54 protein-coding genes and 1 other annotated feature are annotated in these 52,350 nt (G+C 58.7%); of the genes, 18 read left to right on the top strand and 36 right to left on the bottom strand.

The features are described from left to right. Window positions 1–81: 81 nt before the first annotated feature. Complete coding sequence (locus tag NW849_RS02990; protein WP_414355842.1) at window positions 82–705, bottom strand: TMEM165/GDT1 family protein; 624 nt, start codon at window positions 703–705, stop codon at window positions 82–84. A 391-nt stretch (window positions 706–1,096) separates the two neighbouring features. Between NW849_RS02990 and NW849_RS02985 the strand changes: the two genes are divergently transcribed. The 3 genes from NW849_RS02985 to NW849_RS02975 all read left to right on the top strand — a co-directional run bounded on the left by NW849_RS02985 (window position 1,097) and on the right by NW849_RS02975 (window position 2,171). Further along, the gene (locus NW849_RS02985; RefSeq protein WP_011429573.1) at window positions 1,097–1,219 is read left to right on the top strand and encodes a hypothetical protein; all 123 of its coding nucleotides are present in this window, start codon (window positions 1,097–1,099) and stop codon (window positions 1,217–1,219) included. Window positions 1,220–1,242: 23 nt separating this feature from the next. After that, the gene (locus tag NW849_RS02980; protein WP_414355841.1) at window positions 1,243–1,644 is read left to right on the top strand and encodes a YraN family protein; all 402 of its coding nucleotides are present in this window, start codon (window positions 1,243–1,245) and stop codon (window positions 1,642–1,644) included. Window positions 1,645–1,943: 299 nt separating this feature from the next. Continuing rightward, the gene (locus NW849_RS02975) at window positions 1,944–2,171 is read left to right on the top strand and encodes a hypothetical protein (RefSeq protein ID WP_414352028.1); all 228 of its coding nucleotides are present in this window, start codon (window positions 1,944–1,946) and stop codon (window positions 2,169–2,171) included. Here the strand turns inward: NW849_RS02975 and NW849_RS02970 are convergent. From NW849_RS02970 to NW849_RS02960, 3 genes are all read right to left on the bottom strand, one after another. Next, the gene (locus NW849_RS02970) at window positions 2,168–2,710 is read right to left on the bottom strand and encodes an NYN domain-containing protein (RefSeq protein WP_011429576.1); all 543 of its coding nucleotides are present in this window, start codon (window positions 2,708–2,710) and stop codon (window positions 2,168–2,170) included. The two genes, NW849_RS02975 and NW849_RS02970, sit on opposite strands and share 4 nt — an antisense overlap. A gap of 131 nt (window positions 2,711–2,841) precedes the next feature. Beyond that, complete coding sequence (locus NW849_RS02965) at window positions 2,842–3,552, bottom strand: class I SAM-dependent methyltransferase (RefSeq protein WP_011429577.1); 711 nt, start codon at window positions 3,550–3,552, stop codon at window positions 2,842–2,844. A 49-nt stretch (window positions 3,553–3,601) separates the two neighbouring features. Continuing rightward, window positions 3,602–4,549 (bottom strand): sugar phosphate nucleotidyltransferase, encoded by a 948-nt coding sequence (locus NW849_RS02960; protein ID WP_414355840.1) that lies wholly within the window; start codon window positions 4,547–4,549, stop codon window positions 3,602–3,604. A 428-nt stretch (window positions 4,550–4,977) separates the two neighbouring features. Here NW849_RS02960 and NW849_RS02955 point away from each other — a divergent pair, with 428 nt between their 5' ends. The 3 genes from NW849_RS02955 to NW849_RS02945 all read left to right on the top strand — a co-directional run bounded on the left by NW849_RS02955 (window position 4,978) and on the right by NW849_RS02945 (window position 7,674). Next, a complete protein-coding gene (locus tag NW849_RS02955) occupies window positions 4,978–5,841 on the top strand; it encodes an ABC transporter substrate-binding protein (protein WP_414355839.1) in 864 nt (287 codons plus the stop codon). After that, complete coding sequence (locus NW849_RS02950; RefSeq protein ID WP_414355838.1) at window positions 5,838–6,659, top strand: amino acid ABC transporter permease; 822 nt, start codon at window positions 5,838–5,840, stop codon at window positions 6,657–6,659. The genes NW849_RS02955 and NW849_RS02950 overlap by 4 nt, the downstream gene beginning before the upstream one ends. A gap of 91 nt (window positions 6,660–6,750) precedes the next feature. Beyond that, window positions 6,751–7,674, top strand: a complete 924-nt coding sequence (locus NW849_RS02945; RefSeq protein ID WP_414355837.1) for an NAD(+) kinase — start codon at window positions 6,751–6,753, stop codon at window positions 7,672–7,674. A 14-nt stretch (window positions 7,675–7,688) separates the two neighbouring features. Here the strand turns inward: NW849_RS02945 and NW849_RS02940 are convergent, their stop codons facing one another. The 17 genes from NW849_RS02940 to NW849_RS02860 form a co-directional block, all read right to left on the bottom strand. Further along, window positions 7,689–8,828 (bottom strand): glucose-6-phosphate dehydrogenase assembly protein OpcA, encoded by a 1,140-nt coding sequence (locus tag NW849_RS02940; protein ID WP_414355836.1) that lies wholly within the window; start codon window positions 8,826–8,828, stop codon window positions 7,689–7,691. Between the two features lie 130 nt (window positions 8,829–8,958). Beyond that, window positions 8,959–10,557, bottom strand: a complete 1,599-nt coding sequence (locus tag NW849_RS02935; protein WP_414355835.1) for a glucose-6-phosphate isomerase — start codon at window positions 10,555–10,557, stop codon at window positions 8,959–8,961. A 46-nt stretch (window positions 10,558–10,603) separates the two neighbouring features. Further along, window positions 10,604–11,110 carry a 2-amino-4-hydroxy-6-hydroxymethyldihydropteridine diphosphokinase gene (gene folK, locus NW849_RS02930; RefSeq protein WP_414355834.1) on the bottom strand — a complete coding sequence of 169 codons (507 nt, stop codon included), beginning with the start codon at window positions 11,108–11,110 and terminating at the stop codon, window positions 10,604–10,606. After that, a complete protein-coding gene (folB, locus tag NW849_RS02925) occupies window positions 11,107–11,490 on the bottom strand; it encodes a dihydroneopterin aldolase (RefSeq protein WP_414355833.1) in 384 nt (127 codons plus the stop codon). The genes folK and folB overlap by 4 nt, the downstream gene beginning before the upstream one ends. Further along, window positions 11,477–12,346, bottom strand: a complete 870-nt coding sequence (folP, locus tag NW849_RS02920; protein ID WP_414355832.1) for a dihydropteroate synthase — start codon at window positions 12,344–12,346, stop codon at window positions 11,477–11,479. The genes folB and folP overlap by 14 nt, the downstream gene beginning before the upstream one ends. Window positions 12,347–12,887: 541 nt before the next feature. Next, window positions 12,888–13,979, bottom strand: a complete 1,092-nt coding sequence (gene ychF / locus NW849_RS02915) for a redox-regulated ATPase YchF (protein WP_414355831.1) — start codon at window positions 13,977–13,979, stop codon at window positions 12,888–12,890. Window positions 13,980–14,249: 270 nt separating this feature from the next. Next, window positions 14,250–15,644, bottom strand: a complete 1,395-nt coding sequence (gene rlmD / locus NW849_RS02910) for a 23S rRNA (uracil(1939)-C(5))-methyltransferase RlmD (protein WP_414355830.1) — start codon at window positions 15,642–15,644, stop codon at window positions 14,250–14,252. A gap of 153 nt (window positions 15,645–15,797) precedes the next feature. Then, a complete protein-coding gene (locus NW849_RS02905; RefSeq protein ID WP_414355829.1) occupies window positions 15,798–16,985 on the bottom strand; it encodes a GNAT family N-acetyltransferase in 1,188 nt (395 codons plus the stop codon). Beyond that, window positions 16,970–17,158, bottom strand: coding sequence for a hypothetical protein (locus NW849_RS02900; RefSeq protein ID WP_414355828.1), 189 nt, complete (start codon window positions 17,156–17,158; stop codon window positions 16,970–16,972). Before NW849_RS02900 ends, NW849_RS02905 begins: the two co-directional genes overlap by 16 nt. A gap of 68 nt (window positions 17,159–17,226) precedes the next feature. Beyond that, on the bottom strand, window positions 17,227–18,285 hold the full coding sequence (locus NW849_RS02895; RefSeq protein WP_414329283.1) for an ATP-grasp domain-containing protein: 1,059 nt from the start codon (window positions 18,283–18,285) through the stop codon (window positions 17,227–17,229). Between the two features lie 39 nt (window positions 18,286–18,324). Next, window positions 18,325–19,143, bottom strand: a complete 819-nt coding sequence (locus NW849_RS02890) for an alpha/beta hydrolase-fold protein (protein ID WP_414355827.1) — start codon at window positions 19,141–19,143, stop codon at window positions 18,325–18,327. Between the two features lie 66 nt (window positions 19,144–19,209). After that, complete coding sequence (locus NW849_RS02885) at window positions 19,210–19,863, bottom strand: LON peptidase substrate-binding domain-containing protein (protein WP_414355826.1); 654 nt, start codon at window positions 19,861–19,863, stop codon at window positions 19,210–19,212. 128 nt (window positions 19,864–19,991) lie between these two features. Further along, window positions 19,992–21,557: a UDP-N-acetylmuramoyl-L-alanyl-D-glutamate--2,6-diaminopimelate ligase gene (locus NW849_RS02880; protein ID WP_414355825.1), complete on the bottom strand. Its 1,566-nt coding sequence runs from the start codon at window positions 21,555–21,557 to the stop codon at window positions 19,992–19,994. A 112-nt stretch (window positions 21,558–21,669) separates the two neighbouring features. After that, window positions 21,670–23,439 (bottom strand): ABC transporter ATP-binding protein, encoded by a 1,770-nt coding sequence (locus NW849_RS02875; RefSeq protein WP_414355824.1) that lies wholly within the window; start codon window positions 23,437–23,439, stop codon window positions 21,670–21,672. A gap of 59 nt (window positions 23,440–23,498) precedes the next feature. After that, window positions 23,499–24,677, bottom strand: a complete 1,179-nt coding sequence (locus NW849_RS02870; RefSeq protein WP_414355823.1) for a 1-deoxy-D-xylulose-5-phosphate reductoisomerase — start codon at window positions 24,675–24,677, stop codon at window positions 23,499–23,501. Between the two features lie 247 nt (window positions 24,678–24,924). Beyond that, window positions 24,925–25,218, bottom strand: coding sequence for a hypothetical protein (locus NW849_RS02865; RefSeq protein WP_011432860.1), 294 nt, complete (start codon window positions 25,216–25,218; stop codon window positions 24,925–24,927). After that, entirely contained in the window at window positions 25,215–25,838 is a 624-nt protein-coding gene (locus NW849_RS02860; RefSeq protein ID WP_414355822.1) for a ParA family protein, read from the bottom strand. Before NW849_RS02860 ends, NW849_RS02865 begins: the two co-directional genes overlap by 4 nt. A 201-nt stretch (window positions 25,839–26,039) precedes the next feature. Here NW849_RS02860 and NW849_RS02855 point away from each other — a divergent pair, with 201 nt between their 5' ends. Together NW849_RS02855 and rpsU are read left to right on the top strand one after the other, a co-directional pair. Further along, complete coding sequence (locus tag NW849_RS02855; RefSeq protein WP_414355821.1) at window positions 26,040–27,326, top strand: trypsin-like serine protease; 1,287 nt, start codon at window positions 26,040–26,042, stop codon at window positions 27,324–27,326. 354 nt (window positions 27,327–27,680) lie between these two features. Then, a complete protein-coding gene (rpsU, locus tag NW849_RS02850; RefSeq protein WP_011432857.1) occupies window positions 27,681–27,866 on the top strand; it encodes a 30S ribosomal protein S21 in 186 nt (61 codons plus the stop codon). Window positions 27,867–27,950: 84 nt separating this feature from the next. On the opposite strand, the gene NW849_RS02845 is transcribed toward rpsU, so the two are convergent. Beyond that, on the bottom strand, window positions 27,951–29,303 hold the full coding sequence (locus tag NW849_RS02845) for a TonB family protein (protein ID WP_414355820.1): 1,353 nt from the start codon (window positions 29,301–29,303) through the stop codon (window positions 27,951–27,953). Window positions 29,304–29,559: 256 nt separating this feature from the next. Here NW849_RS02845 and NW849_RS02840 point away from each other — a divergent pair, with 256 nt between their 5' ends. Next, window positions 29,560–30,588, top strand: a complete 1,029-nt coding sequence (locus NW849_RS02840; protein ID WP_414355819.1) for a Rieske 2Fe-2S domain-containing protein — start codon at window positions 29,560–29,562, stop codon at window positions 30,586–30,588. A 128-nt stretch (window positions 30,589–30,716) separates the two neighbouring features. On the opposite strand, the gene rplL is transcribed toward NW849_RS02840, so the two are convergent. The 10 genes from rplL to NW849_RS02790 form a co-directional block, all read right to left on the bottom strand. After that, window positions 30,717–31,127, bottom strand: a complete 411-nt coding sequence (rplL, locus tag NW849_RS02835; RefSeq protein WP_414342772.1) for a 50S ribosomal protein L7/L12 — start codon at window positions 31,125–31,127, stop codon at window positions 30,717–30,719. Window positions 31,128–31,192: 65 nt separating this feature from the next. After that, a complete protein-coding gene (gene rplJ, locus NW849_RS02830; protein ID WP_414355818.1) occupies window positions 31,193–31,756 on the bottom strand; it encodes a 50S ribosomal protein L10 in 564 nt (187 codons plus the stop codon). Window positions 31,757–31,814: 58 nt separating this feature from the next. Next, window positions 31,815–31,974, bottom strand: a sequence feature (ribosomal protein L10 leader region). 78 nt (window positions 31,975–32,052) lie between these two features. After that, window positions 32,053–32,763 (bottom strand): 50S ribosomal protein L1, encoded by a 711-nt coding sequence (gene rplA / locus NW849_RS02825; protein ID WP_011432850.1) that lies wholly within the window; start codon window positions 32,761–32,763, stop codon window positions 32,053–32,055. A gap of 103 nt (window positions 32,764–32,866) precedes the next feature. Continuing rightward, complete coding sequence (gene rplK, locus NW849_RS02820; RefSeq protein WP_011432849.1) at window positions 32,867–33,292, bottom strand: 50S ribosomal protein L11; 426 nt, start codon at window positions 33,290–33,292, stop codon at window positions 32,867–32,869. A 9-nt stretch (window positions 33,293–33,301) separates the two neighbouring features. Next, window positions 33,302–33,973, bottom strand: coding sequence for a transcription termination/antitermination protein NusG (gene nusG, locus NW849_RS02815; RefSeq protein ID WP_414355817.1), 672 nt, complete (start codon window positions 33,971–33,973; stop codon window positions 33,302–33,304). A gap of 78 nt (window positions 33,974–34,051) precedes the next feature. Beyond that, window positions 34,052–34,324: a preprotein translocase subunit SecE gene (gene secE, locus NW849_RS02810; protein ID WP_414355816.1), complete on the bottom strand. Its 273-nt coding sequence runs from the start codon at window positions 34,322–34,324 to the stop codon at window positions 34,052–34,054. Window positions 34,325–34,442: 118 nt separating this feature from the next. Beyond that, on the bottom strand, window positions 34,443–34,820 hold the full coding sequence (locus tag NW849_RS02805; RefSeq protein ID WP_414355815.1) for a hypothetical protein: 378 nt from the start codon (window positions 34,818–34,820) through the stop codon (window positions 34,443–34,445). 3 nt (window positions 34,821–34,823) lie between these two features. Then, window positions 34,824–35,579, bottom strand: a complete 756-nt coding sequence (gene trmD / locus NW849_RS02800) for a tRNA (guanosine(37)-N1)-methyltransferase TrmD (protein ID WP_414342776.1) — start codon at window positions 35,577–35,579, stop codon at window positions 34,824–34,826. Window positions 35,580–35,584: 5 nt separating this feature from the next. Next, window positions 35,585–35,983, bottom strand: coding sequence for a hypothetical protein (locus NW849_RS02795; RefSeq protein WP_414355814.1), 399 nt, complete (start codon window positions 35,981–35,983; stop codon window positions 35,585–35,587). A gap of 151 nt (window positions 35,984–36,134) precedes the next feature. Further along, window positions 36,135–36,329 carry a hypothetical protein gene (locus NW849_RS02790; RefSeq protein WP_414355813.1) on the bottom strand — a complete coding sequence of 65 codons (195 nt, stop codon included), beginning with the start codon at window positions 36,327–36,329 and terminating at the stop codon, window positions 36,135–36,137. A 142-nt stretch (window positions 36,330–36,471) separates the two neighbouring features. Here NW849_RS02790 and NW849_RS02785 point away from each other — a divergent pair, with 142 nt between their 5' ends. The 4 genes from NW849_RS02785 to NW849_RS02770 all read left to right on the top strand — a co-directional run bounded on the left by NW849_RS02785 (window position 36,472) and on the right by NW849_RS02770 (window position 40,746). Next, window positions 36,472–37,614 carry a 5-(carboxyamino)imidazole ribonucleotide synthase gene (locus NW849_RS02785; RefSeq protein ID WP_414355812.1) on the top strand — a complete coding sequence of 381 codons (1,143 nt, stop codon included), beginning with the start codon at window positions 36,472–36,474 and terminating at the stop codon, window positions 37,612–37,614. Continuing rightward, on the top strand, window positions 37,611–38,060 hold the full coding sequence (locus NW849_RS02780) for a hypothetical protein (protein ID WP_414355811.1): 450 nt from the start codon (window positions 37,611–37,613) through the stop codon (window positions 38,058–38,060). The genes NW849_RS02785 and NW849_RS02780 overlap by 4 nt, the downstream gene beginning before the upstream one ends. A gap of 6 nt (window positions 38,061–38,066) precedes the next feature. Then, window positions 38,067–38,600, top strand: a complete 534-nt coding sequence (gene rimI, locus NW849_RS02775; RefSeq protein ID WP_414355810.1) for a ribosomal protein S18-alanine N-acetyltransferase — start codon at window positions 38,067–38,069, stop codon at window positions 38,598–38,600. Window positions 38,601–39,159: 559 nt separating this feature from the next. Beyond that, window positions 39,160–40,746 (top strand): mechanosensitive ion channel, encoded by a 1,587-nt coding sequence (locus NW849_RS02770; protein ID WP_414355809.1) that lies wholly within the window; start codon window positions 39,160–39,162, stop codon window positions 40,744–40,746. A gap of 87 nt (window positions 40,747–40,833) precedes the next feature. On the opposite strand, the gene cydB is transcribed toward NW849_RS02770, so the two are convergent. Next, window positions 40,834–41,883: a cytochrome d ubiquinol oxidase subunit II gene (gene cydB / locus NW849_RS02765; protein ID WP_414355808.1), complete on the bottom strand. Its 1,050-nt coding sequence runs from the start codon at window positions 41,881–41,883 to the stop codon at window positions 40,834–40,836. 193 nt (window positions 41,884–42,076) lie between these two features. Further along, window positions 42,077–43,510: a cytochrome ubiquinol oxidase subunit I gene (locus NW849_RS02760; RefSeq protein WP_414355807.1), complete on the bottom strand. Its 1,434-nt coding sequence runs from the start codon at window positions 43,508–43,510 to the stop codon at window positions 42,077–42,079. A 483-nt stretch (window positions 43,511–43,993) separates the two neighbouring features. On the opposite strand from NW849_RS02760, the gene mfd reads away from it, so the two are divergent. The 3 genes from mfd to NW849_RS02745 all read left to right on the top strand — a co-directional run bounded on the left by mfd (window position 43,994) and on the right by NW849_RS02745 (window position 49,288). Then, window positions 43,994–47,458, top strand: coding sequence for a transcription-repair coupling factor (gene mfd / locus NW849_RS02755; protein ID WP_414355806.1), 3,465 nt, complete (start codon window positions 43,994–43,996; stop codon window positions 47,456–47,458). Between the two features lie 103 nt (window positions 47,459–47,561). Further along, window positions 47,562–48,509 (top strand): ABC transporter ATP-binding protein, encoded by a 948-nt coding sequence (locus tag NW849_RS02750; RefSeq protein WP_414355805.1) that lies wholly within the window; start codon window positions 47,562–47,564, stop codon window positions 48,507–48,509. Next, entirely contained in the window at window positions 48,506–49,288 is a 783-nt protein-coding gene (locus NW849_RS02745; protein ID WP_414355804.1) for an ABC transporter permease, read from the top strand. The genes NW849_RS02750 and NW849_RS02745 overlap by 4 nt, the downstream gene beginning before the upstream one ends. 18 nt (window positions 49,289–49,306) lie before the next feature. Here the strand turns inward: NW849_RS02745 and NW849_RS02740 are convergent, their stop codons facing one another. Then, window positions 49,307–49,840, bottom strand: coding sequence for a TM2 domain-containing protein (locus NW849_RS02740; protein ID WP_414355803.1), 534 nt, complete (start codon window positions 49,838–49,840; stop codon window positions 49,307–49,309). A gap of 255 nt (window positions 49,841–50,095) precedes the next feature. Here NW849_RS02740 and NW849_RS02735 point away from each other — a divergent pair, with 255 nt between their 5' ends. Together NW849_RS02735 and NW849_RS02730 are read left to right on the top strand one after the other, a co-directional pair. Next, window positions 50,096–50,371 (top strand): hypothetical protein, encoded by a 276-nt coding sequence (locus tag NW849_RS02735; RefSeq protein WP_414355802.1) that lies wholly within the window; start codon window positions 50,096–50,098, stop codon window positions 50,369–50,371. A gap of 80 nt (window positions 50,372–50,451) precedes the next feature. Beyond that, window positions 50,452–51,426: an ABC transporter permease gene (locus tag NW849_RS02730; RefSeq protein ID WP_414355801.1), complete on the top strand. Its 975-nt coding sequence runs from the start codon at window positions 50,452–50,454 to the stop codon at window positions 51,424–51,426. A gap of 68 nt (window positions 51,427–51,494) precedes the next feature. Here NW849_RS02730 and NW849_RS02725 read toward each other — a convergent pair whose 3' ends face one another. Beyond that, window positions 51,495–51,989, bottom strand: coding sequence for a MarR family winged helix-turn-helix transcriptional regulator (locus NW849_RS02725; RefSeq protein ID WP_414355800.1), 495 nt, complete (start codon window positions 51,987–51,989; stop codon window positions 51,495–51,497). Window positions 51,990–52,350: the final 361 nt, after the last annotated feature.

The following is a 52,350-nucleotide window of genomic DNA, read 5'->3' as shown; positions in this document are numbered from 1 at the left end:
GTTCTATCATAACTTCCGCATTCCTCCCGACACTGACCCTACGGGTACAGTGCGGGGCTCCTGCGATTTCTAGCTGATCCCTCATCCTGCCAACTCCCAACCGGTCAGCAACGCAAACACCAGAAATAAGCCGCCCCCCACCCAATGCACGGCGCGTTCAGAGATGTGAGCTGCTAAAAAACGACCTCCCACCACCGCCAGCCCCACCATCAGCCCATGGCCAAGGGTAGCCCCTGCCCATACACTCAATCCCGGGTGGGTGGCCGCCAAGGAGACGGTGGCAATCTGGGTTTTATCCCCGAACTCGGCCAAGGCTGTCAAGCTAAAGGCTTCCCACACAATAGCCCAAGCACCGCCGCGGCCCGCCCCTTTTTCTTCTGCCTGCTCCACCAGCCTGAGGGCTTCTTCCTCTTCTTCTTTTTCCTGCTGGGGAGTCATCTTGTAAGCTTGCCAGAGCATTCTCAGCCCAAAAGCCGCAAAAACCCCAGCCGATAACACTCTCACGCCCAGGGGTGGCAGCAGCTTGAAAAGCACCTTCCCGGCCACCACCGCCAGCAAGGTCATCACGGCCAAAGCCAGCCACGTCCCCAAGAAAACCCAGCGGCGCGGGTGCCGCATAGCCAGAATCAGGGGGGTAAAAAAGGTTTTATCCCCAAACTCTGCTACCGTAACCAACAGCAAACTTGACGCAAAACCAGCCCACATCGTTTAGCCTCCAACCTCTCTTGTGTGTGGAATCGGTTCACACCTAGAGGTGAAGGCCGGGAAAGTCAGACGGACTCACCAAGCTCACCTCTGCGTGAACTCAGTGAAAGTCTCGTCACCAAAGCAGCCTGCCGGGCTTGCTTTGTCTCTTGCACCGGGCTGTTTTTAGCCAGTATGTCGATGCAGAGGGCGGTAAGCCGCCTGACTACTCCCTTTCCGTCTGAATGGTAGCATGCTGAGCTCCCAGTGGGAGTAGTTCATTTCCAATGGGATCCCCCAAGACTTGCTGTGCCTTGGCCGATATCAGTGCCGCGCATCGCTTACCAGAGGATTGTGAAGGAGCGGCAGGCTATTATGATCACGGTTGAGGAGAAAATCAGGGGAAAACCACGTGGATGCAAAGTTAGTCTTGGTGGGGGTTGCTCTTGTCCTCTCTCTGGCAAGTTTCTACTTCGGCACCCGCAATGGCTTTTACGACACCGACAAGTATCACGGCAATGGCTCTGCTCATTAGAGCCGGGCGCTGGTGATTTTTTTATGGATCCCTTGCCCAAAGGAGCTTCTCTCCAGAATACAGGCAACGTCGGCGAGGGCTGGGTGCGGCAATATCTCTGTCAGCAGGGCTGGCAGATCCTGGCCCAGCGGTGGCGCTGCCCTTGGGGCGAGCTGGATCTGGTTGCCCACAAAGCTGATGTGCTGATTTTCGTAGAGGTGAAAACCCGTAGCCCCGGTAGCTGGGATCGAGGCGGGCTTTTGGCGGTTGGGATCCCCAAGCAGCGACGCTTGATCCGGGCTGCCCAGGCCTTCTTGAGCCAGCATCCCCACCTCTCCGAGTTGTCCTGCCGTTTTGATGTTGCGCTGATAGAACGTCGGGCCTCCAGGGAAGGGGTAAGCTACGCTTTGGTTGACTACCTGCCAGCGGCTTTTGAGATTTGTTGAGGCAAGCTTATCCGAGATGCTGTGGGAGCTTATGGCCGTTTCAGGTTAGGTGAGATGCCTGGGCTGCTGAGACAAGCCCTCTAGCCCCGCGCATTATTGCTCTGCAACGCTATTGCTCCACAACCCTGACGCAGTGTCCTAGAGTGTCCTAGTTTGAATCAAAATAACTATAAAGCTGGGCCAGCCTCTCCGACTCATCTGAATACGAAGAACAGATGGAGCTTTCTGGGGTCATTCATCATCCTCACTAAGATCCGGCCTGGGGATCCCTTCATTGGCTCATGATTTTGGGAAACAGCATGAAAGCACATGAGTTCTGGGCCCGTACCGACAGCCAAGGTCAACTGATTTTGCCCATGAAGGCGCAGGAACAATTGCCCAAAAATCGAGTTGTGCGGGTGCTGGTGTTGGTGGATGAGCGGGAGCTGGCTCCGGCGGATCCTTCACAGGAGCAGTTGCCCACTGCCTCGCCAGATGAAGAGCATCTTTGGTATGGAGCTCCCACCGTTCCCTACGATGGCATTTAGCGCATGGGATCTTGGCCGGACAGCCGCCAGCGGTTTAGGCGTGAGAGGGTATCTGCATCCAAGTAGGCATCAATGCCCCGCTTGCTCGATAGCCGTTTTGGTTGGACGCGCCGGATCTGCTGCTGGGCCTGCTGCACTTCATCCCACAGTTGTTCTGCCGAGACCCATTCGGCGTTGTAGCCGCCAATCACCAACTGCTGGACACGATCGGAGGTAGCCACCCGTACCCGACACCCATCCCTCTGCAACTGGGCACACAGCCGTTCAATACAACTGTCGGCGGTCTCGCCATAGGAGGTATACAGGATCTCGATACCCGAAGGGGAGCGCTCTTGCCGGGCTGGAGTGGGTTGGGCGTAGGCATCGTACACCACGGTCGCCTGGTAGCCCCGGAAGGCCACATAGTTGGCCAAAGATTCCACCAAGCGCAGACGGGCCAATTCCATCAGGGAGCGACGCGCTAACTGGCTCAGGGTGGGCCAAGCTCCGATGATGTTGTAGCCATCAACCAAGAGGAAGGTGGGAGAGGAGGCTTGCATGGATGGCGGTGGATCCCTTGTCCGGGATCACACTTCTTCTTAATCTTTATCTTATTTTTAATCTTAGTACCCAGCCTTAAAGGTTACCCCACTACTCCGAATGCTCCGATACTTTCCCGGTTGTGAGCAGATCACGGTCTGCGCTGAATCCAATAGGTGGTGAACAGTTCGCCACTGGCCTGTTTCTGAATTTTGCCCCCCAAGGCTGCGATGCGCCGCTCCCACTCCGTTAGGGGGGTGAAAATCGGTTCGGTGCCTTTGAATAGCTCGATGAGGCCCCATTGTTCCGCCCACACCGAGTCGGGATTGACCACTTCAATAATCACAGGTGCAGCCGGTCGCAACACTCGCATCAACTCTGCCCAAACCGCGTCGAAGTACTCAATCGGGTAGTAGTACAAAAATCCGGTGGCAATGGCCAGATCAAATTGCTCCGACTCGTAGTTTTCCAAATGGTGGGCGGATCCCTGTTGCATTGACTTGAACAGCTTGGAGTTAAGCTGGGGTGCCCGCGAGCGAATAAAGCGCACAATCTCACCGCTCAGCTCATGGCCGTAAAAGTAGGCTTGCCAATCGTTCCAGGGATAGGTCAGGAAGCTTACCCCACAGCCCAAATCCAAACAGGCTTCCCGTTTTTTGGGGGCACGCAGTTGCCAAAAGGGGATCCCGAGGCGTTCTTGCAGGTGATCCCGCTGCTGGGCTTGCCAAAAAGGCAGTTGCTCCAGGTCTGGGGGAAGTTGCCAACCTGGCCGACCCAGTTGAATTTCCAGCTCCCGATTGAAGCGAGCAGCTACGGCAGCAAGGTAGGGATCCCAGCGTTCCCCGGTTTGTGGTAGCTCCATTTGCTGATGGCTTTGTCCTGGATGGTCGTGAACTTAACTTGCACTTAACCTACACTACCAGGACTCTCGGCCCGTAGGCTCCCGGCTGCAGGGATCCATTTACCCAGCTGTGGCTGCCGAGGATGGTGCCTGCCGGAATCTGAGCTTGGGATCCCAGCCGGGTGTGGGCGCCAATGTAGCAGGGGGCGTGCAGTTGAGCGCTGGGATGGATCTCAGCCGTTTTGTGCACCCATATCCCCGGCGCCTGTTGCTGCACATCTTCCAGGGGAAAATCCGTCATTCGGCCCAGAAGAATGTCCAGTTGGCCGTGGTAATAGCTGGCTGGCGTGCCCAGATCCCGCCAGTAGCCTGTGTGGAGATAAGCTTGCAGCCGGTGCCCTTGCCTGAGCAAATCGGGGAAGACACGCCGCTCGAAGCTGAGGGGATCCCCACTGGGGTAGTCTTTAAAAATGGCTGGATCCAAGACATAGGTGCCGGCGTTGATCGTGTCGGTGGTGAGGGTGAGGGCTTCTGCAGGGGTGGGTTTTTCCCGAAAAGATTGGATCTGGCCCCCTTCCCCAACTTCCACCAGGCCATAGGCGGTGATATCGTCCACGCGGGCGAGGGTGAGGGTGGCCATGGCCTTGCTCTGCACATGACATTGCATCAGCATCTGCAGATCCAGATCTGTGAGGATGTCGGCATTGAAGACCACCAAGGGATCCCCAGTGAAATAGGGCTGAGCCAGCACCAAAGCTCCTGCCGTATCCAAAGGCGTCTCTTCGGGAATGTAGCGGAGCTTCACCCCCAAAGCAGCGCCATCTCCCAGAGCAGCCTCAATTTGTTGGCCCAGATAACCCACGCTGAGCAAAATATCTGTCAGGCCGGCTCGGCGGCAGCGCCCGATCAGCCACTCCAAAAAGGGCACATCCAAAAGGGGCAACAAAGGCTTAGGCTGCAAAAAGGTAAAAGGCCGTAAGCGAGTTCCTTTCCCACCCGCCAAGATCACCGCTTGCATAACCACCCTCAACCCCGTTCTCTTCCAAAGATATTGACATCCTCTCCGCCCAATTGCTAAGGGGGATCCATTGGGTCGAGCCAAATGTTTTCTGCTACCCAGAACGTCGATTCTCCGTTGCCCACAGAGGGATACGGATTGCCCCCCCGGGCAACACAGCACGAGTCTTGATCGCAAGTCTCAGGGGATGCCTTTCTGGAGGAGATATTTCAATCTCAATTGGGATTCATAAGCTCAATCCTGAGACAGTTGATTTGCCTTTTTTAGAGCATGTTTGGAGAATTGCGACCCGCTCGCCCCAGTCGGGAATAGCCACCCAAAGCGGCAGTGTCAGGTGATACTACCTTGCAACGGGAATTGTGACAGCCTTGGATAGCTTGGATGGATTCCAATGGGTTTGCCCTTCACCTTCATCTGAGGTTTTGCCGATGTCTGTTTCTCGACGCCGATCCCTACAAGCCCTTTGCTTGACCCTGGCCGGATGCTGGGCTCTAGGCACACACCAGGGATCCCTGCTGGCCCAAGGTAGCGATTTGTTGGCTCAAGTTCAAGAGCGGGGGGTGCTCCGGATTTCCACCGACTCCAATTACCGTCCTCAGAGCTACCGCAACCCTGACGGCACTTGGGAAGGATTTGATGTGGATGTGGCGCGCGAGATTGCCAGGCGCTTGGGGGTAGAGGCTGAGTTTCTGGATATCAACTTCGATGTCATCACCGCCGGATCTTGGAATGGCCGCTGGGATGTCAATGTCGGGTCGATGACCGTGACTGCCGAGCGCCAGAAAGCTCTGCTGTTTACCATTCCCTACTACTACACCCCCGCCAGCTTCGTGGTCCACCAAGCCTCGACCCTGACCGATATCGCCGCCTTGGAAGGAAAGCGAGTTGGGGTGGGCACCGCCACCACCTATCAAGCCTACCTGGAGGGCAACCTCACCCTGGAAGGAGAGACCATCCAAGTTCCAGCCCCGCGGGTGGACATTCGCATCTACGACACCGATAGCCTGGCTCTGCAGGACTTGGCACTGGGGGATGGCACCCGCTTGGATGCAGTCTTGACGGCTTTGCCGACGGCTGAAAATGCCATTCGGGAAGGACTGCCCCTGAAAACTCTGGGGGATCCGGTCTACTATGAAGCCTTGGCTGTGGCCTTGGATCGCTCCAGCCCTGCCCCTTCCGAGAGCTTGCAAGCCAAAATTAACGAAATCTTAGAATCCATGCATGCGGACGGCACGCTAACAGCCCTCTCGAAGCGGTATTACGGCATTGATCTGACGAAAAAAGCTGAGTGAGCAAAAACTCTATCCCACTGGAGCAGCCCATTTACCCACCGCCCCGGATTCGAAAAGGGATCCCGTTCCCGGTGGCCCAGGGGTTGTGGTTGGTTTTGTGGCTGCTGTTGTTGGTGTTCACCTTCAGCGGGGTACAGTTGGAGTTGGCCGGGATCCCCATCCGTACCTTGCGTCTCAACGGCAACTTTGTGCGCGAGTGGTGGTGGTTCATCTCGCAAGGGGTGGGCACTACTTTTCAACTGTCCTTGGTCTCCATCCTCTGTGCCACCACCTTGGCCTTTTTGTCGGCACTGGCGGGCCTCTCCCAGATTGCCCCTCTGAGCAGCCTCTCCGCTCTGTATGTCTCGTTGATGCGAGGCACACCTCTATTTCTGCAGTTTTTGTTCATCTACCAGGCTTTGCCGCAACTGGGCCTGGTGTTCGGCTCGTTTACTTCGGCGGTGCTGGCCTTGAGCCTGAACTATGGCGCCTACATGAGCGAGATCTTCCGGGCCGGGATCCAAGCCATTCCCGTCGGGCAGCGGGAAGCCGCCTATGCCCTAGGGCTTAAGCCTTGGCAAACCCTATGGTGCATCATTTTGCCGCAAGCTTTTCGAATTGTCTTACCGGACATTGGCAACCAATTCATCGCCATGCAGAAAGACACTGCCCTGGCCAGCGCCATTGCTTTGCAGGAGTTGATGGGCCGGGCTCGACAGGCGGGTTTGCCGCGCCAACATTTTTTTGAGGCTTTGGTGGTGGCAGCGCTGTGGTACTGGCTGCTGACGTTAATCTTGTCATTTTTCCAGGGACGCTTGGAACGGTACCTGGCCCGCTAGAGGAGCGCAGAAATTGGGGAATGGATCACCTGGCCAGCAGAAGGGCCTGCAGAACTGATAGAGTTTTGGCACCTCTGCCTTCCCATTGCCCATGACCAAGCCCAAAGCCGGGATCCTCTACAACGACGCCAAACCCGCCGCCAAACGCAGCAGCGAAACCCTAGCCCGCTGGTTTCAGGAGCAGGGCTGGGAAGTCTGTGTGGCCCCCAACTGGGGCGGTATCCTCGGCTATGCCAAGCCCGACAGCCCCATCTGCCTGACCAGAGTAGATAGCCTGGCCCCGGCTGGATTTGATCAAACCATGAAGTTTGCAGTGGTGTTGGGGGGAGATGGCACCGTCTTGGCAGCAGCGCGGCAACTGGCCCCCAAAGGGATCCCCCTGTTGGCGGTGAACACGGGCCACCTGGGCTTTCTGACGGAGACCTACCTTTCTCATCTAGAGGAGGCAGCCAGCGCCGCCATTGCCGGGGAATACACCCTGGATCGCCGCAGCATGTTGCTGGTGCAAGCCTACCGAGGGCAGGAATTGCGCTGGGAGGTCTTGAGCTTAAACGAGATGGTGCTGCACCGCGAGCCTTTGACCAGCATGTGCCATTTCGAGATCACCATCGGGGATCACTCACCTCTGGATGTGGCTGCCGACGGAGTGATTTTGGCTACTCCCACCGGCTCGACGGCTTATGCCCTCTCGGCGGGTGGGCCGGTGATCACACCGGGGGTGCCGGTTTTGCAGTTGATCCCCATCTGCCCCCATTCCATGGCCTCGCGGGCCTTGGTCTTTCCCGATTCGGAGGAGGTGTGGATTAGCCCCGTTACCCCTCAGCCGCTGGTTTTGGTGGTGGATGGGAATGCCGGCTGCTATATCATGCCGGAAGACCAGATTCGGGTGGTACGTGCCCCCTATTGGACGGATTTGATGCGCCTGCGCCGACCGGAATTTTTCCGCGTTATGCGCGAGAAATTGGGGTGGGGACTGCCCCATGCTTCCAAGCCCACGTCGGTGGAGCTGCCTTGAAACAGAAGCGGATCTCAGCTTTTGCCCAGCTTCAGCATCTGATCCACCACCCCTAGGGTTTCTTCGTAGAGGTAGTCGGGACCAAGCCGCTGCAACTCGGCAGCCAGCAGGGTGTCGAGGGAGTCCTGCTCCAGGGGAGCCACCTGGCGAATCACGCACCTCTGAGCGCCCCCCATGGCTTCCATGCGCATACACCCTGTGGTTTCGGAGCACAGCACGGTACAGGCGTCGGCTTCCTGGTTGCTGGAGGTGAGGCGCAGCCCGATGAGATCCCCCGGCTGGCTGATTTCCGAGGCCAAGGGCACAGCCGCCAGTTCTGCCATCACCTCGCCGCCCCTTTGGGTTTGCAAGCGGATACGGTCGATCTGGTAATCGTGCTCCTGAGCCTGAACCCGCTCTGTGGGAGTCCACCCCAGGCGACTGGCCAGCCAGCCCAGGAAGAGGAACGCCTGGCAGGGATTGCCGGCTTTGTAGTCGAGGTTCACACGATCCACAAGGTAGAGGGACTCTCGCCGGTCGGGAGGGTCGAAGGCTTGGGCGGTGAGTTCCTGCCAGGGCAGCAGCCGCCGCCAGTTGAGATCCCCGCAGTGGCGGCCCTCGCTCAGCAAGAGGTGGATTTCTTGCAGATCTTCTTCTGGATTGACAAAGCCCCGCGAATCGACAATGACCCGATTGCTCAGGGCCACCAATTTTTGAAACAGCAAGCTGTTCAGATCCAGATCCCCCTGCCACCACAAAAAGGTGGGCAAGTTGGGGATCAGCAGCGAGGCGACCGTGCTGCAGGCCCGCACAAAGGCCGATTCGGGCGCTTTCAGGGTGATGTATTCGCAACAGACCAACGAGCTGCGCTGCTCGCGGGTCACCGGGCAATAGGCGGCCACCTGGGCCTCGATGGCATCGTCTGGGGATCCCTCTCGTTTGGCGCGCAGGTCAATGACGCGACAGGGGTTCTGGGTGGCGATGGCTTCGACGGTGGGGGAAGGCAGCAACAGCGCATCGTCCAGAGATTCGTACACCACCAGGGTAAAGGTGGCAGCGCGGGCGGCAACGCTCTCTCCTTTGGAAGACCAGATCTTGTTCAGCTCCTGCTCAATATCTTCGATGGAGACATCTTTCGGGGTTTGTAGGGGCAGGACGGCAGCAGATTGATCCATAGTCTCCTCCTGGAGTGGACTCTTGCTCGATTCTAGGCAGGGGGGTCGGCTGGCCGGGAAGGGCTTAAGGCGAGGTACAGATTGACCAACTCAAGCCTGCTCTCCGCACTTGCTCCAGGAAACTCGAGGCTCAAGCAGGCCGAGGCTGGATGCTCAGCTCCAGGGGGCGGGCGGGATCCCCTGTCAACAGGACTCCGCGGCCATTGGCGTGTAGGTGCCGCACAATCCAGTACAGGGTTTCTATGCGCTCCGGGCAGCCCAGTTGCTTCGCCAGTTGGGGCAAAGTCAGGGATCCCTGGTGCTCCTGCACCGTCTCTAGCAATCGCCGTTGCAGCTCCAAGACAGCGCTGGCGGCTTTCTTGCCTGCTTCCACCCCCGGTTGATGGTAAGCGTTGATCTGGATTAGGGAGGCGTAGAGGCCCACGGCTCGCTCGTAGAGGGCAATCAAGGCCCCCACCGAGCGGGCATCTACCCGTGGCAGCGTCACGGTAATGGAGTCGCGACCGTTTTCGTAGAGGGCCTGGCGGGTGCCCTGCAGCAGGCCGTTCAGGTAGTCGCCACTGGTCACCTGCGGCTCCACGAAGGGGGAAGGGATCCCAGGCTCCCGATCCTGAAGCACCTCGATGAAGGTGACAAAGAAGTTGTTCAAGCCATCCCGCAACTGCTGGACGTAGGCATGTTGGTCGGTGGTGCCCTTGTTGCCGTAAACGGCGATGCCCTGCTCCACACGGTTGCCGTTTAGATCGTGGGATTTGCCCAGGGATTCCATCACCAACTGTTGTAAGTAACGGCTAAACAGCAGCAGGCGATCCTTGTAGGGCAAAACCACCATGTCTTTGCGCCCTTGGCCTTGACCGACGATGTACCAGGCCATGGCCAGCAGAGCGGCGGGATTGCGCTCCAGGTGGGGCAGGCGGGTGGCCTCATCCATGGTGGCTGCCCCGGCCAGCAAAGCCCGGATATCGATGCCCTGCAACGCTGCCGGCAACAGGCCCACCGGGGACGTTTCGGAGGTGCGCCCCCCCACCCAGTCGAAGATGGGGAAGACCTCCAACCACCCCTCCTGCCGCGCCTGCTGCTCCAATTGGCTGCCGGGGCCGGTGATGGCCACCGCATGGGCAGAAAAAGGGATCCCAGCCTTTTGGTAGGCCAGCTTCACCTCCACCAAGCCATTGCGGGGCTCTGGGGTGCCGCCGGATTTGGAGGTGGTGATCACCAGGGTTTGCCCCAGTTTGTTGGCCAGCCGCCCCAGCACCCGGTCAAACCCGTCGGGATCCGTGTTGTCGATGAAGTGGATGTTCAGGGGGGGGTGCAGCGGAGCCAGGGCCTCCGCCACAAATTGCGGCCCCAGAGCTGAGCCGCCAATGCCGATGCAGAGCAGCTCGGTGAACCGTCCCCCCCCGCTGGCCGGGATGGTTCCGCGATGGATCTTTTCGGCAAAGGTTTCCACTCGCTCAATGGAATCCTGAATGGCCTGCCGGATTTCAGGGGTGGGAGCCAGCTCGGGCGCCCGCAGCCAATAGTGGCCCACCTGGCGGCCTTCGTCGGGGTTGGCAATGGCTCCTGCCTCCAAAGCCTGCATATCGGCAAAAGCCTGGGCAAAGCGAGGCCGTAGCGCTTCCACCTGAGGGGGAGTGAAACGGATGCGGCTGATATCGACGAAAATCTCCAGGCCGGGATGGTAGTAAAGCCAATCGCAGTAGCGCTGCCAGAGTTGGAGGCTGTCCATGGGATCCCTTTTGCCGAAATCCCTAACCAGCTTACCAAACTCTTTCTTACTCCCAGCCGAGGGTTGTGCGCTCCAGCCAGGACTGATCCAAACTGATGAGTGCCTCTTTGACCCCCACACCGGTCTCAGGGTGACGCCAGTCGGGAGCGATCTCCCCCAAGGGAGCTAAGACAAAAGCACGTTCCATCATGCGGGGGTGGGGCAACGTCAGCTCAGGGCTGTTCAGGATGCGGCTGCCCATGGCCAGCAGATCCAAATCCAGGGTTCTGGCCTCCCAGCGGATGCGCCGCACCCGTCCTGCCTCCTGCTCGATGGCCAGCAGCGCCCCGAGCAACTCCAGGGGAGACCGGTAGGGGGGAAAGGGATCCAAGGCCACCACTGCGTTAAGGTAGTCAGGCTGTCCGGGTGGCCCCCCTTGGGCTGGGCTGCGGTAGAGACTGGAACAGGCCACCACCTCTCCCAACCGGCGCAACTTCTGCACAGCCAAGCGCAACTGCTGCAGCGGATCCCCCAGGTTGCTTCCCAGGGCAACATAGGCCAGGTCACGATTCATGAGGCTTCCGCCCTGCTTACGGCTCGCCGGCGGTCGACCTCGACGTAAACATCCTCGAACAGCCCCGGCAGGGGAGCATGGGGCTTGTGAACCCGCACAGTTAGGGCCTCCAGTTGGGGATAGCTCTGCCACAGCCGCTCTGCGATCTGATCCGCCAAGGTCTCGACCAAGCGGTAGCGTTGGCCGGTCACCTCCTGCCGCACCCTCTCGTACACCTGGGCGTAGTCCACCGTGCGCGAGAGGTCATCTTGGATCTCGGCTAGGGAAAGCCGCATCTCCACGTCCACCACAAAACGCCCACCCAAAACCGCTTCCTCCGGGCAGTGGCCGTGATAGGCATGAAAGACGAGGCCCTGCAGCACCAGCCTACCCTGCGTCATGGTGCAGAGCTTCCCAAGTGGCAAGGGCGGAAACATGAGCCGGCACGTTGTGAACCCGTACCAGGGCAGCCCCCCGGCTGGCTGCAAACAGGTGCACGGCCACGCTGGCGCTGTCTCGCTGATTAGGTACGGCAATGCCGGAAAGCTTACCCACAAAACTTTTGCGGGAGGCCCCCACCAAGACCGGGTAGCCGTAGGCCACCAGCCGCGGTAGGGCTTTAAGCAGGACTACATTCTGCTCAGCAGTTTTGGCAAAGCCCAAGCCCGGATCCAAAACAACGCTGGGCACGCCCGCCGCCAGAGCCCGCTCCGCCTGTTCCCTGAGGAAACCGAAAACCTCCCCCTCCAGGTCAGCATAGTCGGTCTGCTGCTGCATGGTGCGCGGCTCTCCCCGCATGTGCATGATCACCGCCGGCACCCCCGCCTCGGCACAGACCTGTATCATTTGGGGATCCCGCAGCCCGGTTACGTCGTTCACCAAGTGGGCGCCGGCAGCCAAAGCCGCCGCTGCCACCTCCGGCTTGCGGGTGTCGATGCTGATGGGGATCCCGGATCCTTCCAGGGCCCGGATCACGGGCAAGACTCGGTCGCATTCCACCTCCACTGATACCGGCTCCGCTCCCGGACGGGTGGACTCGCCGCCAATATCCACGATCAAGGCCCCTGCCGCTGCCATGGCTTTGGCTGCCTGCACAGCCGCTTCTGCAGATCCCCACTGGCCGCCATCGCTGAAGCTGTCGGGGGTAACGTTTAGCACCCCCATCACCCCAACGCCCCGCCAAGAAAGACGGTAGCCCTCTGGCGTCTGTTCTGCCCCAGGCAGAGGACGTCGGGAGATCAAGCTGGTAACACCCATAACCGCTGCAGGCTGCCGTGTTGCAAAAGCAGGGGGAAAAGTCTCCCACTGCCTAGGATGGTATTGCCGTCAATCCCAAGGCTGGCGCAAGCCCAACAGGATTCTACAAAATTTCTTACAACGTCCTTACAGAGCCACGATTGGTGAAAGGCTGCCCCTGCCGGCTCAAGCGCAAGGAATGGCCCCCGCCGACAGAGGAAGCTCTCCCGCTCTGGCTAGAACATGATGTCGTCTTCCGAACGACCCCAAATACACCAAATGATAGAGGCAAAGATCGCCATGTAAACCCAGGCCATCGGGCCGTATTGCAGCAGATCCATCAATACATCCCTAAAACATTTGTTTATCTAGTCCAATTATTGTGATGTTTCGTTACAGCGTCAACCGTTTTCTTAGGAAAAGGCCCCCTCTCAGACCCAGCCGGAGCTGCGCTGGGATCCCTTGTCCAGGGCGGGTTAAGTCTTTTTGCCTAAAGACAGGGAGCAAGTCTTCAGTTTCTGAGAAAACCCAGCTTGCCTGAGAGATGCAGGAGGATAGGGAACTAGACATTGAAGCGGAAGTGCATCACGTCCCCTTCCTGGACGACGTAGTCTTTGCCTTCGCTGCGCAGCAGGCCCTTTTCTTTGGCGGCATTCAGGGATCCCGCCGCCACCAGATCGGCATAGGCCACCGTCTCGGCCCGGATGAAGCCCCGCTCAAAATCGGAGTGGATCACCCCGGCTGCCTGAGGAGCTGTAGCTCCGACGGGGATCGTCCAAGCGCGGGTTTCTTTGGGGCCAGAGGTAAAGTAGGTGCGCAAGCCCAACAGCTCGTAGGTGGCCCGGATTAGGGATTTCAGCCCGCCTTCTTTCACCCCCAACGAATCCAGATAGGCCTGTCGCTCGTCGGGGGGTAGCTCCACCAGTTCCGCCTCCACCTGGGCTGAGACCACCACCACACCTGCCCCTTCCGCCTCGGCAAATTGCCGCACCTGCTCCACCCAGGCATTGCCGCTGGCCAGATCCGTTTCCGCCACATTGGCGGCGTAGATGACTTTTTTGCGGGTGAGCAGCCCCAACCCTTTGATCAACTGCTCTTCTTCTGGGCTGAGGGGTACCAGGCGAGCCGGCTTGCCCTCGTCCAAAGCGGCCTGCAACTGTTCCAAAGCCTGCAACTCCAGTTGGGCGGTTTTGTCGGACTTGGCCTGCTTGCGCACCCGCTCCATGCGCCGCTCGATCTGGGCCAGATCCGCCAGGGCCAGCTCCAGGTTGATCACCCCGATATCCCGCAAGGGATCCACCGATCCGGCCACATGCACAATGTTCTCGTCCTGGAAGCAGCGCACCACATGCACCACGGCGTCCACCTGGCGAATGTGGGAGAGAAACTGGTTGCCCAGACCCTCCCCCTTGCTGGCTCCAGCCACCAGCCCGGCAATATCCACAAACTCGATTTGGCTGGGGATGATCTCGGCAGAACCGCTGATCTTGGCCAGCACCTGCAAGCGCTCGTCGGGCACCGCCACCCGCCCCACATTCGGCTCAATGGTGCAGAAGGGAAAGTTGGCCGCCTCGGCTTTGGCATTTTCACAGAGGGCGTTGAACAAGGTAGATTTGCCTACGTTGGGCAGGCCGACAATTCCAGCTCTTAACATCCAGATCTTGGGGAAAAAGCCAAAAACCAGGGTAACGGGATCCCTTGCTAAGCCGGAAGATCCCTACTCCGACGTTAGCATTTGCGGCCCCTCGACGGTGCGCTTTCCCAACCGGTGAATCCGCTCCCAAGCGCTCCGCGCCGCCAACGCGACCACCCCTGGCCCCTCTCTCAAGGGAAGAAAGGAAATAGGCGAAACGACTGTATCTTTTGCTCCGCTGCACAGTGCTGGGCGACTGAGGTCTTGCCAAGGTGCGTGATCCTTTCCAATTCAAACTCGCTCCAGAAAGGCCACCCCCTCCACGTGCCCGGTTTGGGGAAAGAAGTCAGCCGCCCGCCATTGGGTGAGGCGATAGGAGCCCTCTGCCAATAAGACCTGTAAGTCTCGCGCCAAAGTGGCAGGGTGACAGCTAATGTAAACGATGCGCGGTGGTCGCCGCAGCTTTAAGGTCTCGAGCACTTGGCGGTCGCAGCCGCGCCGCGGCGGATCCAGCACCACAATGTCGGCAGGGGGCAGGGTTGGCAAAACCTGTTCCACCGTGCCCTGGAAAAATTGGGCTGAGGCGATACCGTTGAACTGGGCATTGTAGCGGGCTTGGGCCACCGCTTCCGGCAAAGCTTCCACCCCCATCGCCCGTTTCGCCCGTTGCGCCAGCAGCAAGGTTAAGGTGCCGATGCCACAGTAGGCATCCAGGATGGTTTCCTCTCCCCGCAGGTTCAGTTGGTCGGCTATCCAGGTAAAAAAGGCTTCTGCTTGCTCTGTGTTGACCTGGAAGAAAGAGGTGCTGTCGATCCAGAGGGAAAAACCGGCAAATTCCTCCCGCAGAGCCCCTCGACCGGCAATGACCTCAGTCTCCGGGCCGAAGATGGCATTGGTACGAGCCGAGTTGAGATTGAGACAGACCCCCACCAGGTCGGGGTAGCGCTGCATCCAGCGTTCGGCCCAGCTTTCCAGATGGGGCAGGCGACGACTGCAACTGACCAAGGTAAGAAGCACCTCGCGGGTGCGGCGACCGATGCGCAAACCCAAGTGGCGGAGATGACCCTGGTGACGACTTTCGTCATACACACTCCAGCCCGTCTCTTGAAGATCGCGCTTGATTTCCCTCAGGAACACGTCCAGCCGCTCATCTTGCACGGGGCATTGGTTGAGGTTCACCAAGCGGTGGCTGCCCCGTTGGTAGTAGCCCATGCGCAATAGCTGGCCCTCCGGTTTGGTTATGGGGTAGGTGACCTTGTTGCGATAGCGCAGCGGCTGCCGGGATCCCAAAATGGGGACAGGCTCCGGCAGAGCAAGACCGCCAATCCGCTCCAGCGCATCTCTGAGAATTTGCTGCTTGGTGGCCAACTGCTGGCCATAGCTGACGTGTTGCCATTGGCAGCCACCACATTTGTCCGCCACGATGCAGGCCGGTCGCACCCGTTCGGGAGAGGGAGAAACCAGCGACCGAATTCTCCCGACCAAGTAGTTGCGCTTGATCTCGGTTATTTGGGCCACCACCTGATCCCCGGGCACCGCCTGGGACACAAACACCACTCGCCCTTGTCCAAGTCCTGCCGTGTGGGCAATGCCATCTCCTTGGGGGGTCAGGGCCGTGATCTCCAACATCAAAAGATCCCCAGGTTTGACGGGATCAGGAAGGACGGAAGGGATCGGATGTTCCATTAAGCCGTTTCGCCGAAATTCGAAGTAACTACAACCATAGGTCAGGTCTGTGTTGGCTGGAGTCAGTATTGCCGAAAAAAGCTGTAGCAGGGCAAAAAGCATGTCAGCCGCCAACTGCTGACAGGGATTGAAAACCCGATCCAATGGAGTGGTTCACTCCTTGGTCAAAGCAGATAGAGAAGGCAAAACATCTTCTCGAAAAGGAACCTCGTTTTGATTCACGTTCTCCAGCTCGGCCAACATGAGAGGGTTAACCCGGTTTAGGTAGGGCACCAAAACCTGTTGTAGCCTTCGGCTATAGAAGCGGTGGTAGCTGTACACAGGCGTGGCCGGAAATCCCCGTCGAATCTTATGGGATCCCCCTGCGCCGGGATCAAAGTTGCGGATCCCTTCTCGGATGGCGAGGGCAATGGGCTCGTAGTAGCAAACGTTAAAGTGCAAAAACTTCACCTCCTCCCGACAACCCCAGTAGCGCCCGAACAGGCGATCTCCCTTACGAATACAAAAAGACATCCCCACAATTTCTGCATTCCGTTCCCCGGCCACCAGCACCACCCGCTCCCGATAGTTGGGATAGAGAGACTCGAAAAAGCGGCGATTGAGATATTTGCTCCAGTTCCAAAATTGGGCGCAGGTGTTGCTGTAAAAGTCGTACATGAGAGACAACAGGCGGGGCGTGATCTCCTCTCCTGTGTAAATCTTGAGTTCTAGGCCGCTTTTTTCCATTGCAGCCCGCTCTCGCTTGATGTTGCGCCGCTGGTTGGCATTGAACTGGCTCAAAAAGTCTTCGTAAGAGCGGTAGCCGGGGTTGTGCCACTGGTAGTTGTGGGTGATCCGGGGCGTAAATCCATCCGACTCCAATTGAGTCCGCCAGTCCAGATCTACATAAAGCAAGCTAAACACCGAAATATCCTTCTCTTGGCAAAACCGGTCAATGGCTGCCAGCATCAACGACCACACCTCTGCTTCCGAATACTCGGGATGGACGAGGATGCGATAGCCCGTGGCCGGGGTGAAGGGGGCCATGCCGATTAACTTCGGGTAGTAGCGTTCCCCCAATTGGCCGGCAACTGCAGCCCATTCTTGGTCGAAGACAAACTCCCCTTGACTGTGGCTTTTCAAATACAAGGGGGCAGCAGCAATCAACTGGCCGTCTGCCTCCACCAACAAGTGACAGGGCAGCCACCCCGTCTTGCGGCTGGCACAACCTGAGCTTTCTAGGCTGTGCAACCATTCGTATTCCAAAAAAGGAGAGGTGCGCTCCGTTTGCAAAGCGTGCCAGGCCACTGCCGGGATCTCGCGAATATCGTGGCACCAGCGCCATTTCAAGCCGGTTGACATTTGCCTGCTCGGATCAGACCAACCCGCCGTGCAATTGCCTCAGCTTGGCTGGGAAAAGGCCCCCAATGCTCTTGCCGACTCAAGAGGGGATCCCCCGCCGCCAAATGCAGCACCTGGCAGGATCCCTGCGCCTGCTTGATCACGTACCACCCTGAAACGGGGTCGGAAACCACGCTGCTGCTCCTTTGCCCGTCCACAACTTCTCCGGCGGAAAACCACACTTTTGGGTTCTGGTTTGATTTTAATCGGGATCCCTGGGCTCGTAGTAACGGTTGGCCAATTCCAAAGCCATCTGAAACTTCTGCTCGCGGGTGAGATCGGCCCGTCGGGCAATGTGGGCAAAGCGGTTGATATCTGGGGGCAGGAAGTCGAAAGGACGCTGTTCCCGCACGATGTCCAAGACCAAATCGCAAAGGGCCTGCTGGTAATCGTTGTAGAAGATCTCTCCCAAAGCCTTGAGCCGCCCATCGGGCACCGGATTGTTAAAGTCGATGGCCTGCAGCTCTCCCTGCTCGTCGATGAATAGCTCCACCGAGTTCATTTCATAGCCCAAAACTCGATTGATAATCCGACAGGTATTGATGACTTTCTGGCCCATTTCCGGGGTAAGAAATTCTGGATCAAACAGATATTCGCTGGCATCGAACTTGCGAAAGATATACTTGATCGGAATGATCTTTCGGCCAATGCAGAGGGCGCGAATCTGCCAAGGGTAAGGGGTTTTGACCTTCTCTTGGATCATCATCACCTGAGATCCAGAGCGGTCGTAAAAATAGAGGAGCTGCTCCATGTTGTGGGCTATTTCTACTCCAATGGCCTCTCGCCCCTCCGCCGGCTTGATCACCATTGGCCAGCCCAGGTCTTCTGCCATCCCCTGCCAATCGAAAAACTTATGATACTTAAAGTCCTCTGCTTTCAATGCAGGGGCTTCTTTAGGGGGCAGAATGTAAGTTTTGGGGATGGAGATCCCCAGCTCTTTGACCACCATGTAGGCAGCATCTTTGTTGCGCAGGTAGTAATAAAAGCTAAAGGGGTTGTTGATGAGGTAAACCCCCCGAAAGGCAAAGCCCATGAATAGGCCGATGGCTTGGGGGTAAAGGTAGCTGAAGCGATCCAGGATCAAGCGATACTTGGTGCGGTAATCCAGGTTCACCTCATGAATGGTGACATGTTCGGCCCGGATCTTGTAAGTTTGGCCGTTGCGAGCTTGAACAGGGGGAAGTGCGTTGAGGCGGGCCAGAGTATCGTCCCCAAAAGGCTCGCTGAAGTGCAGGCTGCCAACCCAATAGTCTTCAATCATCAAAGCTCTCTCGTCAAAAGCTATTCCCTGCAAGGGATCCTACGCGAAGGCGCGGATTTGCGCTTGCCAAGTGGGCCAATCGTGATTCCCCTCCCATACCTCCAGTTGATGGGGGATGTTGTTGCGGCTAAGCACTTCCGCCAGACGCAGGTTGTCGCTGAGGCAGTGGTCGTGGCGAGCGGTGAGCAGCTTCAGCTCGGTGTTGCGCCCGCCCAAGTGATCCCAGAGTTGCCGGCTCATGTTGGACATATAAGCCAGCGGGTTGATGAAATACAGCTCCTGCTCTGCCCGTTGGGGATCCCAGCCGGTGATGGAGCCGAGAGCCGCCACATCGTAGGGCCCCCCCAGGGCCAAGCAACGGCGCACCAAGCCGGGGTGCCGACAGGTGAGGTTGACCGCATGGGTAGCCCCCAGGGAAAAACCGGCCACTACCAAAAACTCATTTTGCGCTTCCGCTTTGGCATAGGGGATCAGCTCTTCTACCCAGTGCTGCTCCAACAACAGCCAACGATCCCGACGTTGGGGCAAGTCCAGCTCGCGGTTGAAAAAGGTCTCCCAATCCAGGGTTTCCACGCAAAAAGCCTGCAAATAGCCCTGTTCCAGATGATGGCTGAGGCTGGCGATAATGCCGCGATCTTCCAAGTCGAAAAAACGCCCGTTGCTGGTGGGCAGACAGATCAGCGGGTAGCCGTGATGCCCGAAGTGGAGCATCTCCATTTCCCGGCCCAAGATCTGAGAGGGAAAGCGCAAGTAGCGGCGAGCGTAGGCCATGAAAAACGGGGAAGGGATCCTCAAGAAATACCCAACCTTTCCGGGGGAAGCATTCTGCTCTGCCTGGTCGAGAAAGGCAAAGGGCACTCTCTGGAAAGGTCCACAAGAGCCACCAGAACAGATGGGAGCAGACCTGACCAACTGACAGGAACCTCAGGAAATTTCCGTGAACAGATCCTTGAGGGCCGTGCGGGCGGCCAAGTGCTTGCGGGTGGACTCAAGAATTTCGGCTTCCCGGCGCAGCCGGCTTTCGGTACTGACCATTTCCAGCAGAGCTTGCTGCTCTTGGGGGGCTCCATGAAAGTGGCTGGCCACCCAGTAGGACAATTCTATGGGAGTGGTGGGGAGCTGCTCCGGCAACTCTGCATCCCGCTCCATCAGCTTGCCCGAGAGACGCACCACATCCTGAAGGAGAGTGGTAACCTGGCGCACCCAGCCCTGCAGGTCATCGGAAGGGGTGGTCGGCTCATCCTCAATCCATTCCACCAGCCCCACCCGGAAGGGTTTTTCCCGCACGTAATCCAAGACGCGGAAGCGCTGCTGCCCCAAGGTCAAAATGTCCATACGGTCATCCGGCAAGCGCTGCACCTGCAACACCTCAGCACAACACCCTACCCGCACCGGGGATCCCGTCTGGGGATTGAACATCAGCACCCCAAAGCGGCGATCCGTCTCCAGGATGGTGTTGATCATCATGCGGTAGCGGTACTCGAATATGTGCAGCGGCAGAGGGCGGCCCGGAAACAGTACCACCTCCGGCAAGGGAAACAGGGGTAGCTCGCGAACATCCACGGAAGAAGAAGGCATAGGGCTTGTGCTTCTCGTTGTACTGAGTCTAGCCCATCTTTAGGTAGCCCATGTGGGCAACTGTAAGCCTTTTGACTTGCTGTTGGCAATCCTCACCCCCAGCCCCTCTTCCGAAGAGAGAGAGGAGTTTATCGGGAGGGGCTATGGCTGTTCAGGCGCAGGGCCAGGGCGGCACGGGCTTCTTCCCGGTCGTCGAAGTGAACCTTCTCGGTGCCCAGGATTTGGTAGTCTTCGTGGCCTTTGCCGGCGATCACCACTGTATCCCCTGGCCGCGCTTCGAGGATGGCCAGGCGAATGGCCTGCCGCCGATCCACCTCCACCGCCCTGGGGGATCCAGGGATCCCGGCCAGAATATCCCGTAGGATCTGCTGGGGATCTTCGGTGCGGGGGTTGTCGGAAGTAACAATCACCTGATCTGCCCAGGTGGCGGCAATGCGTCCCATCTGCGGTCGTTTGCCCCGATCCCGATCCCCCCCACAGCCAAAGACACAGATAAGCTGACCTTGCACCTGGGAGCGCAGGGCCTTGAGCAGGTTTTCCAGCCCGTCGGGGGTGTGGGCATAGTCCACAATCACCGCGATATCCTGCCCCGGCAGGGTCACCCGCTCCACCCGCCCCGGCACCCCTGGAAAATGGGGCAGAGCCGACTGGATGGTCTCCACCGGTATCCCCAAGTGCAGCGCCACCCCCACCGCCGCCAGCAAGTTGGCCAGGTTGAAGGATCCCACCAGGGGGGCCTCCACGGCAAACGTGCCCGCAGGGGTGTGCAGGGTCGCGCTCAGGCCGGTGGGGCGCAGTTGAACTTGGCCGGGCCAGAGGCCGGGGATCCCCTGCAGGGGCTGCAGCGAGTAGGCCCAGGGCTGCAGATCGGGCCGAATGGCTTGCAAGAGCCGCCGTCCCCCAGCATCGTCGGCGTTGATCACCGCCCGCCCTTGGAGATATTCCTGTCGGAAGAGGGTGGCCTTGGCCTGCCAGTAGTTCTCCAGCGTCTGGTGAAAGTCCAGGTGATCCTGGGTGAGGTTGGTCCAGACGGCAGCGGCAAAGGAACATCCCCACACCCGATCTTGAGCGAGAGCATGGGAGCTCACCTCCATCACCGCCACCTCCGCCCCGGCTCTCTGGGCTTCCCTGAGGCTGCGCTGCAGTTCAGGCGGAAAAAGGGTGGTGTGGGGAGCAACTTCGCTGTGGCCCGGCCAGCGGTTGTACAGAGTGCCCAGCAAAGCGGTGGAGCGACCGGCAGCCTGCACCAAATGTTCAATGAGATGGGTGGTGGTGGTTTTGCCGTTGGTGCCCGTTACCCCCACCAAGGTCAGTTGACGGGCGGGAAAACCATAGAAAGCCGCCGCCACCTGGGCCACGGCCTTGGGGAGAGCCTCGCGCGGCATAAGCAGGATAGGCTGCTGCGACAGCAACTCCTGAGAAGACAAGCTCTCCCACGCCTCCTGGGAGATCAGGGCGGCCACCGCCCCTGCCGCCAGGGCCTGGGCCACGAAGCAACCCCCATCCACGCGGGATCCCGGCATCCCCAGAAAGAGATCCCCGGCCTGCACCTGGCGGGAGTCGGCACACAGGCTCCAAACTTGCACCCCCTCCAAGGATCCCTGGGCCAATCGGGGCTGGATCCCGGCTTGGCTGAGCAATTCCCACAGAGGGCGCTCCGCACCCCTAGCGCGAACAATCCCAACAGTCTCCATTCCACCACTCCTCCCTGCTTTGCAGCTTACGGTAGCCGCTCAACCCCCTTTCCGACCAGAGCGCCAGCGAGATCCCCTCTTTACCTTGGGAGAGGAGCCAGGGGTGAAGAAATCAGGCCAGTATCTCCTCCAGCTTCTGCTTGGCCCACAGGGAAGCATAGAGGCCCTTCTCGTCCGCCAGCAATTCGGCATGGGATCCCTTCTGCACGAGGCGGCCCCTGTCCATCACCCAAATCTGATCGGCTTCCACCGCAGCCGTGAGGCGATGGGTGATGAAGATCACCGTTTTCTGGGCCGTGGTCTGGCGCAGATGGCGGAGGATGGCTTGGGCCGTCTGGTTATCCACACTGGAGAGAGAGTCATCCAGGATCAAGATGGGAGCATCCACCAGTAAAGCCCGAGCCAAGGCCACCCGCTGTCGCTGGCCACCGGAGAGGGTGATGCCCCGCTCTCCCACCAGAGTGTCGTAGCCGTTGGGGAAGTTGAGGATCTCGGCGTGGATGTGGGCGGCTTTGGCAGCCCATTCCACCTCCCAATCTTCGGCATCTGGCTTGCCGTAGCGGATGTTGTCCCGAACCGTGGCGCTGAACAGGAAGCTCTCCTGGGGCACATAGGCAATGGCCCGGCGCAGGGATCCCAGTTGCAGACGGGTGATATCCCGCCCATCCAAAAACAGTTGCCCCGGCTGGATCTCCAGCAGCCGAGGAAGGGCATTGGCCAGAGTGGACTTGCCCGCCCCAATCGGCCCCACCACCGCCACCATCTGGCCCGGTTCTATGCAAAAGTGCAAATCCTCTAGAGCCGGAGCTGCCGCAGGGCCGGCGAAGGCAAACGCGAGACCTCTGGCCTCGAGGCGACCCTGCACCCTCTCCAGAGGCAACGGCAAAGCGCCTGGGGCGTCTCGGATGGTGGGTTCTACCCCCAACAGAGCATCGATCCGCTCCAAGCTGACCTGCCCCCGCTGGTAGGCCGTGATGGTGAAGCCCAGCAGGGCGGTGGGAAATACCAACCGTTCCACGTAGAGGGTGAGGGCCGAAAAATCCCCGATGGTCAGCGTCCCTGCCGCAATCTGCGGCCCCCCCACCGCCAGCAGTAGCAACAAACTGAGGCTGACCAGCGCCACCAAAGAGGGGAAGAGCAAGTTGCGGGTGAGGGCTAAGCGTAAGTTGGCCTGCAGCAGCCGCTGGTTCTGGCGGCGAAACCCCTGCTGCTCGTGCTGTTCTTGGCCGTATACCTTGATGACGGTGATGCCGTTCAGATCTTCTTGGATGAGATCGCTCAGATCTGCCAACTCCTGCTGCACCTGGAGCTGCTCCTGCTGCAGGCGGGCACTGCTCAGCTTGACCAAGACCAACATCACCGGAAACACCGATAGGGCCAGTGCGCTGAGGCGGGGCTCAATGCCAAACATGGCGGGCAGAGTGGTGGCATAGGCGAAGATCGTGTTGGCCAAACTGAGCAGGGCGAACCCCAACAGGCGGCGGATGTTTTCCACATCGCTGGTGATGCAGGTGAGAATGTCCCCGATGGTCTGCTGGGCAAAGTAGGAAGGCTGCAGGGTGAGCAAATGCTCGAAGATGGCTTGCTTGAGGTGAAACTCCACCTGCCGTCCCACCCCAAACATCCACACCCGCGAGGCAATGCGAATGCCCATCATCAGGCTGGAGACGACCAGCACCGTCAAGGCGTAAAGGGCAATGCGCCGGTCCGACAAAGTGGCCAGGTTCTGGCTGAGGTCATCGATGACCAGCTTGACGTACCAGGGCAGGAACACCCCCAGGCCATTGACCAAGAGCAGGGATCCAATGCCCAACCCCACCTGTCGTCGATAGGGGCGCAGATAATGGGCCAACTGTCGGAGATGGGATCCCGATCCGGTCACTCACTTGCTCCCTGCATCCTCTCCCACTCTAGCGCTCAGCCGGATCCCCCCGGTAGGGATCAGACCAGAACCTGAGCCGGAGCTTGCTGGGCCAATTGCGCTGTTTCCTGCCGCGCCCAGGCATCCGCCTGCAAAATATCCTCCAGGCTGGGATCGGCGATAACTTGATGCCGCTCACAAACCCGCTCCAAGAGACGGGGAATATCCAAAAAACGGATGCGCTCCTGCAAGAACAGGGCTACCGCCACTTCATTGGCTGCATTCAACACTGCCGGCAGCGTCCCCCCCCTCCGCCCGGCGGCATAGGCCAACTCCATGCAAGGATACTTGCGGTGATCCGGAGCCTTAAAGGTAAGGGATCCCAGCTTGACCAAATCGAGGGGATCCCAGGGGGTGGCCAGGCGTTCCGGCCAACTGAGGCCGTAGAGGATGGGCAGGTGCATGTCCGGCCAGCCCAACTGGGCCAGAACAGAGGTATCGGCCAGTTCGATCAGGGAGTGGACAATGCTTTGCGGATGGATGAGGATGTCGATGTGGTCGTAGTCCAGGCCAAACAGCCAGTGGGCCTCGATCACCTCCAGGCCCTTGTTCATCAGGGTAGCCGAGTCGATGGTGATTTTGCGCCCCATCACCCAATTGGGATGCTTGAGGGCATCGGCCAGGGTGACCTGATCCAATTTTTCGGCAGGCCAATCCCGAAAGGCGCCACCCGAGGCAGTCAACAAGATTTTTCGCAGGGATCCCGCCGGCACCCCCTGCAAACATTGGAAAATGGCCGAATGCTCAGAATCGACGGGGATCAGGTTCACCCCGTACTGCCGCACCAAGGGCAGCACCACCGGCCCCCCTGCCACCAGGGTTTCTTTGTTGGCCAGGGCAATGTCTTTGCCGGCACGGATGGCCGCCAGGGTTGGCAACAAACCGGCGCAGCCGACGATCCCCGTCACCACCCGCTGGGCCGCCGGGTGAGCCGCCACCTGACACAGCCCCTCCGTTCCGGCCACCAACTCCGGCAGCGGTCGGATCCCGGTCAGCAGCGACCGCAGCTCCGGCAGCAGTTCTTCCCGGCCAATGGCAACCATCTGGGGCCGAAACCGCCGTACCTGCTCGGCCAAGAGGGCAACGTTGCTGTAGCTGGTCAGGCCAACAACCTGAAAACGCTCCGGATACTGGGCCACCAAGTCCAGAGTTTGGGTGCCAATCGAGCCGGTGGAGCCGAGCAAGGTGATGGCTTGCATAAAGGATCCCTTTGCACCTGAAAGAGCGTGACATCCTCCCAACACAGACTTCCCCTCGCGCAGCGTGCCCAAAGGCTCCGTCCCGCTATTGCGAACGGCCCCACCTCGCGTTCGGGGATCCCTGCCTCACGCCCCTTCATCTTATTCTTATCTGGTTCTGATCTGGAATCTGTGTGCTCCCTCCGATCCCCGACAGCGGGATCCCTGAGCGGCTGTGGGGTCTGGCAATGCCCCTCTTCCCTGATGTTCAGACCTTTCCCGACTGAGAACGCAGCCACTGGCTGAGCAGCGCCTCGATCAGCTCCGAAAGATCTTGATCCGATTCCAACAGGATGCGCTTCACGGCTCGGTGAGTCTCTTTGGGGATGTAGGCCGTCAATTTGACGTACTCAGAGCTGTTGGGCTTGGCGCCTGCTTCCGGTTGCTCGAGGGTCGGCTTGGGTTCTGGAATCTTGTAGGCTTGGGCGCTCAGCTTTTTCGGGGCGGGTCGGGCCGGGATCCCCTCTGGCTGCCGGTCGAGAAGGCGCTCAAACTTGCTCATGACGAGATTTCCTCCCCCACAGCAACGTAGTCTGACCAAGCTTGTTTGGCTCTCGGCTCTGGGATCTCGTGAACACAGACCCCCTCCAGAGCAGCCCGTTGAAAAGCCACCGTGCGGCGAATGGAATGGTGGCAGAGAGGAATCCCGACTTGCTTGAGAAAGTTGCGGGCCTCCGCTCCATCTCGGTTGGGCCAGGGGGGAACCAGCGTCAGCAAGACCTTGTAGTGCTTTGCCCCCAACCGGTCTAGGGCCTTGGCGGTCAGCATCAAGGCATCTAGAGCCAAGGCATCCGGGGAACAGGGCAAAAGCAGCAGATCACACCGCTGCGCCAGAGCGTGTAACTGTTCCGGGGTGGGACGGGCAGGAGTGTCGATCACCGTGTGCTGAAAGCCTGTGGGCGTGGGAGTGGTGGGATCCCCGGCCAATACCTTGATAGGAAAGGATGATCCCCGTTCTGCCCAGCGAGAGGCCGAGCGATTGGGATCGGCGTCGATCAACAGGGCCATCCCCGACCCACCCAAAGGGGCTGCCCCTTGTTTTTGCTGAAGGTAGAGGGCCAGGTGTACCGCCGTGGTGGTTTTGCCCACGCCCCCTTTGAACCCCAAGACCGCGATATTCATCTGCCACACACCCTCCCACCCTGGTTTTACTGCCCAGTTGCGCAGGCGGCAAGAGGCTAAAGTGCGCATCGCCACGTTGGGTCTTGGGGCAAATCGGAAGAGCCGGGCGCGGGGGGAAGCGTTCCCGGTTCCGCAATCTTTAGGCTTCGCCGGTAGGATATACTCGGTTGGCATAACCGGCTGGCTTTGGAGAATCTGACCATGCCTCATCCCTCGCCATCCCATTTCCCCCTTGGCTTGGCTCGCTCTTGGTCTATTCCGCTGGGGTTGTGTCTGGCCCTGAGCATAAGCGCCTGTGGCGGCGGGGGTTCCAGTCGCCCGCTTCCCCCAGTCTCAGCTCCTCCCACAGGACGAATTGAGGGATCCCATTTCGACGATCTCAACGGCAATGGGCTGCGGGATCCGGGGGAGCCGGGGCTGCCGGGCATCGCCACCTTTTTGGACTTAAACGGCAATGGCCGCCTCGACCCGGGGGAGCCCAGCACCGTCAGCGATGCCAGCGGTAACTTTCGCTTCTCCAACTTGCCCCCTGGCACCTACCGCGTCACTGCCCTTTTGCCCCCGGGGCGAGTGTTCACCACGCCGCGCTCAGGCTTGGGGCTGGAGCGGATTGTGGGCGGCAGGCCTGCTCCCGAAGGGGCCTTTCCCTGGATGGTGGCTTTGCTGAAGGCAGCTGTGCCGGATCCTTTTCAGGCGCAGTTTTGCGGGGGATCTCTGATTGCACCGGAGTGGGTGCTCACCGCTGCCCACTGCTTTTTCGACGATCAAGGCCGGCAGGTGAATCCCCAAGATCTGGATCTGCTGTTGGGTACCAACCGCCTACAAATCGGCGCCGGTCAACGCATTCGCGCCGCGCAAATTGTCCTCAACCCCGGCTACAACCCCCAGGTGGGGAAACTTGGGGGGAATGACATTGCCCTGGTGCGCCTTTCTCGGCCAGTAGCTTTGGCCACCCTGCCGCTGGTGCAGCCCAACCAAACCAACCTGACGGCCCCTGGCACTGCCGCCACCATCCTCGGCTGGGGAGCCACCTTCCCCCCTGCTCTGGACAACGAGGAACCCAGCGGCTTTCCCCGAGATTTGCAGCAGGCCACCGTTCCCATCGTCTCCAATGCGGTGTGCAATGCGCCCGAATCCTACAATGGCACCATTTTAGATACCATGCTCTGCGCCGGCTTTCCCCAGGGAGGAGTCGATGCGTGTCAGGGCGATAGTGGTGGGCCTTTGATTGTGCCCAGCGGCAGGGGTTTTGCCCTGGCCGGGATCACCAGTTTTGGCAGAGGCTGCGCCCAGCCCAATTTCTATGGGGTGTATACGCGGGTGTCTAGCTTCGCCGGTTTTGTGCAATCGGTAATCGGCAGTGCCCCCAGCCCAACTCCAGCACCACCCTCCCCTCCACCCCCCACCGGGACAACTGCTTCATTCGTTGTCAATTTGAGGGAAGGTGAGGTGGTTGCGGGGCTCAACTTTGGCAGCCGGGCGCAGTGAACACGAACTGTGGCAGCAAGCAGTGGTGTGGCGATCGTTTAGCTAGGCCGCCGTTCGCGCTAGCGGGACGGAGTCCTTGAAGCCCCGCCCTCTGTCCGTAGGACGAGGGTCGGAATGAAAGGCGGACATCCCCTGTTCTATAATCAACCTGGCTGTGCAAAACGGCATTGCCGGAATCTGGTACAGCTACGCGGTGGGGCATCCCGTGTCTGCTCGTGGAGGGTTCTTGCACTAGCTCCCCAATGAAGCGAGAAGCCCGCTCCGTACCGCCAGCAGTCGGAGTCGGGAGTATGTCACGATAGGGATCCCTGTTGTAACCAAACCCATTTGATTGACGGAGGAGATGTCTTTCCTATGACCCAAGTGACGATTGGCGAAAACGAAGGGATCGAATCTGCGCTGCGTCGCTTCAAGCGTCAGGTTTCTAAGGCGGGCATTTTACGGGACTTGCGCAACCATCGGCACTTTGAAACCAACCTAGAAAAGCGCAAGCGCAAAGCGGTAGCCGTCCGGCGGAACCGCCGCAAATCTATGGCCTAGGCCATTGCCGACACTCGGAACCCACCTGGGATTGAAATCCGAACTTCTCCGAGAAGGGCTTGTAGCCCTGCCTGAGGATCCGAGCTAGTTTCTCGGATTCTGGGTTGAGCCAGCCTGCAAGGATCCGCTCAGCACGTCGATTTCCAGCATCAGTTCTTCGCCAACATAGCTTTCGGGCAGAGGCGGAAAGGGAGCTGAGCGCTGGATGGCACTGAGCACGGCTGCATCCAATAGGGGATCTTCTGAGGGGGTTTGCAGGCGCAGTTCCCGCAGGGATCCCTGTCGATCCAGACGCACCTGCACCACCGTTACGTAGGATCCGGATGCCCGCCGTACCATCCAGTGTTGGCGAACCCTTTCTTGGAATTGAGCCAAGTAGTCTCCCCAATCCGGATCGGCGGTGGCATTTAGGCTGGGTGGGCCTGCCTGAGAGGACTCGATCCCACTGGTGCGACCGAAGTCGGAGTTGTGGGATCCGGTAGGAAAAGTCGGGGGCAAGGTGGGAGAAGGCTCTTCCAACGGGGCTGCGATCGGCTCTGGAGAGGGCAAAGTTGGATGCGGATCCGCTGGAGCCGACAGGTAGGGTTGTGGCAAAACCTCAGGAGAACTTGCTGCTCTTTCGGGTTGAGGCTTGAGGGATTGAGCAGGAGAGATCTGAGCCGATTTGGTCTCCACTGCTGCTGCCGAGGAGGTAGCCAGTAGGCTTTGCAGATGCTGACGATAGTCCTGCAGTTGCTGGCGCTGTGGAGAGGACAGAGGCCAGTGATCCAGCCATTCTTCCGTCAGATGTAGCGCCTCCGCCCAATTGTGATCGGCAACTGCCTGCTCCAGAGCTGCTAAACCCGCTGACAGATTTTCTAACCTGGCCTTTGGCTGCTGCTGAGGAGAGGCAGAGTCGCGGTTGGGTTGGGGCATCTCAAGCTCCCTTGGGGATGGGGGGAGGATCCCAGGGACAGGACTCCCTGCGGCTGAGGCAACCAAAGGCTGTGCCGCCGCAGAAGTGGCCTCTTCACTTGGGCTGGGCACTTGCGACTGCCGCACCGATACGTGATCCCGAGGTTCAGAGACACCGGACTCACGGGCGGAGACGGGCGCAATCCACTGCGGCTCTGGGGGCGGCTCATCCGCCATCTCCACCCACTGAAAGGGGAGGATCTCCTCCTCTTCCCGGATCCTAGGCTGCCAACCCACCCAGCTCATCGCGATGAAATGCAACCCTGCCGAGAGCACGTTGGCCAGCCCCAGGCGCCAAGGTAAGGAGCGGCGTTCCTGCTCTCGTTTTTGTTGAGAACGGCTGAGGCGAGGATCTGGATCCGTCAGTTGGTTTGGCCGGCTCTCAGCAGCCGGTTCTGGTTCGAGAGAGCTGAGCTCTGCGGCAGGTTGGGCCGGGATCCCTGCGCTACAAGGATCTCGAGCGGGGTTCAATTCGTTTTGCACCTTTCCACCTTTCCTCACAGCCACATGCCAACAGAAGCCCACCGACGCTTCTCTGCTTCCTTCGATCAATAGCCCATCCCCGGGCAGAGGGGTAGCCATCGATGCACAAACGCGCCCAGGGCAAAGCTGTGTTGGCTTATACGGACTTCTGCCATTTCAACGCCTATCTTTTTCACGGGGGGCGGTGCTTTGAGCCACCTAGGCTCACGAAAAGCCAGCTCATGATTCTCCGAACTAGAGCTTGTGGAGCGGGTTTATGCTTGTTACCCAGCAACCTGTCCTGAGGCGGTTTTGGTACCCCGTGATCCCGATGTCGGCCCTGGAAACCGGCCCACAAGCTTTCACGCTGCTGAAGACTCCTCTGGTGCTTTGGCTCAATGAGTCAGGGCAGCCTTGCGCCGTCTTGGATCGTTGCTGCCATCGCTCGGCCCAACTTTCCAAAGGGGTTGTTTGCAATGGCCACATCCGCTGCCCCTATCACGGCTGGGAATTTGACGGCTCTGGCACCTGTGTGAAGGTACCCCAACTTACAGACAACTTCATCCCTCGCACCTACAAGGTGGAGGGGTTTCGCTGCCAAGAGCGCTATGGCTATGTTTGGGTGGCATTGGCGGATCCCTTGACCGATATTCCCGAGATCTCAGAGGTGGCGGATCCCCGGTTTCGCCAAATTCATCAGTTCTATGAGGTCTGGAAATGTGCTGGCCTGCGCCTGATGGAAAACTCCTTTGACAATGCCCATCCCCACTTCGTCCATCAGCAGAGCTTTGGGGTGATCTCCGAGCCTGTACCACCCGATCTGGACAGCCTTGAAGAGCTGGAGTACGGCCTTCGGGCCACCTCTGTTTTGCCGGTGTTCAACAGTGACTTGCAGAAGCAAAACTTGCGGATGTCAGAGGATCGCACAGTGCGTATCCTGGAGGGCACCTGGTTTATGCCTTTTGGTCGCAAGCTCAAAATCACCTACCCCAACGGCCTCATCCACATCATTTTCACAGCGGCTACCCCCATCGACGACCAAACCTCGCAGGTGGTGCAATTCTGTTTACGCAACGATTCGGAAGCAGAGGTGAGTGCTGAGAGTATCATCGCCTTCGATCGGCAGGTGACCCTTGAGGATCAACGGGTTCTGGAAAGCACCGACTATGACGTTCCCCTCGATATCAAGGCGGAGCAGCACATGTTTACCGATAAACCCAGCATCGTCATGCGTCGCAAGCTGGCTGCCCTCTTGAAAGCTCACGGAGAGGTGGAAGCGCGGCGGAGCAGGGGACAGGGATCCTGAACTCACGCCAATGGAAGCAGGCCGGGTGATCCCAAAAGAGGGGCCGAAGCAGCCCCCCTTCTTGGGTTTGAGTGTCTCGATTGGATTTCTCGTTAGACCAGAAAGAAGCGCTTTCCCCGTAACTTGAACTACTTGATCTTGACGGTAGCGCCGGCTTCTTCCAGCTTCTTCTTGATGTCGTTGGCTTCCTCTTTGGCAACCCCTTCTTTGACGGGTTTGGGAGCCGCCTCGACCAGATCTTTGGCATCCTTCAGACCCAAGCCGGTCAACTCGCGCACCACCTTGAGGATGGCGATCTTCTTGTCGGCTGGCACAGCCTCGAGGATGACATCAAAGGCAGTTTGCTCTTCCACCGGCTCAGGGGCTGCCGCCGGAGCTGCCGCCGCTGCTGCCACGGGAGCTGCCATAACCATACCGCCGGCTGGGGCTGCTGCACTGACGCCAAAGGTTTCTTCGATGGCTTTCACCAGCTCGGAAGCTTCCAGCAAGCTCAAAGCTTTCAAATCTTCCAAAATCTTTGCAACGCGCTCTGAAGGCATGATGGTTTCTCCTTAAGGGGTAATGGAATGGATGACATAGGTTTGGGCTGATGAACCGAAGCCCTTTAGGCAGCCTCTTTGTCGGCAATGGCCCGGATGGCCCGCCCCAGAGAAGCCGGGATCTCGCGGATACCGCGCGCCACTTGCGTGGGCACAGCATTGAGCCCGACCGCCAAGCCGGTACCCACCGACTTGAGGCTGCCCGCCACTTGGGCCATGAGCACCTCCTTGGGCGGCAGCTCGGCGATGGCTTTGGCCTGCTCCAAGGTCAGGGATAGCCCCTCAATGCCGGCACCGCGGAACTCGGTTTTCTTGGTTTGCTTGGCAAAATCTTGATACGCCTTCAGGGCTGCCGAAATGTCGCCCCGAATCAAGATAAAGGCCGTCGGCCCTGCCAAGAAGGGAGCGATCCCTGCCCAAGCTTTTTGGTCGGCGATGGCCCGCCGCATCAGGGTATTCTTAACAACCATGCAAACCGAATCCGATTTGCGCAGCTCTGCCCGCAGTTGATCCATCTCCGAAACGGTCAGCCCCTTGTAGTCGATCACCAGCACCATTTGGCTGGCCTGCAGCAGGGATCGGACTTTATCGACGATCTCCGCTTTCTTCGCTAAAGGTTGCTTGCCCATGCGCTCACCTCCTTTGTTGTCAATGGTCACCCAGGGTTAACGGGTGGTGAATCTGGGTTCTGCCAAACAGAATGCGTCCCAGCCGTGGCCGAGACGCATGGAGATAAGCGCACCCTCAAAAGCGATCCAAGAAGGGATCCCTTTGAACTTCGCTCAAACCTCGGCAGGACATTAAGCCCGCGGGCACCTGCTGTCTTCGGCTTGCTATTCAACTGGGGAAAAACGCTCTGCCGGGATCCTCCTCCAAATTCACTCACTCAAACCCTTTTCAACCCATCGCAGCGCCGAAGCCAGGCTTAGGTCGCCAACTTCAGCTCCCGCAGGGCATTGATATCAACCTCAATCGAGGGGCCCATTGTAGCAGAAACGTGTAGGGTTCGCCAATACTTGCCCTTGGCTCCAGAGGGACGGTTGCGATCGATGGACTCCTGCACCGCTTTTAGGTTCTCCAGCAGAGCTTCGACGGGGAACTTGCACTTGCCGAAGATCAAATGCACAATGCCGGTGCGATCTGCCCGATACTCCAGCTTGCCGGCTTTAAACTCTTTGATCGCCTGGGCCAGATCCATGGTCACCGTTCCCCCCTTGGGAGAAGGCATGAGGCCGCGCGGCCCCAACAGCCGCCCCAGCTTAGCCACCTGGGGCATCACATCGGGGGTGGCGATCAGAAGGTCAAAATCCATCATGCCCTTGCTGATTTCCTCGATCAGGTCTTCATATCCAACCCGATCCGCCCCTGCATTTTGGGCCTCCACCACTTTCTCGCCGCGGGCAATCACCGCCACTCGGATTTCTTGGCCGGTGCCCCTGGGCAAGACCACGGTGGTGCGCAGTTGTTGGTCGGCGTACTTGGGATCGATCCCCAGGCGGATGTGAACCTCTGCCGCCTCCTCAAATTTGGCGGTGGCCGTCTCCTTCATCAGGGCCAAAGCGGCTTCGGGAGCATAGGCAATGGGCTTCACCTTCTCCCGCAAAGCCTGCATACGTTTGGAAAGTTTTCGAGCCATCGTTTCTCCTCGGGGTACTGACGAGAACTTCTCTCCCCCACAGTGGTTTGCTGAAACAACTTCAAGACCGTGAACACCTCAGATAGGGCAAGGGATCCCTCCATCAATCCACCACCGTCACCCCCATGCTGCGGGCAGTTCCGGCGATAATTTTCATGGCCGCCTCCACATCGTGGGCATTCAAATCCGGCAGCTTCTGCTCGGCGATCTGTCGCAGTTGAGCCCGCGTCAGGGATCCCACCTTGGTTTTGTGGGGCTCGCTGGAGCCGGACTCAATGCCCAGGGCCTTCTTGATCAACACCGAAGCCGGTGGCGTCTTGAGGACGAAGGTAAAGCTGCGATCCTCGAAGATGGAGATCTCAACAGGAACCACCATTCCGGCTTGGTCTGCCGTCTTGGCGTTGTATTCCTTGCAAAAGGCCATGATGTTGACCCCGTGCTGACCCAGGGCCGGGCCAATGGGGGGAGCGGGGGTGGCCTTGCCCGCTTGAATGGCCAACTTGACCACGGCCACCAACTTCTTAGCCATGAAACGCGGTTACACCTCTTTTCGCACTTGACCAAACTCTAATTCTACCGGGGTGTCGCGCCCGAAAATTGAGATCAGAGCTTTGAGCTTGCCCCGTTCTGGGCTGACTTCCACCACCTCGCCGTAGAAACCTTGGAAGGGGCCGGACAGCACCTCGATGCGATCCCCAGGTGCCATGTCGATCTTGAGGGGCACTTCCTCCACCTCGACGCTGCTGAAGATGCGCTGCACCTCACTTTGGCTGAGGGGACGCGGCGTAACATGCCCCCGACCGCGACCGTAGGCCCGTTTTTCTTCCGTGCCAACAAAGTTGATCACATTGGGGGTTGTTTTCACCACCATCCAAGTGTCGTCGTTCATGTCCATGCGTACCAGGACATAGCCGGGAAAAATCTTCTCCTCTTGCTCCTGGCGCTTGCCGGTTCGATCCAGCTTGAAGCCCGTTCGCTTCGGGATCACCACCTCGACAATTTGATCCGCCACATCCAAAGCAGCTGCCCGTTGCATCAGGGTGCTCTTCACTTTGTTTTCGCAGCCGGAAGCCACCTGCACGGCGTACCAGCGCAGGTTACGACGCTCTTGACCTTCCCCCTCGTCTGGTTCCGGGATCGCGTCTGCAGGCTCAAAGTGCTCCACACGGCCCCCCCGACGTTTTCGCTGCCGCTCTGGATCTGGGCTCATCACCTCACATCCTCCCTGTAGCCATCCTCAAGCACGACTCTCTTATCCCCCAAGACAGAAGCCCTCTAGGACTGAACATCACGAGAACAGTTGGGTGGCCACCCAAGCAAACAGTTGATCGACCAGGTAGATGAAGGAAGCAAATGCCAACACAATCAGCAAGACTCCTACGGACTCACCGATCAATTGCCGGCGGCTCGGCCAAACGATCTTGCCCAATTCCACACGGGTCTCGTGAATGAAGCCCGGGATCCCTTTGAGTTCGGTGGAACTGTCTTTGGAGTGGCCCCGGCTGGCGGGATCCAAACGCTGCTCCGTATCGGTTTTGCTGGAAGGGGTGCTCTTAACCACGGCGGTGTTCTCCTAGCCTAACGGATCCCGAAAACAAAGTGCCGCATTTCGGCGGGCACAAGATCAGCTTTGCGATCCTAACAGATTTGTTGGGAACTTGTTGGGAATAGGATCCAACTTAGGGGGTAGGGGTGGGCTCAGGTGTCAAGGAAGCGGGAGAAAGCAGCAGGGAGCGGCGGCGGGATTGGTTGAATTGCTCCACAGCAGCATCGACGCTGGCCTTCCCGTCCCAACGGGAAGCGGCACTTTGGCGAGAGAGGAAGTCGGCAGCCCGGAAGAGATCGTTGACGTTAATGCTGGTGCCATCGAACAGAGAGGGATTGCTGTCGCGGCGAATGGCATCGTTGACACTTCCACTTTGAGCCAGGGCCACCCCAGAGCCGCTCAGAACCGAGCTCAAAGCCATCCCCACCAGAAGCAGCACTGGGGGCGAGGGGATCCCACGCCAGCAGACGGGCGATGGATTCAGGAGACGGTTGAGAAGCTTGCCGAGCATGATTTATTTCTCCGCTTCGTTTACACGAGGGTGCTGCTCCGCCAGCCCCTCTACCAACAACTGCTGCTCTTCGGCGGTCAAGGGGCGCTTGGCCAACAGGTCTGGCCGCCTTTGCCAGGTTCGAACCAGCTGCTGCTGCAGACGCCAACGGGCAATGGCTTGATGGTCGCCTGAGAGGAGTACCGGCGGCACCTTGTACCCCTGAAACTCTGGCGGGCGGGTGTACTGAGGATAGTCCAGCAGCCCCGCCTCGAAGCTTTCCCTCTTTAACGAGTCTACCTTGCCCACAGTGCCCGGCAAGAGCCGCACCACGCCGTTGATCAGGGCCAGCGCCGGAATTTCCCCCCCGGTCAGGACAAAATCCCCCAGCGACACCTCGCGGGTGGCCAGGTATTGGCGGATGCGTTCGTCAAAGCCTTCGTACTGGCCACACAGCAGGATCAGCTGCGCCTTCTGGGCCAGCTCCTGCAGCAGCGCCTGGTTTAGCGGTTGCCCCTGGGGCGTCAGCAGAATGATCTCACAGGGATCCAGCCGGGGCAGGGAGGCAACGGCAGCAAAGAAGGGCTCCGGCTTAAGCACCATGCCCACCCCACCCCCGTAGGGCTCATCATCGACACGGCGGTGCTTGTCGGTGGCGAAGTCGCGTGGATTGGTGCAGTGGACTTCGGCGATCCCCTGCTGTAGGGCTTTGCCCACCAGCCCAATGCGCAGCGGCGTTTCAAAAAATTCGGGGAAAAGGGTAAGGATATCGAACCGCACAGGACTCAGGACGAGGTGCGCAACCGCTCCAAATCCAGGCGCAAGGACTCAATCTGATGGATCAGCTCCATCAACTCAGCCATCTCTTCTCTGGAGATAGCCGGCTTGTTGGGGGAGGAAGCTGGTGTCGGGGGAGCATTCTCGACAGGCGCTTCAGAGTCAGGACTTGCCGAGGGGGCGTTGGCGGCTGGATCCCTGAGACTCTCAACGTAACGAACTGCCTCCTGCTCGATCAACTCTCCCTTTTGCTCCAGCTCCGCCGCCAGTTGTCCCAAGTCCATCGAAAGGCGGTTGAGGTTTTCGGTGCGCTTTTCCGGGTCTTGCAGGATTTCCACCAGAGCAGTGGCTGTGCCGTAAAAAATGTGGCGAGCCCGCGTGAACCAATCTGAAGAGCGAGAACTCATGGCAGCAGAAAGAGGTGGGTTGTGGATTATTCTAGGCGATCCACCCACCGGGATTGACCCAAGCATTGCAGACTGAATACCCAGCGCCGAAGGACAGACTGGGATCCAATTCTCCAAAATCCTAGGGACACTCTCAGTCTTAAGGCAGGGCTCAATCGACAGCGCGGATCTCGCCACTGTTTAGGCGCTCCACAATCGATTCCAGCAGTTCGTGCTCTTCTGGGGAAATTTCTTGATCGGCCATGACGGCACTGAGAATCTGCTGTTGCTCGGCGCGAGTCAAGACTTTGTCCGCCAAAACCCGGTTGATTAGAGCTCTCAGCTCAGAGGGTTGAGAGGGTTCCACCGTTTTTCTCCTAGCGCTGGAGGGCAAGGGGTCCCATAATGGGGTTCTGGATCCAAGAAGCAATGGACAGCGGCCCACCACCCAGTATAACGGTACGGCTGTGGAAACCCAGGTATCCTCAAAAGACCAGAGATCCCAACCTGTGGGGGTGATTGGCGGCGGGCAGTTGGCGCAGATGTTGGCCTTGGCAGCTCGCCAGATGGGGATCCCGCTGGTGGTGCAGGCTGCTGCTCCCACCGATCCGGCGGTGGCAGTGGCCGATGGGGTGGTTTGGGGATCCACAGCCGACAGCCAGGCCACGGCCCAGTTGTTGGAGCGCTGCCCGGTGGTTACTTTTGAAAACGAGTTTATCCCTCTGCCGGAGCTGAAAAAACTGGATCCGGAGGGATCCCGCTTTCGTCCCAGCCTCAGCACGCTAGAGCCGCTGCTGGACAAGTTGCACCAACGGCAGTTCCTGGCGCGGTTGGGGTTGCCGGTGCCGACTTTTTTTCCGCTGGAGGCGGTGTTGGATTCGGCAGACCTGGCCGGGTTGGGCTTTCCGGTGGTGCTCAAGCGACGGCGACAGGGCTACGATGGGCAGGGCACCTGCATCTTGCGCGACCGAGTGGCTTTGCAGCAGGCCATTGGCCAATCCAAGGGGATCCCGCTATTGCTGGAGGAATGGATCCCGTTTGAGCGGGAGTTGGCGGTGATGGTGGCGCGGGGGCTGAAGGGAGAGATCCGGGTTTACCCGGTGGTGGAAACTGTGCAGATCGAGCAAGTCTGCCGCCATGTCCTGGTGCCTGCCCGCATCCCCCCAACCACCGAGGCCGAGATCCGGCGCTTAGCAGCCGATCTGATGGAAAAACTGGGTGCAGTTGGCGTGTTCGGCATCGAGCTGTTTTGGGTGCCGCCCCCCCATCCCAAGGCCGGGATCTGGATCAACGAAATCTCGCCGCGGGTACACAATTCCGGCCACTACACCCTGGAAGCCTGCCACACCTCACAATTCGAGCAACACCTGCGGGCCATCCTCGGCCTGCCTTTGGGGGATCCCTCCCTCAAGTGTGCGGGGGCAGTGATGGTGAACCTCTTGGGCTATGAGCATGCCACCGGCGATTACCCAGAAAAGCGGCAGTGCTTAGCGGGGATCCCTCAGGCAGCGGTGCATTGGTACCACAAAACCCCTGCCCGCCCAGGGCGGAAACTGGGCCATGTGACCGTCTGTCTGCCGACCGCTTCTTCCCTACAGCAAGCAGAGACCATTGTTCGCACCCTCGAATCCCTCTGGTACCCCCAGCCATGAGCCAAGCGCAGGATCCCTCATTTTCTCCAGCCACACAAGCCCTGATCCAGGCGATGCAACGGCGGGATGTGCCCGCGGTAGCTCAGCAGGTGAACGGCTTGTCCCCTCAAGAGCGCCCTGCTGTGTTGACCCCTGCCCTCCAATACCTGGCCGAGGTGGATCCCGCCAGCGCCCAGTGGTTTGTTCGCCACCTCATGGCTCCTGCGGTCAAAGCGCAACTGCGAGAAGGGATCCTCAAAGCCGCCCAAGACTACCTACAGGAAGCCGGCTTCACCGAAGGGATCGACTACGAATTCAAGCCTGTTCGCGAAAGCGGTGCGGAGTGCCATCCCCAATCGGGGGGCAAAATCTTGAGCATCAGCCGCAGAGCCTTGCCCTATGCGGCTCCCGATGACGATCCCTTGGGGCAGTTGTTGTTGGCGGAATTCTGCGAATTGCGGGACTAGGCCACTATGAGCAGTACGAGTTATCGGCTGCAGGTGCTGGACATCACCGCCCTGCCCCAACTGCTGGAGCTGGATCGACGGTGTTACGGAGGATACTGGGGAGAACAGGGGTATCGAGCGGAGCTGGAACGACCCACAAGCACGGTGATTGGTGTAGTGGCGGAACCCGTTGCCGTTGGCGCCCCGTGTGGCTTGGGCCAAACGGAGTTCCCCCTTCCCTCTCCAGGCCCCACCTCGCCGACGCAGGTGACAAAAGAGCTGGTGGGCTTCGGCATTCTCTGGCGTATTGAAGAAGAAGCACATATCATCTCTCTGGCGGTGGATCCCGAGCACCGGCAACAGGGCTTGGGCCGGCGGATTCTGGAAGAACTGCTGAACCAAGCGAGAGCAGCAGGCTGCCGCTGGGCTACTCTGGAAGTGAAGGCTTCCAATCAAGCGGCAATCCGCCTGTACGAATCGGCAGGGTTTCAACGGCTGGGACGTCGCAAGGGGTATTACAACGGAGAAGATGCGCTGGTGTATTGGAAGAAACCGATTTAGAAAAGCGTCAATTGTATATAAATTGAAGGGCTGTGAACGTTTTTCGGGATACACCTCAAGCCAGACAACAAGCAAGCCAATGGGCTAAGAATATCAAGGCTGCGGGCGATACAATGCAATACAACACATTGACCGGGCGCCGATTGCGTATTTGATTCTTTTATAGATCATCAAAGTGCTCTCGTTTTGTGGATGCAAACTGCTCGACACAGCTCCTTCCGGCAACATTGGCTCTAGCCAATGCAGGCGCATCTACCGTGCAACGGAGACGCTGACTTGATCACGGAGCTCCTGCTCGGTGGGGAAAAGCTATAGCCTGCGATATCAACACCTTGAATTCGATCCTTGCCGTTTGGTGGCCGATCAGAGCTTCAACTTACGGCTGGAGTCCTTGGGCTAATAAGATGTAAAGTTTTATTTCGAGATCCAACATTTCTGCTTCAATATATATTTTTCATATCGTATCCCCCCTCTGGCCAGCTTGCCTGAAAAAACACTTCAGGTTAACCTACACTTGTTATCTGTCCATCCTGAGCATTTTCAAGCTGTGAGGATCATTATGGACACCTCTGGAAACACCATTGGAGATGAGGCCATCTCTTTTGTCGTCAGTCTTTGGTCTAGGCTTATCGATTTTATGCCCAATCTCCTTGCGGCGATTGTCATCTTAATTCTGGGTTGGATAGTGGCCACGGCAGTAGCCTTCGGCGTTAGAGGACTGCTCAAAAGGACGCAACTGGACAATCGCTTGGCTGCTTGGGTTTTGGGCCAAAAGCCCGGCGAGAAGCTGCCCCAAACGGAGCGCTGGGTGGCCGCTGCCGTCTACTGGGTGATTCTTGCTTTTGTGTTGGTGGCGGTACTGAATGCCCTGCAGCTTCAAGCTGTCTCGGATCCGCTCAACAGGTTTTTGGGGGAAATCTTCGGTTATCTGCCACGGGTGGGTGGGGCGCTGGTGCTGCTGGCTGTGGGCTGGGTGGTGGCTACTGTTGCTCGGCTGGCGGTCATCCAGGGGCTGCGGCGTTTCAACCTCGATGAGCAGTTGGCCCGGCCTCTGCAACAGGAAAGCACTGCCGGTGAGGCAGGTGCAGAAGGAACCCCAACCGGCCAAGAGGGAGGTACAGAGGTCACCCCTTTCCTGCTGAATGAAACTTTGGGCAATGCCCTTTACTGGCTGATTCTGCTGTTCTTTTTGCCGATCATCCTGGATACCCTGAACCTGCAGGGGCCGCTGCAGCCGGTGCAAAACCTGCTGGATCAGTTGCTGTCGATGGTGCCGCGGATTTTGGGAGCGCTGATCATCGGTGCAGTGGGCTGGTTTTTGGCCCGCATCGTGCGTGGGATCGTCTCCAATTTGTTGGTGGCAGCAGGGGCAAATCGGTTGGGGGCACGCTTTGGCGTTCCCCAGTTGGCCCAGATCGTCGGGACGGTGGTGTATGTCTTGGTGTTGATCCCGGTGGTGATTGCGGCGCTGAATGCCTTGGAAATTCGGGCCATCTCCGATCCGGCGGTGGCGATGCTGGAGCAGGTGTTGCGGGCCATTCCCTTGATCGCGGGATCCGCTTTGATCCTGGCCGTCTTTTACTTGCTAGGGCAGTTTTTGGCCGGCTTAGTCACCCAGTTACTGCAGGCGGTGGGTTTTGACCGTCTGGTCGCGGGGCTGGGCTTGCCCCTGGCCGCTGCTCCTGAGCCTGAAGGGGATCCCGCTGCCAAACGTCGCACTCCCTCCGAGATCGCCGGCTTGGTGGTCTGGGTAGGCGTGGTCTTGTTTGGGGCGGTGCCGGCAGTGGAGTTGCTGCAGTTTGCCGCCCTAACCGACATTGTGCAGGGGCTGTTGCTGATTTCCGGTCGGGTGCTCATCGGCGCCCTGGTGTTTGGGATCGGTCTTTATTTGGCCAATTTGGCCTACTCTATGATCAAGAGCTTGGGTAGCCCTTCCTCAGGGGTACTGGCCCAGGCGGCGCGGGTGGCTATCTTGGTTTTTGTTGGCGCCATGGCCCTGCAGCAGATGGGCGTGGCCACCGACATTGTGGTGTTGGCTTTTGGTCTGGTTCTGGGGGCGATTGCCGTGGCGGTGGCGTTGGCTTTTGGGTTGGGAGGTCGCGATGTAGCTGCCGAGCAGATCCGGCAATGGCTCAAGAGAGAGTGAGAGCCTTTCTCTGTAGACGTTCGCTTGCACCTAAAAAATTGCCCCGCCCATCACCGGGCGGGGTTATTGCTGCATCCTCAGGCCAGCTTAAACTGCCTCTGGAACTTTGGCCTCTTCCGCCGCCACTTCCTGCACCACGATCTTGCCCCGGAACACCACGTAGTTGTAGATGTTGTAGGACAAGATAACCGGGATCAGAAAGCCAATAAAGGTGAGCATAAACACCAGCGAGCTGGGGGAGGCTGCCGCTTCGTAGATGGTGACGCTGGGGGGAATAATGTTGGGGAAAACCATGAACCCCAAGCCGACAAAAGAAAGTGCAAAAATCAAAAAGGTGTAAACCAAAACGCTATTTTCTTCCCGCCGGCGCAGGCTGCGCAGCAACAACGCCACAAACAAAAGCCCCAGCGCCGGAATGGCGGCAAAGATGTAGAAAAGGGGAGGCGAGAAGAGCTGGGATCGCGCCTGCTCGGACATGATGGGCGTGCTGACAGTGATAAACAGCGCCCCAAGCAGGGTGGTCCAGGTGGCGATGGTTGCCGTCTTGTAGTAGGTTTCCTGAAGCTCGCCGGTGGTCTTAACGATTAGGTAGGCTGAGCCGATTAACACATAGCCCTGGATCAAAGTAAGAGCCACCAACAGCGTGCGCCAGGTCAGCCAATCCCAGGGGCTGCCGGCAAAGTGGCCGGCTTCGTCCACTTGGATCCCTTCAAAGACGCTGCCCAAGGCAAACCCTTGACCCAAGGCCGCCAAAAAGCTGCCCACCCCGAAGGCGATGTTCCACACCAGCTTGTTGTCGGCGTTCTCCCGAAACTCGAAGGAAACGGCCCGCAAGATCAGGCCCACCACCATGATCACCAAGGGTATGTAGAGGGCATTGAGAATGGTGGCGTAGGCAAGGGGGAAAGATCCGAATAGGGATCCCCCCATCAACACCAGCCACGTCTCGTTGGCATCCCAAACATTGCCCAAGCTGGTCATGAGAATGCTGCGCCGCGTCTCGCTGGAGGCCGTCAGGGAGAGGATACCAACTCCCAGATCAAACCCGTCCAGCAGAACGTAGAGAAATAGGAATAGGCCCAGGATAAAAAACCAAACCTGGGGCAGAAACCGCTGTAAAGGCTCAAAAGATTCCATCGCTGTTCCCTCTGCTTTGAGTATTTCTGACCAGTGCGAGACAGTTCCCGATGGCGATCCCCAGTCCCTCTCCCTCTAGGGAAGGGAAGTTGGGAGTTGACGTAGCGAAGGGTTTCACTGCTGTGGGGAATGGGCCTGCTACGTTGCCCTGTTGCTACTTGGAGTCACCAGTTAGATGGCTACCAAACTGCTGCTACCGAGCTTCTGCAGGACGGCGATCTGGCTCGTGGCGGGCAGGCTCGATCACGATCACCGGCTGCGTTGCTGGGGCAGGAGCGGGCAACTCCAGGTTGGGCCCTTTGCGGATGATGCGGCTGCCAAAGTAAAGGGCGGCCACGAAAAACACGGTGTACAAGATGGTCAAGCCGATCAAGGAGAACAACACTTCTCCTGCCGGCAGCGGTGAAACCGAGTCCACCGTGCGCAGTTGTCCATACACAATCCAGGGCTGCCGACCCACACAGCGAACGATCCAACCGGTCTCGACGGCGATATATCCCAAGGGCCCTGCGAAGACCCAAGCTCTCATCAGCCATTTCTGCTGAGAAAGGGCTTCTGCCGATAGCTTGCCTCTCAGCCATTGGACAAGGGTGACTCCGATAAGCCCGGCCAGAAAAAGACCAATGGCCACCATCGTTCTGAAGGAGTAGTAGATCAGGCCGACCATGTGGGGACGATTTTGGGGATCCCAGCTTTTGAGCCCTTGAATGGGTCGATCCAAGCGGGGCTTAAACTCCAGCAGATAGCCCAGCGCGCCGGGGATCTTCACCTCCCACTCGTTGCGCTCTTCGCGGTCGTTGGGCACAGCCAACAGGCTCCAGTCTGCCCGCTCGCCGGCAGGGATCGTCTCCCACTGGGCCTCCATGGCCGCCAGCTTGGCCGGCTGATAGCGATACACTTGCTCTGCGCTCAAATGGCCGATATACACCTGCAGGGGGGCAACCACCAGGGCCATCGCCAAGACCACTTTGAGGGAGCGGGAGAAAAACTCGCTGTGCCGCCGATTGAGAATGTACCAAGCACTGATGCCACCGATTACAAACAAAGAGGTTTCCAAGGTGGCAAAGAACATGTGCAGAAAGCTATTGACCATGAAGGGGTTGACGATTGCTTGCAGGTAGTCCCGCACCACGAATTTCCCATCCACGAACACGCCACCTGCCGGTGTCTGCAGCCAAGAGTTGGCCGTCAGGATCCAAAAGGTGGATAGGTTGGCACCAAAAGCTACCAGGATCGTCGAGATCCAGTGAATCACCGGCGGCACGCGATCCCAGCCGAACAGCATGATCCCCAGAAAGCTGGCCTCCAGCATAAAAGCCATCGTGCCTTCAAACCCCAGGATGGTTCCAAAAAAATCTCCCACCGCTTCGGAAAAGGGTGCCCAGTTCATGCCAAATTGAAAGGCCATTGGCAAGCCTGAGGCCACGCCAATACCGAAGTTCAACACATAGAGTTTTGACCAGAAACGGGCGTGGCGGTAGTAATCTAGGTTGCGGGTTTTTAGCCAAAGCCCCTCAATCACAACAAGATAAATGGCCATTCCTGTTGTTAAGACCGGCCACAACATGTGAAAAATAGCCGTGAGGGCAAATTGTAGCCGAGAAAGCGCGACGGTGTCTAGAAACATAATTTGTACCAAGTTTAGGTGGATTGATTCATGCAGCTTTTTCCGACAACATCTGCTGCAATTGATACAGCTACATCTCTTGCATGAAAAACATCTTGCTGACTGGCAGACATCAGATGAGGCCGGGAAAGCCGCGCTTTGTGGCTCCTTCTAACATCGAATCTTGGCTAAGACAATCGACAAGCTGTCCGACTCTAAAGGTTAATTTTAGGATTCTGTGAAGTATAGGCTTTTTTTGTGATTTAGACTACAAGGCAAAAAGTGCACTGTGAACCCAGCGGCCGAAGACTGGCAGGTCGTTAGCATAAGGTTGTGGTTTTCTTCGCCTTTAAACAACAAAAAACAACAAAACTGTTGCCCTAATAGATCGAGGAGCGATTCCCAGCAAGGGAGGACTTCCGGTTTACAAAGCCGGCAGACGGCTGCTGATCGTCCCCGGAGCCTGCCAGAATTGGGATCCCAGTTTGCAGTGTGGGGTGGAAGATGTCGTTTATCCCCCTGGTGCGCTTTCTCGCCCAATCTGGCTTGATTCAAGAGTTGGCCGCCCGGTTGAGATCACAGCGACGGGCCGATCTGGAGGGGGCAGGGCGGATCCCGAAGGGGTTGATTGCCTCAGCTTTGGCCCAGCAGGAAAGTCGCTCTCTGTTGGTGGTCACGGCTACCTTGGAGGAGGCGGGCCGCTGGACGGCGCAACTGGAAGGCATGGGCTGGGAGAGCGTGCAGCTTTACCCCACTTCAGAGGCTTCCCCCTACGAACCTTTTGACCTGGAACCGGAGCTGGTGTGGGGCCAGTTTCAGGTGCTGGCCGATTGTCTCCAGGGCAAAACCGGGCTTGCCATCGTGGCTACGGAGCGGGCCCTACAGCCCCACCTTCCCCCCCCAGAGGTGTTTCGGGCCTTTTGTCTCAAGCTGGAACCTGGCCTGGAGATGTCTCCCCAGCAACTGGGGCAGCAGTTGACCCGTCTGGGCTACCGGCGGGTGAATTTGGTGGAAAGTGAGGGGCAGTGGAGCCGACGGGGCGATATTCTCGACGTTTTCCCGGTGGCCTGCGAGTGGCCGGTGCGCCTAGAGTGGTTTGGCAACGAGCTGGAGCGACTGCGGGAGTTCGACCCGGTGAGCCAGCGCTCCCAAGATGGGATCCCCTACGTCTGGCTGACCCCCACTGGCTACGGACCCATCCTCTGGCCGGCTCTGCAGGAAAAAGCCGATCAGCTCTCCCAGGGCCTACGGCAGCAGTTGGAGCAGTCGCCCACCCCCCCGGAGGGCTTGCGCCGTTTTCTCGGCCTGCTCTACACCCCTCCCGCCAATCTGCTCAGCTATCTGGATCCCACCACCCTCATCCTGATCGACGAGCCAGAGCAGTGCCAGGCCCACAGCCAGCAGTGGCTCTACCACGCCCAAGAACAGTGGAAACAGGCCCAGGTTGCGGAGCCGGCTCTGCAGCCCTTTCACCGCCCCTTCGATCTCCATGCTCCCGACTGGGATCCCTTCCCCCGCCTGTTGGCCCGTGCCATAGCGCTCCACGCCGCTCTCACTCCGGGAGAATCCGCCGCCATCGACCTGAAAAGCCGGGCCGTTCCCGCCATCCCCCACCAGTTTGGATCCCTGGCCAAAACCCTGCGCGAGTACCGCAAGCAGCAGTTGCAGGTGTGGATCCTCTCTGCTCAGCCCTCCCGCACCGTGGCTCTGCTGCAAGAACACGACTGCCCCGCCCAGTATGTGCCCAACCCCAAAGACTTCCCCGCCATCGAGCGGCAGCTACAGTCTTACACCCCGGTGGCCCTGAAGTACTCCGGCTTGGCCGATCTGGAGGGGTTTCTCCTGCCCACGCTGGGATGGGTGGTGCTCACCGACCGCGAGTTTTTCGGCCAACACAGCCTGGCCACCCCGACCTATGTGCGCAAGCGCCGCCAAGCCAGCTCCCGCCAGGTGGATCCCAACCTGCTCAAGCCGGGGGATTTTGTTGTCCACAAGGCGCATGGCATCGGCCAATTCCTGCGCCTGGAAACCCTCACCATCGGGGGCGAAACCCGCGAGTATCTGGTCATTCAATACAGCGATGGCCTGTTGCGGGTAGCTGCCGACCAGGTCAACTCCCTCTCCCGCTACCGGGCCAGCGGGGATGGGCCTCCTGCCCTGCACAAAATGTCCGGCAGCACTTGGGAAAAGACCAAGCAAAAAGTCAAAAAGAGCCTGCAAAAAGTAGCCTTTGACCTGTTGGAACTCTATGCCAAGCGCGCAGAACAGAGGGGCTATGCCTTCCCGCCCGATTCTCCCTGGCAACAGGAGCTGGAGGACTCTTTCCCCTATCCCCTGACGCCGGATCAACTCCGCGCTGTCCAAGAGATCAAGCGGGATATGGAATCCCCTCGCCCCATGGATCGGCTGCTGTGTGGAGATGTGGGTTTTGGCAAAACGGAAGTGGCCATCCGCGCCATTTTCAAGGCCGTAACCGCCGGCAAGCAAGTGGCTCTTTTGGCGCCGACCACCATTCTCACCCAGCAGCATTATCACACCTTAAAAGAGCGCTTCGCTCCCTATCCCATTCAAGTGGGGCTGCTCAACCGCTTCCGCACCTCGGAGGAGAAAAAAGAAATCCTATCCCGTCTCAAAAGCGGCGAACTGGATGTTGTGGTGGGCACCCACCAGCTTTTGGGCAAGGATGTACAATTTCGCGATTTGGGCCTTTTGGTGATTGACGAAGAGCAGCGATTTGGCGTCAACCAAAAAGAGAAGATTAAGCTGCTGAAAACCCAGGTGGATGTGCTGACGCTCACCGCCACCCCCATCCCGCGCACCCTGTATATGGCCTTGTCGGGGCTGCGGGAAATGAGCCTGATCCAAACTCCCCCGCCTTCCCGTCGGCCCATTAAAACTCACCTTTCGCCCTACAATCCTGAGGTTGTCCGCACAGCCATCCGCCAGGAATTGGATCGGGGTGGGCAAGTGTTTTATGTGGTCAACCGCATCGAAGGGATCGAAGAAGCCAGCGCCAAATTGCGGGAATGGGTGCCCGGCGCCCGCATTGCCATTGCCCACGGGCAAATGCCGGAAGGAGAGCTGGAATCCACCATGCTGGCCTTTAACAATGGCGAGACCGATATTTTGGTCTGTACCACCATCATCGAATCGGGTTTGGATATCCCCAGAGTGAATACCATCTTGATTGAAAATGCCCAGGAGTTTGGATTGGCTCAGTTGTACCAACTGCGGGGGCGGGTGGGCCGGGCCGGGATCCAAGCGCATGCTTGGCTGTTCTATCGAGAAGATGGGATCCTCAGCGAGGACGCCCGCAAACGTCTCCAGGCCATTCAGGAATTTACCCAACTGGGATCCGGCTATCAGTTGGCGATGCGGGATATGGAAATTCGCGGCATTGGCAACCTGTTGGGAACGCAGCAATCGGGGCAAGTCAATGCAGTGGGCTTCGATCTTTACCTGGAGATGCTGCAAGAGGCTATTCGAGAAATTCGCGGCCAGGAGATCCCGCAGGTGGAGGACACGCAAATCGACCTGAATGTTACCGCTATGATCCCGCAAAGCTATATTCCCGACGAAGATCAAAAGATGCAGGCTTATCGACAACTGGCCGCTGCTGGCTCTCGGGTCGAGCTGTTGCAAATTGCCCAAGAATGGCAAGACCGCTTTGGCCCCCTGCCCAAGCCCACTCAGGAGCTGCTGCGGGTAATGGAGCTGAAGGTGCTGGCCCGAGCCCTGGGCTTTTCCCGCATCAAACCGGCCAAAGAGCATGTGCTTTTGGAAACCCCCATGGAGGAGCCCGCTTGGAATCGCCTGAAAGAGGCCCTGCCCACTCACCTGCAGCCTCGCTTTGTTTACCAACCGGGCAAGGTGACGGTGCGGGGTCTGGGGATGGTACCGGCAGCGCAGCAACTGGAGAGCCTTTTGCAGTGGCTAGACAAAATGAGTTTGGCCCTGACAACCTCCTGAATCCTGCTGGATCCCTCTCGGGGTGGGTTCATGCTCTGATGTGAGAAAGTGGGATGGGTGGGCGGCCTTCCTCTGTTTGAACTTTTGCCCTCCTTTTTGCATCGTGTTCGCGTCATGTAAAGTTCTAGAAGCCCACCACCTGCAGAAGACCTACCGGCAGGGGAGCAAGGAGGTGCGGGCGGTGGTGGATGTATCCCTGACGATGGCGGCAGGGGAGATCCTGGCTTTTCTGGGGCCCAACGGGGCCGGCAAGACCACCACCATCAAGCTCATTGCCGGGCTGATCCAACCGGACGCGGGCACAGTGCGCATTCTTGGACGGGATCCCCATACCGATCCGGGGGCCCTGGCCCAGGTGGGGGCAGTGCTGGAAGGCAATCGCAACCTCTACTGGCGGATGACCCCCCTACAGAACCTGGAGTACTTCGGTGTGCTGCGGGGGCTATCCCCCAGAACCGCTCGGCAACGGGGGTTAGAGCTGCTGGAGACCTTTGGCCTGCAGGAGAAACAAGATGTGGCCGTGCAAACCCTTTCGCGGGGCATGCAGCAGAAGGTGGCCATTGCCGTCGCCCTCCTGCATCAACCGGCCCTGTTGCTGCTGGATGAGCCCACCCTGGGGTTGGATGTGGAATCGGCGCAAGCGGTGAAATCCCTGATCCGCCAAATTGCCGCTTCGGGTCGAGCCATCTTGCTCACCACCCATCAACTGGATATTGCGGAAGCGCTCTCGGATCAGGTAGCCGTTATTCGACAAGGGGTGATCATCGCCCAAGCCCCCACGGGAGAGTTGATCCGGCACTTTGCCGGCGCCGTCGGTACTTACCGGATCGAGCTGGAACAGGGGCTGGATCCCTGGAGGTTTGAACAACTGGCCCGCCAAGGGGTGGAGATTCTCGGATCCCATCGGGTGCGGTTCAGCGGCCCGCCAGAGATGCTCTATCAGGTGCTGGAGATCTTGAAGCCTTTGCCCTTGCTCAGCCTCAAACGAGAGGAAGCCGATCTCACCCATATTTTCCTCGAGTTGTTGAAAAGGGGAGAGGGGCAAGGATGATGCCGGTGATACACCTGTTTTGGGCTGAACTGAAGCGGGCCTGGATCCAGTACATTCGCTATCCGGCGGAGGCCCTGGGCGGGATCCTGATCACCACGTTCTTCTTCTATGCCCTCTTTGCCGGCGCCCAATATGTGGCAGGGCCTGCCTCCCAATTTGGCGAACGGTTGGATGCGGTGGTGATCGGCTATGTGCTCTGGACGCTGGTCATTTTTGTGGTGAACGACATCGCCCTCAACCTGCAGGTGGAAGCCCAGACAGGCACCTTGGAGCAGGTGTTGCTCTCGCCATTTTCGGCAGCCACTCTCTTCTTGGCACGGGCTTGTGCCAGCTTGGTGTTGCGCTTTTCCATTGTCGTCGTCATTCTGGGCGTCATCTTATTGCTGACGGGCAGCCGGTTGCGGTTTCCCCCTGCTCTGGTGTTGCCTTTGGTGAGCGTGGTGCTGGGGGCCTACGGCTTCTCGTTTTTGCTGGGATCCGCCGCTCTGATTTGGAAGCGAATTCAGCAGCTTTTAATTATCAGCCAATTCGGCTTGCTTTTTCTGTTGGCTGCTCCCACGGAAGAATGGCCGGGATCCCTGAGGTGGCTAGGGCAAAGTCTGCCCATGACGGCGGGGGCTGGGCTGCTGCGAGACGTGATGGTGCGGGAGGCGGGCTTGGATCCCGTGCGGCTGATCATGGCTCTGACCAGCGGCATTTTCTACTTCGGCCTGGGCTTGCTGACCTTTCGCCGGGCGGTTCGGGCAGCCAAGCGCCAAGGGATCCTGGGATCCCAGTAGAGGTCTGCAGGAGGGCATCTAGAGCGAACGTTGGTCGGGGGAGCGGTGCAGCAGGTGAGGGAAGTGGTATTCTACCGCTCCAGTGACCGGGTTGTTTTCGGGGAAAGCCATGCTCCGCCGGCTCAGCTCTTGCAGCGCCTTTTCAATTTCGTCAAAGTCGGCAGGTAAGTCGATAGCTATCTCCGCAAGGGTGAGGATCCCTTGCCGCTGTTGGGCTAGCCGCAGGATCTCCCGCATCAGAGCTTGACCTTTGAGGGGCTGAGGAGGTGCTGAGGTGGTTTTTGAGGAAGCTGGGGATGGGGAGGGTCGGGATCCCTGCAGGACGGCCAGCTTGAAGTTGTAGTTCTCCACCATGCCTGGGATCAAAAACAGGTCGATCAACTGCCCAATGCCCAACAGGCCAAAGGTGAACAGCCAGAGAACGCCTGTGCCGGTCTTGCCCAGGTAGAGGCGATGGACGCCACAGATCCCGAATATGCCCAACGCCCAGAGGATGTAGGCGGTACCGACGGATTTGGGTTCGGCGGGGGGCAGCAGGTAGCGAGAACTCATGGGGATTTGACGAGATAACTTTGAGCGGGTACTCCAAGTCTAAGTCTGTCATCTCCTGGCCTGGACGGGCAGAAGAGAACCGGCAAAACCAATCCCTTTACCTCTAAAAGCGAGCTTGGACCCCTTCTAGGCTACTGCCTGAGGGAGGGCAGCCTCAACGGGAAAAGAACCGGAATAATGAGATCTGAAGCTCCCCAAGCTCGAAGAACTCCGTCCTGCCATCGCGAACGGTGGGCACACTCATAGGGAAGGTCAATGCTCGAGCCAATTTTAATCGGGTTGAGCGCTGTGCTCTGGGGCCTCCTCTGGGGCTACGCTACACTGTTGGTTGTGCTGGTGAACTTTAAGGAGCAAGGATCGGTTTACGCCTACCCTATGCAGGCGGTGCTGGATCGCTTTGTCGAATCCTTGGGGCTGGGCTGGCTTAAGGATCTGCATGCCCTGCAACTGAGGCCGCTGCGCCAGATCAGCTATGCTCTGTTCGGCGCCGTCACCTTGGGGGTGGCTTTCATGCTCTGGGTGTTGGGCTGAGGCGATGCCCAGATCAACAGGCGCATTCGCGCAGCAACTGCAAATGCATCAACCCAACCCGAGTTCTCGACAGGCCCATCATGAACGCTGCTCAACTGGTCGCCATTCTCTCTACTGCCATTGCCACCGCCACACCGTTGGTCTTTGCCTGCATAGGGGAAACCATTACCGAGCGGGCGGGGGTGATCAATCTCTCCGCAGAGGGGACGATCATGCTGGCCGCCATGGTTGGGTTCGCCGTGGCCAAGCTGACGGGAAGTCTGGCGTTGGGCTTTTTGGCTGCCGCCGCTGTGGGAGTGCTGTTTGCTGGGATTGTGGCCTTCGGCTCGCTGACCCTGAAGGGATCCCAAATTGCCATTGGTTTTGTCTTGGCCCTGTTGGGGGCGGATTTGTCTTCCTTTTTGGGCAATCCGTTCGTGCGGATCCCAGGGCCAACGGTGCCCAGCCTGCCGATCCCCTTCTTGAGAGAGGTGCCACTGCTGGGGCCGCTCCTGTTCCGAGGGGATCTGTTGCTGTACGCCAGCTACGCGCTCATCGGGGGAACTTGGTTCTTTTTTTATCGCACTCGGCCTGGCCTGATGTTGCGGGCCATGGGAGAACAGCCGGCAGCAGCCTTTGCCCGGGGCACCGATGTCATTTTCTGGCGCTATGTCTATACCCTTGTGGGGGGATCCCTATTGGGCTTGGCGGGAGCTGCTTTTTCTCTGGATTTCAAGGCCGGCTGGAGCCACCGACATACAGCAGGGTATGGCTGGATTGCTTTGGCCATCGTCATCTTCGGCGGCTGGAACCCCTTGCGGGTAGCCCTGGGGGCCTACCTGTTCGGCATTTTGCAGTCCTTTGCCGGAGTTGCCCAGACTACCATCCGCGCCGTGCCCACCCAAGTTTTTACGGTGGCTCCCTTTGTGTTGATGATTTTGGTGTTGGTGCTCACTTCTGGGGAATGGTGGGAGTACGGCTTGCGCGGGATCCCACCTCGGCTGCGGCGCTGGATCCAGCAGGCGGTGAAGGCCACTCCGCCGGCAGCTCTGGGGCAGCCGTTTGAACCGGGCTAGAGGTTGCTTCCGGCACTGCGGCTTGGGGGTCGCTGATCAGCCGGATCGGAGAGGGGAATCTGAAAGCGCTAGAAAATAGCCTGCAGTTTTTTAAGGCAAGCCTGGATCTGCGCCATTTCCGAGGGATCCAGCTTTTGGAAACGCTCTTTCAAGTAGGCGATGTGGGCCGGGAAAATTTCCTCAAACAGTTTTTCCCCCGCCTCTGTCAGCACGACCTTAAAGCAGCGTCGGTTTTCCGGGGGCACTTCCCGGCGCACCAGCCCTTTTTGTTCCAGGCGATCCACAATGCCGGTCAGTGTCCCTTTGGTCACCAGCGTTTTTTGGGCCAGGACATTCATGGTCATCCCAGGGGTATTGCCGAGGGTCACCAACACATCAAATTGGGGGGCGGTCAGCCCCATTTGCCGAATATGAACCCCGGCATAATTTTCAAAGGCTTGGTAGGCCCGCGCCAGGTCTCGCAACAGCCCCAAAAAAGGCTCACGGGCCGCCGCCGGAACGGAGTCCTCAGGGTTGAGAACCTCGTCGCTTTGAAGAGGAGGAGAGTTAGCGGGAGTGGGCATGGTTGAAGATCGCTGTTCGCGTTGGTGGAACAGAGTCCTGAGGGAACTCAACCCCAAAGGACAGTCTCGGCTCTATGATAGCCCACCGTAGTACAGTTCTAACGCAAATTATGGTCATTTCGATCCAAGCCAGGATACTGCACCTATGCCTAAAACCCTAAAACATTGAATGCACTGGGCCAGAAGGCTTTTCAAGGACTCCGTCCCGCTGGCGCGACCAGTAGCTCGGGTATCTCATCCTAAACTGAAACGACTATGACGGTTATTCCGGCAGCAGCGAAAGAAGGGCTAGGGATCTTCAGGGCAGTTGCAGCACCTGAACGGGCGAACCGGCAGGGATCTGGGTTGTCCCTACTGGCAG

The sequence above is a fragment of the Synechococcus sp. R55.3 genome (genome assembly GCF_047461975.1).
Lineage (GTDB): Bacteria > Cyanobacteriota > Cyanobacteriia > Thermostichales > Thermostichaceae > Thermostichus.
This window is presented reverse-complemented; position numbering and strand designations above follow the sequence as displayed.

Coding starts and splice junctions, on each gene's coding strand:
- NW849_RS02865 (WP_011432860.1), bottom strand. CDS start 25,218: ATGAGCAAGTTTGAGCGCCTTCTCGACCGGCAGCCAGAGGGGATCCCG.
- NW849_RS02945 (WP_414355837.1), top strand. CDS start 6,751: ATGACCAAGCCCAAAGCCGGGATCCTCTACAACGACGCCAAACCCGCC.
- NW849_RS02905 (WP_414355829.1), bottom strand. CDS start 16,985: ATGTCAACCGGCTTGAAATGGCGCTGGTGCCACGATATTCGCGAGATC.
- rplK (WP_011432849.1), bottom strand. CDS start 33,292: ATGGCTAAGAAGTTGGTGGCCGTGGTCAAGTTGGCCATTCAAGCGGGC.
- NW849_RS02795 (WP_414355814.1), bottom strand. CDS start 35,983: ATGAGTTCTCGCTCTTCAGATTGGTTCACGCGGGCTCGCCACATTTTT.
- NW849_RS02990 (WP_414355842.1), bottom strand. CDS start 705: ATGTGGGCTGGTTTTGCGTCAAGTTTGCTGTTGGTTACGGTAGCAGAG.
- cydB (WP_414355808.1), bottom strand. CDS start 41,883: ATGGAATCTTTTGAGCCTTTACAGCGGTTTCTGCCCCAGGTTTGGTTT.
- rimI (WP_414355810.1), top strand. CDS start 38,067: ATGAGCAGTACGAGTTATCGGCTGCAGGTGCTGGACATCACCGCCCTG.
- NW849_RS02730 (WP_414355801.1), top strand. CDS start 50,452: ATGAACGCTGCTCAACTGGTCGCCATTCTCTCTACTGCCATTGCCACC.
- rplJ (WP_414355818.1), bottom strand. CDS start 31,756: ATGGGCAAGCAACCTTTAGCGAAGAAAGCGGAGATCGTCGATAAAGTC.
- NW849_RS02965 (WP_011429577.1), bottom strand. CDS start 3,552: ATGGAGCTACCACAAACCGGGGAACGCTGGGATCCCTACCTTGCTGCC.
- NW849_RS02745 (WP_414355804.1), top strand. CDS start 48,506: ATGATGCCGGTGATACACCTGTTTTGGGCTGAACTGAAGCGGGCCTGG.
- rlmD (WP_414355830.1), bottom strand. CDS start 15,644: ATGGAACATCCGATCCCTTCCGTCCTTCCTGATCCCGTCAAACCTGGG.
- NW849_RS02885 (WP_414355826.1), bottom strand. CDS start 19,863: ATGCCTTCTTCTTCCGTGGATGTTCGCGAGCTACCCCTGTTTCCCTTG.
- nusG (WP_414355817.1), bottom strand. CDS start 33,973: ATGAGCCCAGATCCAGAGCGGCAGCGAAAACGTCGGGGGGGCCGTGTG.
- NW849_RS02870 (WP_414355823.1), bottom strand. CDS start 24,677: ATGCAAGCCATCACCTTGCTCGGCTCCACCGGCTCGATTGGCACCCAA.
- mfd (WP_414355806.1), top strand. CDS start 43,994: ATGTCGTTTATCCCCCTGGTGCGCTTTCTCGCCCAATCTGGCTTGATT.
- folK (WP_414355834.1), bottom strand. CDS start 11,110: ATGAATCGTGACCTGGCCTATGTTGCCCTGGGAAGCAACCTGGGGGAT.
- NW849_RS02935 (WP_414355835.1), bottom strand. CDS start 10,557: ATGGACAGCCTCCAACTCTGGCAGCGCTACTGCGATTGGCTTTACTAC.
- NW849_RS02895 (WP_414329283.1), bottom strand. CDS start 18,285: ATGATTGAAGACTATTGGGTTGGCAGCCTGCACTTCAGCGAGCCTTTT.
- NW849_RS02740 (WP_414355803.1), bottom strand. CDS start 49,840: ATGAGTTCTCGCTACCTGCTGCCCCCCGCCGAACCCAAATCCGTCGGT.
- folP (WP_414355832.1), bottom strand. CDS start 12,346: ATGGGTGTTACCAGCTTGATCTCCCGACGTCCTCTGCCTGGGGCAGAA.
- NW849_RS02805 (WP_414355815.1), bottom strand. CDS start 34,820: ATGCTCGGCAAGCTTCTCAACCGTCTCCTGAATCCATCGCCCGTCTGC.
- NW849_RS02855 (WP_414355821.1), top strand. CDS start 26,040: ATGCCTCATCCCTCGCCATCCCATTTCCCCCTTGGCTTGGCTCGCTCT.
- NW849_RS02980 (WP_414355841.1), top strand. CDS start 1,243: ATGGATCCCTTGCCCAAAGGAGCTTCTCTCCAGAATACAGGCAACGTC.
- NW849_RS02770 (WP_414355809.1), top strand. CDS start 39,160: ATGGACACCTCTGGAAACACCATTGGAGATGAGGCCATCTCTTTTGTC.
- NW849_RS02955 (WP_414355839.1), top strand. CDS start 4,978: ATGTCTGTTTCTCGACGCCGATCCCTACAAGCCCTTTGCTTGACCCTG.
- NW849_RS02840 (WP_414355819.1), top strand. CDS start 29,560: ATGCTTGTTACCCAGCAACCTGTCCTGAGGCGGTTTTGGTACCCCGTG.
- NW849_RS02860 (WP_414355822.1), bottom strand. CDS start 25,838: ATGAATATCGCGGTCTTGGGGTTCAAAGGGGGCGTGGGCAAAACCACC.
- folB (WP_414355833.1), bottom strand. CDS start 11,490: ATGACGCAGGGTAGGCTGGTGCTGCAGGGCCTCGTCTTTCATGCCTAT.
- rpsU (WP_011432857.1), top strand. CDS start 27,681: ATGACCCAAGTGACGATTGGCGAAAACGAAGGGATCGAATCTGCGCTG.
- rplL (WP_414342772.1), bottom strand. CDS start 31,127: ATGCCTTCAGAGCGCGTTGCAAAGATTTTGGAAGATTTGAAAGCTTTG.
- NW849_RS02780 (WP_414355811.1), top strand. CDS start 37,611: ATGAGCCAAGCGCAGGATCCCTCATTTTCTCCAGCCACACAAGCCCTG.
- NW849_RS02960 (WP_414355840.1), bottom strand. CDS start 4,549: ATGCAAGCGGTGATCTTGGCGGGTGGGAAAGGAACTCGCTTACGGCCT.
- NW849_RS02975 (WP_414352028.1), top strand. CDS start 1,944: ATGAAAGCACATGAGTTCTGGGCCCGTACCGACAGCCAAGGTCAACTG.
- NW849_RS02725 (WP_414355800.1), bottom strand. CDS start 51,989: ATGCCCACTCCCGCTAACTCTCCTCCTCTTCAAAGCGACGAGGTTCTC.
- NW849_RS02760 (WP_414355807.1), bottom strand. CDS start 43,510: ATGTTTCTAGACACCGTCGCGCTTTCTCGGCTACAATTTGCCCTCACG.
- NW849_RS02970 (WP_011429576.1), bottom strand. CDS start 2,710: ATGCAAGCCTCCTCTCCCACCTTCCTCTTGGTTGATGGCTACAACATC.
- NW849_RS02880 (WP_414355825.1), bottom strand. CDS start 21,557: ATGGAGACTGTTGGGATTGTTCGCGCTAGGGGTGCGGAGCGCCCTCTG.
- NW849_RS02735 (WP_414355802.1), top strand. CDS start 50,096: ATGCTCGAGCCAATTTTAATCGGGTTGAGCGCTGTGCTCTGGGGCCTC.
- rplA (WP_011432850.1), bottom strand. CDS start 32,763: ATGGCTCGAAAACTTTCCAAACGTATGCAGGCTTTGCGGGAGAAGGTG.
- ychF (WP_414355831.1), bottom strand. CDS start 13,979: ATGTTAAGAGCTGGAATTGTCGGCCTGCCCAACGTAGGCAAATCTACC.
- NW849_RS02940 (WP_414355836.1), bottom strand. CDS start 8,828: ATGGATCAATCTGCTGCCGTCCTGCCCCTACAAACCCCGAAAGATGTC.